Below are 56,055 nucleotides of genomic sequence, written 5' to 3' on the forward strand. Positions count from 1 at the left end.
GCGAGGTAATTGCACTCGGCCGCCACGGTGCCGACCTGAGCGATTTGGAAGCACTCCACGCCACTCTCGAAGCACATCGGCCGGACGTCATTGTCAACGCCGCAGCGTACACCGCTGTGGACAAGGCCGAAAGCGACCGAGACATGGCTGCGCAGATTAACTTCCGTGCCGTCTCGGCCTTAGCCAAATACGCTAAGGCACGCGACGCCCTGCTGACCCACTATTCGACTGACTATGTCTTCGATGGCGCCAGCAGAAGCCCCCACACCGAAGTCGATCTCGTGGGGCCGCAGAGCGTATATGGCGCCACGAAGCTGGCTGGCGAGACGGCGATTACCGACAGTGGATGTAGGGCGATCGTGTTCCGCACCAGCTGGGTGTTCTCGTCCCACGGCAGCAACTTCTTGAAAACGATTCTGCGCTTGGCGCAAACGAAAAGCAGCTTGAATGTCGTCGCGGATCAATTTGGCGCCCCCACCTCTGCGGAGTTAATCGCCGACGTCACTGCGCTTGCCGTCAACGGCTATCACCGGAATCAGTTTGCGGACGGCATCTACCACCTTGCCGCCTCGGGCGAAGCGAGCTGGTGCGAATTCGCGCGCTACATCGTCTCCCAGGCATCAGCCCGCGGTGCTGCGCTGCAGCTAACTGCTGATGGAATAAATGCGATACCAGCGGCGGACTATCCTACTCCAGCAAAGCGACCGCAGAATTCCCGGCTAAACACCAGTAAGCTCTCGCAGGCGTTGCAACTGCAATTACCACATTGGACCGCGCATACCGACCGCGCCATTGACCAACTCATAAAAATCGGAATCCCAACATGACGCGCAAGGGCATAATATTGGCAGGGGGATCCGGCACGCGCCTGCATCCGGCGACGCTGGCCATTAGCAAACAATTGCTACCTGTGTTCGACAAGCCGATGATCTATTATCCGCTCACGACCCTCATGTTGGCTGGCATCCGGGATATTCTAATTATTTCCACGCCACAGGACACGCCGCGCTTCGGACAATTACTTGGCGATGGTTCGCAATGGGGTGTAAATCTCAAATATGCTGTGCAACCGTCTCCCGACGGTCTCGCCCAAGCATTCATCATCGGAGAGTCATTTATTGGTAATTCCGACTCTGCCTTGGTGCTTGGCGACAACATCTTTTACGGCCACGATTTCCAACGCCTCCTGCAAAGCGCTGACACGCGCACCGAAGGCGCCAGCGTATTCGCCTACCATGTGCACGATCCAGAACGATATGGCGTAGCAGAGTTCGACACGAACGGTCGCGTCCTGTCTCTGGAAGAAAAGCCGATTCAACCCAAATCAAATTACGCAGTGACCGGGTTGTATTTTTACGACAACGAAGTCGTTGACATCGCCAAACGCATCACACCCTCGACGCGTGGCGAACTTGAAATCACGGATGTCAACCGCGCCTACCTGGAGAAGGACCGCCTTTCGGTGGAAATCATGGGCCGCGGCTACGCGTGGTTGGATACCGGAACTCATGAGTCTCTCCTCGAAGCGGGACAGTTTATTGCAACACTGGAAAATCGTCAGGGTCTGAAAGTGGCATGCCCGGAAGAAATTGCTTTTCGCCAAAAGTGGATTTCCGCCCAAGACCTGGAAAAACTGGCCGCACCGCTTTCTAAAAATGGTTATGGTCAATATCTTAAGCGCTTGCTCGTGGAAAAGGTTTACTAATGAATGTGATCCAGCAAGCCATTCCTGAAGTTTTTATTTTTGAACCCCGAATATTCGGCGACGAACGTGGCTTTTTCTTTGAGAGCTTCAATAAGAAGGTATTTGAAGAAGCCACCGGAATACAACGCGACTTCGTGCAAGACAATCACTCGCGTTCATCGAAGGGCGTATTGCGCGGTCTGCACTACCAGATCCAGCAAGCTCAGGGAAAGCTCGTCCGCGTGACCGAGGGAGCGGTCTTCGACGTCGCCGTCGATATCCGCACATCCTCCCCCACGTACGGGCGATGGGTTGGCACGGTTCTGTCCGCGGAGAACAAGCGTCAAATGTGGGTGCCGGAGGGTTTTGCCCACGGATTTCTGGTGATTTCCGATTACGCTGAATTTTTGTATAAAACCACTGACTACTACGCGCCACAACACGAACGTTGCATTAGTTGGAATGACTCCTCGATTGGCATCGAGTGGCCGCTCCAAGGTGCCACGCCGGTAATGTCCGAAAAAGACTTGAATGGCAGGAGCTTGGACGAGTCGGAGGTTTTCCCATGATTCTCGTAACGGGGGGTTTGGGCTACATCGGCTCCCACGCCTGTGTTTCGCTCTCGAATGCCGGGCAAGAGGTCGCGATTTTGGACAATCTCAGCAATTCGAAAGCCAGCGTGCTACAGCGCCTGCGGGGGATCTGTCCAAACTCCGTCAGATTCGAGAAGGGCGACATCCGCGACAAAGCAACCCTCTCGCGACTATTCGGCACCTATCAAATAAGTGCCGTCATGCACTTCGCTGGCCTGAAAGCCGTGGGGGAATCGACCAAGTCGCCGATTTCCTATTACGATAATAATATCGGAGGCACGTTGTGCCTGCTGGAAGCGATGACAACTGCAGGGGTTAAGACATTGGTCTTCTCGTCCTCTGCAACGGTATACGGCGACAGTTGCAATGTGCCAATTCCAGAGGAGAGTCTGCGCTCTGCGACCAATCCATATGGCCGCAGCAAGCTCTTTATCGAAGACATCCTAGCTGACCTGCACAGCTCGGACGATCAGTGGCGCATCGCCCGTCTGCGTTACTTCAACCCAGTTGGCGCACATGAAAGCGCTCGTATTGGTGAAGATCCTGTTGGTATACCCGCCAATCTGATGCCCTACATTGCGCAAGTAGCTGTCGGTCACCGCGAACGGCTGAACGTATTTGGCGGCGACTATCCGACCCGAGATGGCACTGGCGTGCGTGACTACGTACATGTCATGGATCTGGCAGAAGGCCACGTCGCGGCACTTCGTGCGCTGCAACGTCAGGGCGGTATGCTTACCGTCAACCTGGGCACGGGGAGCGGCACCTCCGTACTGGAGATCATCGACGCGTTCTCGAGGGTTTCACACCGCGATATCCCGTATCAGATCGTTGAACGCAGACCGGGCGACGTCGCCCAGTGCTACGCCGCCGTCGCTCATGCAGAGCGCGTCCTTGAATGGAAAGCCAAACGGAATTTGGCCGACATGTGTGCGGATCACTGGCGTTGGCAGGTCGAAAATCCAAATGGATACCCCCAGTCGTAGGAGCGAGCACTATGCAGCAATACTCAAGCAGCGGGCGCGAAATGGTCGCAAGCCTGTGGCGCAATCGCTCTCTTATCCTTGCGTTGACAAAACGGGAAGTTATCGGCCGGTACCGCGGGTCAGTGATGGGGCTGGCGTGGTCCTTTTTCAATCCCATCCTGATGCTGACGATCTACACGTTCATCTTCTCGGTGGTCTTCAATGCTCGCTGGGGCGGAAGCACGGAAAGCAGCAAAACGGAATTCGCGCTAATTCTGTTCGTTGGGCTTATCGTGCATGGATTGTTTGCGGAATGCGTACTGCGCGCCCCCAGCCTCATCCTGAACAATGTCAATTATGTGAAGAAGGTCATTTTTCCGTTGGAAATACTGCCCTGGGTCGCTTTCGGCGCGGCGCTCTTTCACACTTGCATTAGCCTGATTGTGTTGCTGGTGGCGCGTGTCGTGCTGCAACATGAATTGCCTTGGACGGCCCTACTGTTCCCTCTTCTTCTCATTCCATTAATTTTAGGGACCCTAGGCATCAGCTGGTTTCTGTCCGCGCTGGGCGTCTACGTGCGTGATATCGGCCAGATCACGAGCATGCTGACTACGGTCCTCTTGTTTATGTCGCCGGTCTTCTATCCGATCAGCGCCTTGCCTGAAAGATACCAAGCACTGGTCAACTTGAACCCCCTCGCTTACCTGATTGAAGAAAGCCGCAACTTGCTGATTTTCGGAGTCCTGCCGGACTTTAGGCACTGGGCCATTCTGATGGTTGTTAGCGCCGCGGTCGCTTGGATGGGCTTCTTATGGTTTCAGAAAACGCGCAAAGGATTTGCCGATGTCCTCTGATATCGCCGTCAAGATTGAAGGGCTCAGCAAGAGCTACCATATTTTCGACAAGCCAAGAGACCGTTTGCTGCAGATGATTTTCGGCAGCCGCAAGCAGTACTACAAGGAATTTTGGGCGCTGCAGGCTTTATCGATGGAGATTCGTAAAGGGGAGACGATCGGGCTTATCGGCCGTAACGGCAGCGGAAAGTCCACGTTGCTGCAGTTAATTTGCGGCACACTCAATGCGACAACCGGCACGATCGCGACTCATGGCCGTGTGGCGGCGCTGTTGGAACTGGGATCTGGTTTCAATCCGGAATTTACGGGGCGCGAGAACGTCTACTTAAATGCGGCGATGCTAGGCCTGACCGAGGAAGAGATTACCCAGCGTTTCGACGACATCGCCGCATTTGCCGACATCGGCGACTTCATCGAACAGCCTGTCAAGACGTATTCTAGTGGGATGTATGTCCGACTCGCCTTTGCTGTCGTAGCGCACGTGAGCGCTGACATCCTCGTCATCGATGAAGCATTAGCAGTCGGAGATGCAGTCTTCACTCAAAAGTGTATGCGTTTTCTACGCCGCTTCCAGGAAAACGGTACCATCCTATTCGTCAGCCATGACATCGGAGCCGTAACTTCCCTGTGCCAGCGCGCGTATTGGCTGGACAAGGGCGTCCTGCGTATGTCGGGCACGCCTAAAGACATCAGCGCAGCCTATATGGCCGACATATATGAAGCGCAACAGGGGCCGAGCTCAACGCCGCCTGCAAAGCCAGTACCGCTATCGGGTAGCCCTAAACAGATTGCGGAAGCGTCCCCGCCGGTGTTTCGCGACATGCGGCTGGATTTCCTGAGCAACACGCCGTTCAGGAACGATATCCAGTTATTCACTTTTGAAGAAGACGCCAAAGCATTCGGTAAGGGCGGGGCAAGTATCGAAAACGTGCAATTGCGCGATACAGAAGGCCGACCCTTGCAATGGGTCGTGGGCGGCGAACGCGTCAGCTTGCATGTATCATGCCGTGCCCACCAGGACGTCTTCTCCCCTATCGTGGGTTTCTTCATCAAAGATCGACTAGGGCAAGTACTGTTCGGCGACAACACATATCTGACTCACATAGACGCTCCCCTGAGCGTCTCCGCGGGCGAGTCCTTTTCGGCTTCCTTCTCGTTTCCGATGCCCATTCTGCCTATCGGCGACTACAGCATTAACGTAGCGTTAGCGGAAGGCAACCAACAAGATCACATCCAGCATCAGTGGATTCATGAAGCCCTTATTTTTCGATCCACTTCGAGCTCGATCACGACCGGTCTGGTGGGCATTCCCATGGAAACCATTGCACTGACGCTGGGCGATTGACTATTACGAGAATCACATGGAATTTACTGGCGAACGTTTCATCCCCACGCTCCCTGGCGACATACGCCTCGAGCACTTGCACCGTTATGAATGGTGCACGGCTCATACGCAGGGCAAACGCGTGCTAGACATCGCGTCAGGGGAAGGCTACGGCTCATATGCATTGTCGCGGAATGCAGAAAGCGTGTACGGCGTAGATATCTCTGCAGAAGCGGTCCGCCATGCCAGAGCCAAGTACGGCGACAGGGCCAATCTGACGTTCATTGAAGGCAATGCGGCGCGCATTCCCTTGCCCGATCAAAGTGTAGACGTCGTAGTCTCCTTTGAAACGATCGAGCATCACGATCAGCATGAAGAAATGATGTCGGAAATCCGGCGCGTCTTGACCCCGGATGGCCTATTGATCATTTCCTCGCCCAACAAAAAAATTTATTCCGATCTAGCTGGCGGGGACCACAATCACTTCCACGTCAAAGAGCTTTATTTTTCGGAGCTTGATGCCCTGTTGGGTCGCTATTTCTCGAATGTAAAGTACTACGGCCAACGCGTTACCGCGACCTCACTGTTGATGCCCCTCGAGAGGGATCTACAGGACAGTATCCAGACGCTCACGGAGACTGACGAAGGCGTCAACCGCGCCACGCCAGCATCGATCGAACCCATGTATTACCTGGCGGTTGCCAGCAATATTAGACTGCCAGATACTGGCCGAACGACTGCCTTTTTCTCAGAATGCGACAACGCATTCTACGAAAAACAGCGAGAGGTGCTAGACCTAAGCGCCGAAATTCGCAAGATGAGCGAATACATCGCCGAGGTCTCACAGGCGCTGAAAGTTCGGGATGGTGACCTCGATTTTATCAAACAGGAGTTGGCTACGGCACAGAAAGACCTGAAATGCGCACAAACGGAGATCGCCATCCTGGAGGACACTCGATGCGCGCGATTTACACGCACGCTTCGGTCGTTCTTCGGAAAAGCCTGACATTCTGACCCAATAATTAGCATGAAAATCGCCTTCGTCAGCCAGCCCGAATATTTCCGTTTCTGCTATGAGCAAGATCTGAGCGTGGATCATGAGGTGCGCGAGTTTCCTTTTCATTTCGGCATGAATGATGAAGAGTTCGCGGATCTAATTGACTTTGATGCAGACGTCAATTTCTTCTTCAGAGGAGAGTTCTTCCCTTCGACGCTGCTGCCACGCCTGCGGGGCATGAAAGTCGCACTTTCGAGCGAGCCTTTTCCCCGAAACTTGGGGTCAAAGCTGGAATACACGCGTGACTCGATCAAGCGATATTTAGATTTCCGTTCGCGTATTCGCAGCCAACGGTTCGACTACGTGTTTCATTATGATGAATCCTCGCTGGGATTTATGGCCAGAGATGGTCTAGAACTTTCCGGGGCTTTCGCTTTTCCCGTGGCTACCGACACTTATGTCGACCGGCAACTCGAGCCAAAGTGGGATATGTTCTTCATTGGCCGGAGCACTCCGCATCGTGAGCGTTACTTTGGGCCTCTCAAGCATCATTTTCAATTTTTGCATATCTGCCATGGCATTTTCGGTCCGCCGCTGACTGAATATATGGCGCAAGCCAAGATAAATCTCAATGTACATGCAGAACCCGAGATTTCATGGGAACCGCGGATGCAAATGTTGCTGGCGGCGGGCGCATTTGTAATCTCGGAGCCAATAACGCCGAACAGTCACTTGCGCCCTGGCATAGATTATGTAGAAGTAACTTCGCCCTCCGACATGTATGAGAAGGTCGCCTATTATCTCACGCATGACGACGAACGCCGCCGCGTCGCGTCTTCCGGCAGGGCGCGTATTCAGGAAATCTTGAACGCTAAACGCAACTTCGAGCTGCTGATCGGGGATCTGCACCAAGGCAAGTATCCTCGATTCAACACGCGCAAGCCGTCCCGACGCGTGACTGCCCTTGCCAAGTACTTCGACGCAGAGGCCCGTGCACGCGCCTTCTTCCGCAAGCTGCTCAAATAACCTTGGACCACGGCGTTTGCCTCCCCAACTACTGAATATGCCAACCTCGCCAGAAAAGAAAATGAAGATCGGCTATATCGTTCCCAGTTGCTCAGTGTCTGGTGGCATGGCGGTCATTTGTCAACACGCGAACCGCCTTCGCAAACGTGGCCACGAAGTCGTATATCTTTCCATCGTGGAGATCCGCCCGATGGACTGGTTCCCAGGCCAACAAGTGCCAATCCACGACGCCGCCACTTGGGGAGGTGATCTGGACATCGTCGTAGCGACAGGCTGGAGCACGGCATTCTGGCTACCCCGAATTGCCGCTCGGGTGAAGTGCTATTTTGTGCAGTCCGACGAAACGCGGTTCCACCCAGACGACTCCCGTTGGCAGCATCTGACCACGCTCACATATTATTTCGGCGTGCACTACCTGACGGAGGCACGGTGGATACGTGAATGGCTGAAAAACAGCTTCGGACACCAGGCGGTGTTAGTGCCGAATGGGCTGGACCCTGAGATTTTCGGCCCGGCCGAACCGCTTGAGGCAAAAGGCAGCAAGCCCCGTATTCTGCTGGAGGGAGCCATCGGCCTTCCGTATAAGGGCATGCGCGAGGCGTTCGAGGCGGTGCAAGACATTGATGCCGAAGTGTGGTGCGTCAGCTCGTATGGATCGCCGGAACCCCATTGGCATTGCGATCGCTTCTTTGAGCATGTACCAATGCAAGACATGCGCAGAATCTATTCCAGTTGCGACATCTTACTTAAACTGAGCCGCGTCGAGGGCTTTTTCGGCCCTCCGATGGAAATGATGGCATGTGGCGGCGCGACAGTCGTCGGGCGAGTGACGGGCTACGATGAGTACATTGTAGATGGCCAAAATGCGCTGGTGGTGGACGCACTGGACATTAATGCGGCGCGCAACGCAGTGCAGAGGCTGATCGATGACACTACTCTCCGCGGTAATTTAATTGCCGCCGGTGCAAAAACTGCGCGCGAATGGGACTGGGAGAGCTCGATAAACACGCTAGAAAAATTCTTCGCGGAACTCGCTGCCGATCCGCAAAGTTGGTATGACAATTCGCCTCGCCCCAAATACGACCGTAGTATCGCGTTTGCCTACGACATGATGTCCAGAAGCGTTTTGCCTGAAGACATTGTGCCCGTTACCGCGTCCACCCCCCAGGAAGCCTTCCCGCCTCATGTGCAGCGCCTTGCCGTGTATATGGCAAACTCCCTCGCATTTCGGCGATTCGCCGACCTTGCACGTGTCGGTTACCACGTCTACAAAAAATCGCGCGGCAAAGCCGGCGCGATAAAGCGTAGATTGAGGCGCCTTTTCTAGTGAAACGACGCTCGGCATGGAGCCAGAATCGCGGAACCGTGATGGGTGCGCGCGACCGACTGCCGACCTCGACCCGGATGTGTCATCGCACCGAAATGTAAACCCCCAATATGATGACAAGGGCGCCGGCCAACGATGTCCACTTGAACGCTTCACCCAAGAAAAAATGCGCCATTATTGGGACAATTACGAACCCTAAAGCGATGAAAGGATAGGCTGTACGCAGCGGAATCTCCTTCAACACCCAAAGCCACGCGATAGTGGCAAACCCGTAAACTGCAAGGGCAACTATTAGAGCGGGATTTAGCAAGAAGCCCTGGAAAATCCCCTTACCTTGCACGTCGATTTTCGACGCAGCCACTTTGAATAATACTTGCCCGACAGAGAGGGACAGCACTGTAAAAAGGGTGCCTAATAATTGTTTTAATGTAATCACTGTACGCCTTTTCTCTTTAGCAATGACGCCTTGTGCAAGGTCTTATGCGGTACATGCGATATATCATATCCCACAAATGCCAGCATCAATTGAATCCCGATCAGAACAGGCAATGCCGCTAACATCACAGTCCCTGCGGGCGCAACTTCACCGCTAACGCTGGCTCCAATCCAATGCGAAACTCCGAAGATAACACCAAATACGAACAACATGAGCCCAATCGGCAGCTCTATGGACGCGATCGAAAAATCTCGAAGGTAGTAATTGTAGAAAATTCTCTTTATCGAGTTCCGCAAGTGCTTAACGGAAAATTCGCCCACAATCTTTGATATCTTCAGATTACTGACTTCGTCGGCATAACGGGCGTCCATCGGCACATCGACCACCACTGCACCGATCAAATTGAGACGGAACAGAATGTCAGTCTCAAAAAAGTAGCGCTCGCTTATTTTCGAAAAGGGAAGATGTTCGGCTACGCGAGCGTGAATAGCGGTGTATCCGTTCGTAGGATCGAACAAGTCCCAATATCCCGACGAGAATTTCGTCATGAAAGACAGCACGGCGTTGCCGAAAAGCCGTTTGCCCGGCATCGCACGTAACGTCTCCAGATCAAAAAATCGGTTGCCCTTTGTGTAATCTGCTTCCCCGGCCACAATGGGCGCAATGAAGTCTGGAATCAGACGGGGGTCCATTTGCCCATCCCCGTCGACTTTCACAATAATCTCACTGCCTGCTTCAATCGCGGCACGATAACCTGTCATGACGGCCCCCCCGACCCCGAGGTTTACATCGTTGCGCAACACCGTTACGCGGGGATCTTGACATTGCTCTGCCACGAAGGCACCCGAACCGTCCGGACAACAATCATCGACCACGAAAATTCGATCCACTTCGGGCCCTATTTCCGAAATGACTCGCATAATATGACGCGTCACCTTATAGGCTGGAATTACCACAGCAACAGAAATTTGTTCTATTTGAGACATAGCACCTTCAACCGATAAAGTAGCGGTCGAGCAAAAGCTGAGGCATTTTTGCAAACGTCAAAACGGCGATGACAGCCAAGAATGCCAGGGAAAATTTCGCACTTTTAGTACTAAATCCCCGATCTCCACTTAAGGCATATGCCAACGCGACCATAGGAATCGTGAAGTACCTACCTTGCACTCCGTTGATCATATCCGTCGGGAACTTATTCCATTGAACAAGCAACGCAAAGTAGATTGTAAAGCACGCACCCATAAACATAATGATGAGAGCGACTCGCGGAAGCCAATCCTGCTTTATGTTCTTTAGCGATAGAGAAAGTGCAGCGACTAAAGCAAATAGCACTCCTACCACATTGTAGAATCCAGTTCTAAATGTGGTATCCAACCATCCAAGGATCCCAATAAATTGCGCCCCGTATGATTTTATATTGTATGAGTTGGTAATCGTATTATTCATAATCTTCAACATTACCAGAGGATGTTGAAGATAATATTGCGCGATCTGTAAATGGCTGTAGCCTGCATGTTGCAGGCCCCCATCTTGGTTACTCGCAACTGCGGTGTAGAGCCACATTAGTACAAGAGTCGTTACTCCCAGCGCTTGCAACAAATACAGCCAACGCCTGTGTATCAATGCAAGCGTAAACGGCATGAGAACAAAAGACGCGATCTGAATCCGACTTGTCGCCAAAACAAAAATTATGACGATTAATCCATACGACCATTTTGGCGAGTCGCGACTGTCGTCACCGGCCAATCGCATGAATATGCTTACAGCCAAAATAGTGAGGGAGAGAGAAAACCCGTCCATCCCCGCCCCCATGAGTTGAAACACCGTCATGGGGATGATCAGTAAACCGATCGCCAAAGGACTGACTGGAAAAATTCTGATGGCCGCCAAAAATACAGCCAAGCTGGCTAAAAAGGCCGCATATCTGGCCAGATAGTAAGACTGCTGAATCGAAAGATCCAGTGCTTCACCCAGAGCTAGCCCGAACGCCTGCGGCAGATAGACGGCAGGAAAATAATAACTGGTGGTCGGTATTTCGAAAAAGTGTTTATCGCCGGACCATGTCATCGAGGACAGAGCGGACACTCTCTCTGCGGTGACCTTTACGTCCCGTCGGCCAGGAAACGGGCCCTGCGCGTCCAACGCATATTTGATCAGGCTGCGGTCTATCATTCCCCCTGACATTTTGCCATCTTGGCTTTTCAGGAAAACTACGCCATCCGTCAGCAAATACGCCCGGAGAATGTGTACGGGCTCGTCAGGCGATTGCATTGGCGGGACGAGGCGGTTAAATATCATGAAGATCGCGACTATGGCCGCGATCGTTATCCAGCCGGTGCGGGATGAGCGCAGTCGAGAAGACGCGCTTTTAGGCCCTCTCCGGCTCGAATTCTGAGCAGTACCGACCGTATGAATTTTTCATCTCCGAATTGCGCGTGAAAAAATAATTGGCGCGTGATTCAGTTTTTGAATCAACGCGCCTTGAGCGATGCGCATAGAATTTTACATATATTGTAATCAATTCACCCCAGCCGCATGCGCCTGTTCATCCGCATGATACGAAGACCGCACCATCGCCCCCACCGCCGCATGGGAAAACCCCATCGCGTACGCTTCACGTTCAAACATCTTGAACGTATCCGGGTGCACATACCGCAGCACCGGCAGATGATGCTCCGACGGCTGCAAATATTGGCCGATCGTCAGCATATCCACGTTGTGCTCACGCATATCGCGCATCACCTGCAAGATCTCTTCATCCGTTTCGCCCAATCCCAGCATCAGTCCTGACTTGGTGGGCACTTCCGGATGCAGCTTCTTGAATTCGGCCAACAGCTTCAACGAGTGCATGTAGTCCGAACCCGGACGCGCCTGCTTGTACAAACGCGGCACGGTTTCCAGGTTGTGGTTCATCACATCCGGGGGGCCGGCATTCAGGATGGTCAACGCGCGGTCCAGGCGGCCGCGGAAGTCGGGGACCAGCACTTCGATGCGGGTGGTGGGCGACAGTTCGCGGATGTGGGTGATGCAGTCCACGAAGTGGCCGGCGCCGCCGTCGCGCAGGTCGTCGCGGTCCACCGAGGTGATGACGACGTACGACAGCTTCAACGCGGCGATGGTGCGCGCCAGGTTTTCGGGTTCTTTGGTGTCCAGCGGGTCGGGGCGGCCATGGCCCACATCACAGAACGGGCAGCGGCGGGTGCACTTGTCGCCCATGATCATGAACGTGGCGGTGCCCTTGCCGAAGCATTCGCCGATGTTCGGGCAAGACGCTTCTTCGCAGACCGTGTGCAGGTTGTGCTCGCGCAGAATGCGCTTGATGTCGTAGAAGCGCGAGCCGGGCGCGGCGGCTTTCACGCGAATCCACTCGGGCTTTTTCAGGCGCTCGGCCGGCACGATCTTGATGGGGATGCGCGCCGTCTTGGCTTGCGACTTCTGCTTTTGCGTCGGATCGTAGACGGCTTCCGTGGTGGCGGGAGCGGCGGCGGATTCGTTCGGGGGAACAGCGGACTCGGCAAGCGTAGACATTGGGCACCTTCGCAACCGGCGCGCAGGACGGCCCGGTTTAAGACAAAAATGGCATTTTACCCCCGCCGCCGCCTCACGCCTCCAGCGCCGCCTGTTGCACCAACCCGCCCGCCGCTTTGCCCTGGACCGGCCGGCTGCTTGTCCGCATCGCGCCTTGCAGGCTGAGTTATCGTCTTGCCTGGCAATTTCGCTGAATTCCCCCTAAGCCCTTCTCCATGTCCCTTATTTCCCCGCCCCGCCTCGTTGCCCTGATCGCCCCCCGCCTGGATACCGGCCCTGTCGGTCGTGCTGTTCAAGCTTGCGCGGAGCGGCTGGCGGGCGAGGGCTATTTCCTGGCGGCGGGGCCGTGGCACGACCCCGCCATGTTGCCGCAGTTGGCCGCCTTGCAGCCGGCCGCGGCGCTGGTCATGGGCCCGCTGGACGAGCCCAATCTTCGCGCCGGCCTGGCCGCGATGGAAATTCCGGTGGTGGAAACATGGAGTGCCTCGGCGCACCCGCTGGATACGGCCGTTGTGATCGACAACGAAGAGGCCGGTCGCATGGCCGCGCGCCATCTGGCGGAAAAGCGGCATGCGCTGGTCGCCTGCATCAGCGCGGACAACGCTTGGGAACGCGCGCGACGCCAGGGGTTTATCAGCACGGCGGCGGCGCTGGGGCTGGATCGGGTCGCGGACATCGTGCAGCCCGAAGTGCTGCAAATGAACGACGGGCGGATGGCGTTTTTGCGGCTGCTGGCCACCAATACGATCTTTGACGCGGTGTTTTGCACGTCGGATCTGCTGGCGGCGGCCGCGGTGTCCGAGGCGCACAACCGCGACCTGCACGTGCCGCAGGATGTGGCGGTGCTGGGTTTCACGGATGACGGCAGTGCGGCGCAATGGGCGCAAGGGCTGACGACGCTGGGCATAAACGCGGCGGACCTGGGCCGCCGGGCAGCGCAGGTGTTGCTTGATCGACTACAGGGCGAACTGGCTGCCGGCCAGCATCAGACCTTGGAAGTGACGTTCGAAGCTCGGCTAAGCACGTAGAAAAGCGCGGCGCTGGGCGCTATACCGCTGCTATCCGGTGCTATACCGCTGCTATACCGCTGCGATACCGCCCTACCTTTTCGGCCTGCAAACAACGCGGCAAGCCGATAGTCTGTCGACACCTTCACGCCAGCAGAAACCCCAGACCCTTCAGACCTCGTACAACGCCGGAAAGCCCGCGTCTTCCAGCATGGCGTTGGCTTCCTTCAAGAACCCCGGCGTGGCGGTTTCAGGCACGCGGACCAGCCATTGAACGGCTTCCTGCTTCTTGCCGCGCAGCAGCAGCAAGCGCCCCAGATGGAACATGCCTCGGAAATCACCGCCCTCGGCGCAGCGCTGATAGCAATCGAAAGCGCGGTCAATGTCCTGCTCGACCACCTCGCCCGTTTCATAGAACCGCCCGACCACGCCAATCGATTTCACATGGCCGCCCTGCGCGGCTTGTTGGTACAAGGCCAGTGCCGCCGCCTTGTTTTGCGTGACGCCGCCCCGGCCGGCGCGCAGCATGTGCGCATAGTTGTACATGCCCCAGTCCAGGCCACGGTCGGCGGCCAGCCGGAACCAGTACGCCGCGACGGTGTCGTCCGCCGCCACGCCCCAACCGTTTTCGTAGCAGCGGCCCACCATGTTGATAGCCATCGGATGGTCGGCATTGGCGGCGCGCTTGAACCAGGCCAGCGCGGCGTCGGGCTGGCGCGCCACGCCCACGCCGTCCAGCAGCATCTGGCCGTAGATGGTCTGGGCTTCGACCATCCCCATGTCAGCCGCGGCGCCGATCCATGCGGCATAGGATTCCGGCGGCCCTTCGCGCAGCTGGGCCAGTTGTTCCGGCGTGGTGGCGGCGACATCGGCGGCGGTGTAGGTCTTCAAATCGTGCTCCTTCTACGGCGCCAGGCGTCCGCCAGATTTTGCGCCAGCGCGTTGCCCACGTCGGTGGGCGAGCGATGCGCGCCGCAGGCCGCCATATCGACGGTGCGCAAACCTTCGTAGCCGCAGGGGTTGATGCCCAGGAAAGGTGCCAGATCCATGTCCACGTTCAGCGACACACCATGATAGGCGCGGCCGTTGCGGATCTTGATGCCCAGCGCGGCAATCTTGGCAAGCTCGCCACTGTCGGGGCCCAGGTCGGGATCAGGCACATACACACCCGGTGCGCCGGGTTTGCGACAGGCGCCATTCACGCCATGCTGGGCAAGCGTGTCGATCACCGCGCCCTCAAGCAAGGTGACGTATTCCTTCACGTACATGTCCACGCGGCGCAGGTCGAACAGGGCATAGGCCATGATTTGCCCGGGCCCGTGATAAGTCACTTGACCACCACGATCGCAATGCACGATGGGGATGTTGCCGGGGTTCAGCACATGTTGCGGCAGACCGGCCTGGCCCAGCGTGTAGACCGGCGCGTGCTCGCAAAGCCAGATTTCGTCGGGCGTATCGGCGCCGCGCAGCGCGGTGTACGCCTGCATGTCCTGCCAGACCGGCAGGTAGTCCGCCGGCCGCGCGAGCCATTTGATCACGGCGATTGCGATTGCACGATTACAGAACGATCGACACCATCGGATGGCCGTGCAGCGCCTTGTACAGGTTGTCCAACTGTTCGCGCGAGGTGGCGCGCACGATGAACGTCAGGCCCATGTAGTTGCCGCCCTTGCTGGGACGCATCTCGACCGTGGCGGCGTCAAAGCCCGGGTCGAACTGCAACACGACGTCAGTCAGCGTCTGGGCAAATTCGGGATGCTGCTTGCCCATGACCTTGATGGGAAAGTCGCTGGGATATTCGATAAGCGATTCTTCGGGCGGAATATGCATGAGAGTTACCTAGAGAGGTGGTTGCCCCTGAATGTTCTTATATGGGGGCAAGCTGCGCACAGGCAAGGCCGGCCGAAAGGGCGACGGGCGGCTGCGGCAGCCGCCCGGGACAACGGTTTACAGCGCGGCGATGCGGGCATCATAACCCGCTCGCAACTGCTCAAAAACAGGGCCGGGCTTGCCCGAACCCACCGGCTTGCCGTCCAGCGAAACGATCGCCAGCACTTCCTTGGTGGCGGAAGACAGCATCAGTTCATCGGCGGATTCCACCTCTTGCTGGGTGATGCGGCGCGACTCGAACGGGATGCCGGCGGCTTCGGCCAGTTCGCCCATCAGGCCGTAACGGATGCCTTCCAGGATCAGGTTGTTCTTGGGCGGCGCCAGCAATTTGCCGCCCGAGACCACCCAGATGTTGGTGGAGGACCCTTCGGTCAGGTAGCCATCGCGAAACTGCACGACTTCGTCGGCGTTCGCATCCACCGCCTGCTGCTTGGCCAGCACGTTGCCCAGCAGCGACACCGACTTGATCTCGCAGTGCAGCCAGCGTTCGTCCGGAATGCTGATGGCGGTCAGGCCTTGCGCGCGCTGCGCGGCGGGCGGCGGAGACCACGCCGAAATCATGCCGAACACGGTCGGCGTGATGGCCGCAGCGGGAAACTGGTGGTCGCGCTTGGCAACGCCGCGCGTCACCTGCAAGTACACGATGCAGGTGTCCAGATTGGTGCGCGCCAGCAACTGTTCGATCAGATCGACCCAGCCCGCGCGGTCCATCGGCGGCGTGATGCGCAAGGCGGCCAGGCTGCGGTCCAGGCGGTTCAGGTGCTCCGCCATGCGGAACGCCTTGCCCTGGTACACGGGAACGACTTCGTAGATGCCGTCGCCAAAAATAAAACCGCGGTCCAGGACAGAGACTTTCGCCTCGTCGACACGCAGGAACTCGCCGTTGAGATACACCTGGCTTTCGCCCGGCACGCCCGGAATCATGGGGTACTCCTGAAGGATCAAACGTCGCGGACAAGCCCGATGGGCTTGCCTGTAAATGGAAAACGGGCGTTTCGCACGAAACGCCCGCTGCTAGCTTACACCCGTGGCCGCACCCGTGGCACGGCGCGGTGCGGTGCGCTTATTGGAACCAGCGCTTGACGGTGTCGACCATGCGGCCAAAGAAGCCGGCGCGTTCGACGGCGTCCTGCACGACCAGCGGCTCAGTGCGCAGCACCTTGCCGTCCAGCGTGAATTGCAGCGTGCCCACCTGTTGGCCCTTGGCCAGCGGCGCGATCAGCGGATCGGTGCGCTGGGCAACCGGCTTCAGGTCGCCGGCCTTGCCGCGCGGCACGGCAATCGACACGGGCTTGGGCGGACCCAGCTTCACGTTTTCAGCGGTGCCTTCCCAGACGCGCGCATCGATGCCGGGCTGGCTCTTGTCGAACAGCTTGACGGTGTCGAAGTTCTGGAAGCTCCAGTTCAAAAGCTTCAAGCTTTCTTCGGCACGCGTGGCTTCGCTGTCCGTGCCCACCACCACCACCAGGATGCGGCGGTCGCCGCGCACGGCGGTCGACACCAGGCAATAGCCGGCCGAATCGGTGTGGCCGGTTTTCATGCCGTCCACCGACGGGTCGGCCCACAGCAGGCGGTTGCGGTTGGGCTGCGTGATCTTGTTGTACGTGTAGCTCTTTTGCTTGTAGTAGTGGAAGAAGTCCGGGTGATCGGTGATCAGGTGCGCGGACAGCGTGGCCAGGTCGCGCGTGGACGTCATGTGCTGCGGGTCGGGCAGGCCGGTGGCGTTCATGAAGTGGGTGTTCTTCATGCCCAGGCGTTCGGCTTCCTGATTCATCAGCGCGGCAAACGCCGATTCGCTGCCGCCCACGGCTTCGGCCAACGCCACCGAGGCGTCGTTACCGGACTGCACGATCATGCCTTGGTTCAGTTCGTCGACCGTGACGGGCTTGCGCGGTTCGATGAACATGCGCGAACCGCCCGTGCGCCAGGCGTGCTCGGACACGGGCACGGTCTGTTCCAGCGTCAGGCGCTTTTCTTCCAGCGCGTTGAACACGACGTAGGCCGTCATGATCTTCGTGAGCGAAGCCGGTTCGACCTTCATGTCGGGATTGGACGCGGCCAGGGTCTGGCCGCTGTTCACGTCGATAACGATCCAGGCCTTGGCCGCGATGGTGGGCGCCGGCACCGCCGACACATCGCCCACCGGCACCACGCCCGAGGCTGACGGCGCCGGCGCGGTGGCGCCCGCGGCGGCAGGGGCAGCGGCGGGCGCTTGTTGCGTCCAGGCCGGCATCGAGGCCGCAAGCAGCGCCGACAATACCGCGCCCGTCAGCAGACGGCGGGTAAAGACAGCGGGGGATTGAGCGGAGTAAGGCAAATTCTTCATCGGCAACGTGGGTCCAGGAAAGACGCCCGCCGGCGCGGGGCTAGTGGCTGACAATTATAGGCAGGCGATTGGACCCGGCCGGTTCGCGCGGGGTTCCCGGTGCATTTAAAACATGCAACCTGATGCAACCTGCGGCCTTCGTGCTGCCGCTTCAGTCCAACGCGACCTTCAGCCGCGCCTGGATCAACTGGCGCAGCACCAGCAGCTTGCCGTGAAAGAAGTGCGATGCGCCCGGCACCACCACCACCGGAATCGAACGCGGACGCGCCCAGTCCATGGCTTCGGACAGCGGCACCACCTCGTCTTCTTCGCCGTGGACCATCAGCGTATCGTCAGGAACCTGGACTTCATGCGACTGAAACCGGTTCACCGCCGGCCCCATCAACATCAGCGCGGACGGCAGCTTGGCATCGCCCGCATCCGCCAGCGCCGCGTAGGTTTGCGCCGCGACCGCGGTGCCAAACGAAAAGCCGGCCAGCACCCAGGGTGCGTCGGCCAGTTCGGGATGCAGCTCGCGCATTTGCGTCACCACGGCAAGCATGTCCTGGGTTTCGCCGACCGACTTGTCGAACACGCCTTCGGACTGCCCGACGCCGCGAAAGTTGGGGCGCACCGCCACCAGGCCATGCTGCACGCAGGCGCGCGACACGGTGGTGACCACTTTGTTTTCGCGCGCGCCGCCTTGCAGGGGATGCGGATGCAGGACCAGGGCCCAGCCTCGCGGAGTGCCGGCAGGCCAATCGACGGCGCAATCAATGCGGCCGGCGGCGCCGGCGAAGGCGTGGGTATCAGTGCGTGCGGACATGGTTTAACTCAACGTGCAAAAAAGGAAATGGGGAAACGAGGAAACGACGAAACGGATTCAATTGCCGGGCCTTGACCCGGCAGAGGGATTGAATGCGGGCTCGAAGTTCGGTCCGGGCCGGGGACCGAATCCGCGCCGGGGCGCGGTTTCTGACGTAGCACCGGATGCCACCGCGGAGGCGGGTTCGGACGTGGCGGCGGAGGCGCTTCGCACCGTCGCCGCCAACCATTGCGCCAGCTGATCCGAGGCCTCGTCCGTGGCTTGCCGCAGCGCCGCGACGCCGCCAGCGGCGTCTTGCGTCGGCGTCGGCACGCGCACCTGGATGCGCTTTTGATCGACCACGTTGCGGCCATTGAGCAGCACTGCCTGCAACAGGATGCGCCCTTCGCTGGACTGCCCGTCATCGGCATACACCTGTTCGAACTGCATCAGCGTCAGTTGCACCTGCGGCATCTGAAGGTTGACGCGGTCGGCCAGCACGGCGCCCTGACGAGACAAGCGGTCGGTGATGCGCTGGCGCACGAGTTCGGACGGCGACGAGGCCCAGCGGAACGTGGCATACGCCCGGGGCGCGGCGCTGTCGCCCACGCGCCAGATCATGCTGGTGTCCGACAAGGCGGGCGGCGCTTGCACGCTCATGGCGATCGGTGCGCGGGCCGGCAGCGCCGGCACGGGCTTGGCGTCCAGCCCCAGGTCGAACACCGAAGGCGGCGCCGGCACGCGGCCGATGCCGCAGCCCGCCAAGGTCAGAGTCAGGGTCACGGTCAATAACAGTACGGCGCTGCGCATTTTCATTTGGGCTGTCTCCCGAATCCGGCAAAGCCGGCTTCGCCAGGCCCGGGCGCAACGGGCGCCGGGCCGAACAAGAACGATTGCGGCGTGCTGTCGACACGGCGCAGGGTGACGGTCGCGCCACGCGCGGCGGCGCTGACGTTGGTGGCCATATTGGTAACGGCGGGCAGGGTTTCGCCGTCCAGGCGCGCGGCGGCCAGCGCAATGTCGTTAAGGCTGCGCGTGGCGACCGACAAGGGGCCGTCGGGCGCATTCAAGCGCGCCAGCGCCTGCCGCGCCTGCTGCGCCAGGTCGGCAATCTCGCGCGCGGCGCGGTCCGCCTGGCGCGACGTCGTGCCCAGCGAGTCGATCAGCGGTCCCAGCTTGGCCATGGTGGGCGCAAGGTCGCGGCTGGCTTGCCGCAACGACTGCGTGATGTCGGTGGCGTTCTGCAAGGTGGCGGTCAGCGCTTGCACGTTCTGTTCGCTAAGCACGCGGCGCAGTTGCTCGGTGGCCTCTTCCACGTTGGATATCAGCTTGCCGCCGCGCTGCTCGATGCGATCAAGAAAACCGGGGCGCAGCGGAATGGCGGCGGGATGCTCGGCGGACGAAGCCAGGCGCTTGAGCGACGAGCCGTCGTCGCGCAGTTCCACGTTGGACATCCCCGTCACGCCTTGCACGCCCAGTTCCGCCCACGTTGATTCGGTGATGGGCGTATTGGGCGCCACGCCGATGCGGATGCGCACCTGCCCCGGCTTGTTCGGGTTCAGCGCCAACGACTGCACCTTGCCCACCGGCACGCCTTGATAACGCACGGCCGATTGCGGATTCAAGCCGCTGACGGCAGTGGCCGACACGATCTCGTACGTTTGCAGCTTGGTGCGATCCCGCCCGATCCACACGGCGATCAGCGCGGCGGCAACCAACAGGACCAGCGTGAAGATGCCGGCCATGAGCGCATGACTACGGTTTTCCATGATGCAACCCCTTCGGCGCCAGGTCCCCAAGCGCGCGCAAGCCGCGTTCGCCCAGAAAGAATGTATGAATGAACGGGTGATCGACCTTCAGGACTTCCTGCACCGTGTCGCACACGATCACCCGTTTGTCGGCCAGCACGGCGACACGCGTAGCCAGCGCCAGCAGCGTGTCCAGATCGTGCGTCACCATGACGACGGTAAACCCCAGCTGGCGGTGCAGGCTGCGCACCAGATCCACGAATTCGTCCGAACGCAGCGGGTCCAGCCCGGCGGTAGGTTCGTCCAGGAACAGCAATTCGGGGTCCAGCGACAACGCACGTGCCAGCGCCACGCGCTTGACCATGCCGCCGGACAGGTCCGACGGCCGCTTGTCGGCGTCCTTGGCGGATAGCCCGACCATGGCCAGCCGACACATGACGACATCGCACACCAGGTCTTCGGGCACCGTTCGCAGTTCGCGCAATGGCAGCGCCACGTTGTCGAACACGGACAGCGCCGAGAACAACGCCCCCGCCTGAAACAGCATGCCCCAGCGGTAAGACAGGCGCCGGCGCTCGCCGGGCGACAGGTCGAACAGCGAATGCCCCAGCACTTTGACGGAGCCGGCGGCAGGTTGGTCCAGGCCGATGATTTGCCGCAGCAGCACCGTCTTGCCGGTGCCCGATCCGCCCACCAGCACCAGGATTTCGCCGGGGAAGACGGTCAGGTCCAGGTTGTCGTGCACCACATGATCGCCAAACGCCGTGCGCAGCCCGCGCACCGTGATAACAGGCTCGACGGTGACGCTGTCGTCGGTGAACAGGCGGTTTTGCGTGGCGCTGTTCATCAGATGCCCACCGAACTGAAGATGATGGCGTAGAAGGCGTCCAGCAGGATCACGCCCGTGATCGATGTCACCACGGATGTGGTTGTGCCCCGGCCCAGGCTTTCGGTATTGGGCTGGATGCGCAAGCCAAAGTGGCAGGCGATCAGCGCGATCAAGATGCCGAAGGTCACGCCCTTGAGGATGCCGATCCAGTAATTGGTCAGCGAGATGGCGTCCGGCAGCGAGGTCAGGAACCACTGCGGCGAGATACCCAGCTGCATCTGCGCGGCCAACATGCCGCCCAGCAAGGCCATGGCGTCCGTCCACAAGACCAGCAGCGGCATGGTCACGGCCAGCGCCAACACACGCGGCAGGATCAGGCGCTGCCCGTGCGAGATACCCATGACGCGCATGGCGTCCAGCTCCTGCGTGACGCGCATCACGCCAATCTGCGCGGTGATTGCAGAACCAGACCGGCCCGCCACCAGAATGGCCGCCAGCACCGGCCCAAGCTCGCGCACGATGGACACGCCTAGCAGCCGCACGATGAAGCGGTCGGCGCCGATCATCTGTAGCTGCTGCGCCGACAGATACGACAGCACCACGCCGATCAGAAACCCCACCAGCGCCGTGATGCCCAGCGCCTGCGCGCCCGTGCGATACACCTGCGCCGAGATCTCGCGCCAGGGCCCCAGGCGCGGCCGGCGCAGCATGGCGCCCAGGTCCAGCATCAATTGGCCCAGCATGATCAGCAGCGCCCGGCCGTTTTCGGCGGCTTGCAAGATGGCGCCGCCTAGGCCGCGGATCCAGGCAAAGGTTTCGGGCTTGGGCGGGGCCGTCTGGGCCTCGCCCTTGTTCATGGCCAGCGCGTTGAAAACATCCTGCTGGCCGGCCGACCAGCGCACCCGTTCGGGCAGTTTTTCGCCCCAGGCCTGCCAGATCAGCAAGGCGCCGATGGTGTCCAGGCGGCTGATGCCGTGCAGATCCCAGCGCACGCCTTCCTGGGCCGCGCGGGCCATGGCGGTGCGCCGGCGTTCGACTTCGCCGGCCTGTGCCAGGGCCAGGACGCTCCAGTCGCCCGCCACATGGCAAACTTTTCCGTCCAGACGGAAAGGCGCGGCGGCGGACGCGGATGAAGCGGAATGCGGCATGTAGGCGGGGCACCGGATGCAAAATGTATCGCCAATGATAAACGCTTGCGCCCCGAAAGACCGCGCGTGCCGGCCGCGTGCCCTACAATCGCCGCCATGTCCGAACACGTCCGCCCTATCGACCTGCCCGCGCCGGAAGCCCTGGCCCGCGAGCTAGGCCAGCGCCTGCCTGTATTCCAAGACATTACCTGGACCGGCAACACCGGGTCGACCAATGCCGACCTGCTGGCGCGAGCCCGCTCGGGGCTTGGCGCGGCCAAACCCTGGCTGTTGGGCACCCATCTGCAAAATGCCGGCCGCGGCCGCGCCGGCCGCCCTTGGCAAAACCGCGCGGGCTCCACGCTGATGTTTTCGTGCGCATACGACGTGCACCTGCCCGCCGCGCAATTGCCCGCGCTATCGCCCTTGGCCGGCGTCGTCGCCTGCGAGGCGCTGCGCGCCGTTGCCGGGCCGCGTGCGAACGGCCTGTGCATGAAGTGGCCGAACGATGTGCAGTGGCACGACGCCAAACTGGCCGGGGTTCTGGTGGAAACCACCCGCAATCCCGGTGGCCGCGAGGCCGGCTACACCGTTGTCATCGGCATGGGTGTCAATTTGCGCGACGCGGCCGAGCTGTCCCGCGCGCTGGATCGCGATGTGGCCGATTGGACTCAGGTGCAGGCCGAATCCGGCCTCTTGCCCGACGCCGCCGACCTGATCTGCGCCAGCGCCACCGCCTGGCACGACGCGGTTCAAACCTTGGAACGCGAGGGTTTTGCCGCGTTTCAGCATCGTTTTGACCGGGTCGACGCGCTGGCGGGCCGGCCGGTGAACGTGCTGGAAAAAGGCGATATCCTACTTAGCGGCACCGCCTGTGGCGTGGACGAACATGGCCGCCTGCTGGTGCAAACGCCCCAGGGCGCCACACCGATCTCGATCGGTGAAATCTCGATTCGACGCCAAGCATGATTATTCTTATTGATTCCGGCAACAGCCGTTTGAAGGTGGGTTGGCTGGACGCCAGCAACCGCGATATGCCGCGCGAGCCGGCGGCGGTCGCCTTCGACGGCCTGGACCTGGATGCGCTGGATGGCTGGCTGGCCGCGCTGCCGCGCCGCCCGCTGCGCGCGCTGGGCGTGAACGTGGCCGGCGAAGCCCGCGGCACGGCCATTGCCGCCATCCTGCAAAAACACGGTTGCGCGGTGACGTGGTCGCCTTCGCAGGGCACGACGCTGGGACTGGTCAACAGCTACCGCGTGCCGACGCAATTGGGCGCCGACCGCTGGGCGTCGCTGCTGGGCGTGCTGTCGCGCCTGCCCGGCGCCCATCCCCCCTTCGTGCTGGCCAGCTTCGGCACGGCCACCACCATTGATACCGTCGGCCCTGACAACGTCTTCGCCGGCGGCCTGATCCTGCCGGGCCCTGCCATGATGCGCAACGCGCTGGCCCATGGCACCGCCAACCTGCCCATCGCCAACGGCCAGGTCGTGGCCTACCCCGTCGACACGCACGAAGCCATTGCCTCCGGCATTGCGGCCGCGCAGGCGGGCGCGGTGGTGCGCCAATGGCTGGCGGGCCGCCAGCGCTACGGCGAGACCCCGCAGATCTACGCGGCGGGCGGCGGCTGGCCCGAAGTGCATCAGGAAATAGAACGCCTGCTGGCCGATGCCGGCGGCGCATTCGGCGCCGCGCCGGTGCCGGTGTACCTGGACCACCCTGTCCTGGATGGCCTGGCCGCGGTCGCCCGCGCCACCCTGGACCTCAACGCCTGAACAAGGCCCGCCATGCGAGTGCTCTTCATCCTGATCCTCTTGGCGAACCTGTGGGTGCTGGCGCTGGGCCAAGGCTGGATCGGCGTGCGGCCGGAAGACGAAGGCCGCGATACAAGGCGGTTTGGTCAGGAATTGAATGCGGATGCGGTGAAGCTGGTGGGGCGGACGGCGCAGTGATCGGGCGGGACCTCTGCTGATTCAGGGCTGCGCGGCGATCCCAGTTCAGTCCAGCCAAGACGCCAGCGCGTCCATCGTCCGACGGGTGGCGCCGGCGTGCAGCTCGAACCAGCGACGCGCAGCCCGGCTAGCCTCTTGGCGCAGCGCTTCATCGTGCACCATCGCTATCGCGGCATCCACCGCCCCGGCAGGATCGGGCTGGCGCACCACCGCCCCCGCCGCAATCGCATCTTCGGCCGCCTGCTGGAAGTTGAAGGTGTGCGGCCCCACGATCACCGGCACGCCCGCTGCGCAGGCTTCGATCAGGTTCTGCCCGCCCAGCGGCGCAAAACTGCCCGCCACGATCGCGACATCCGACGCAGCGTAATAGAAGGCCATTTCGCCCAGGCTGTCGCCCAGCACCACGGCGGTTTCCGGGGTCGGCTCGACGCCCGCGCTTCGCCGGATGAACGGTAGCTTTGCATCGCTCAACAGCCTGGCCGCCTCGTCAAAGCGTTGCGGGTGTCGCGGGATCACCATGAATAGCGGAGCGTCCCGCTGCCCGCTGTAGCGCTTGATCGCGTCGATAAAAGGGGCGTCCTCGCCTTCGCGGGTGCTGGCAATCGACACAACCGGCCGACCCAGACGCTTGCGCCATTCTCGGCCTGCCTGAACCTGCGACGCCGGCAGCACCAGGTCAAATTTCAGATTACCGGTCACAGCGGGCACGGGCGCGCCCGCCTGCACCAGCCGCGCCGCGTCTTCCACCGTTTGCGCCAGCACCATATCGAGGCCGGCCAAGGCTTCGTGCATCACCCCGCCCATGCGTTTTGCCTGGCGTAGCGACGACGCGGAATATCGCGCGCTGACCAGCGCCATCGGCACCTGCGCGCGTCGGGCAGCGGCCAGTAGATTTGGCCAGATTTCACGTTCGATCAGCAGTCCGCAGCGCGGCTGGTAGCCGCGCATGAAGCGGCGGGTGGCGCCGGGAAAGTCGTACGGCAGCCAAGCTTGGCGCAGTTGGCCCCGGCCAATGGCGTCGGCGAACAAACGCTGGCCTTCAGCGCGGCCCGTGGCCGTCATGTGAGTCAGCAGCACGGGCAAGCCGCGGTCTAGCAACGCTTGCAGCAACGGCTGTGCCGCGCGTGTCTCGCCCAGGCTGACGGCGTGTACCCAGACAGGGCGGGTCCAGGGGGAATCGGCGGTGGTGGAGACGGGGGCCGCAGCCTGCGACGCGGCAGCCCAAGCGAAAAGCGGTTGCCCATCCGCTGGATGGCCAAACCGCTCACGCGAAAACACCTCCCACTGACCGCCCGCCCGTTTGGCGCGGCGCGCCATCCACAGCCATAGCAGCGGCGCCAACGCCCGCAGTGCCAGCGTGTAGACGCCGCGATTCATGTCAGTGCGCGGCCAGCGCCTGCTCAACCGAGGCCATCACCGCTTCGCGCGATGGAGACGCGCCGCGGTCGCCCAGGCTGGCCGTGTAGTTCGACCCGACCAGCGGCGTGCGAACGGGCGTGGAAGCGCGGTAGATGCCGATGGTGGGGCGGCCCAGCGCCGCCGACAGATGCGTAAGCCCGCTGTCCAGGCCCACCATGAGGCGCGACCCGGCCAGCAAGCGCGCCACGTCGGTCAGGTCCATGCGCGGCATGACTTCGGCGCCTTCCATGCCGGCCACGAGCAGGCTCGCGCGCTCGGCCTCGGCGTCATTGCCCGCCAGCAGTTTCAGGGTGCAGCCGGCTTCGCGCAGGCGGCGGAATACCGCGCGCCAGTCCTCTTCGGGCCAGAGTTTGTCGTCGCGGCTGGCCGACGGCATGATCACCGCGTAACCCCGGTCGTTGTCCAAATGATGCAGACGCGGCAGTTCGGCGGCGTTCAAGCCGTCGCTGCCGACTTCAACCACGGGTTCCACGGGCTGACTGGCCTGCCGCACGAAATTCTGCAATCCAAAGTCCGGCAGCCCGGCATGCTGGTAGCCAAAGGTCAGCGCGGCCAACTTGCGCTGGCGGATCACGGCAGGCTGCCAGAATTCCACGCGGTGGCGCACGTTGTAGAACAGCGACGCCAAGGGCTCACGCGCCGACCGCCAATCCAGCCCATGCCGCACGCCGCGCGCCTGACGCACCAGCCAAGCAGATTTCAGCAGCGCCTGCATATCCAGCACGATGTCGTATTGCGTGGAGCGCAGCCGTTCTTTAAGCGCCCGGCGCTCGAAGCGCACCTGCGACGACCACCACGACTTGCGCCAGCGCCGATGGGCGACCTTGATGACTTCATTGACGGCCGGATGCCACGACGGGATCTCGGCAAACGCTTCCTCGACGATCCAATCGATCTGTGCGTCAGGCACATGCCGGGCAATATCGGTGATTGCCGGAAGCATGTGGACGAGGTCGCCCAAGGAGGAGGTGCGAACGATGAGGATTCGTGTGGGCATAATGATTCGAGCTTGGCGCCGCCCTCGACCCGATGTTGGCAGGCGCCGTTCAACGCAGCCCGCACTGTACAACAACATTGCTGGTTACAGCGACGCCCGTTCCAGCCAACCCATTGCCCCAAATTCCGAGCAATGGTGGTTAAGGAAAGCGGCGCCGGTCAATGGCGCTTTTTCTTCTTTACGATCATCCACTTGGGCATGCGAAACAGCACCAGGCGGCGATAAAGCACCACATAGGTGGTGGAGAAAACTGCCGTGAAGAACATTAACAGATAGGGCTGCTGCCAGAACAATACGGCGGGTATGACCGCCAACGACGAAAGCAACCACAGGTACGGCGACGTCATGGAATTGCGCTGCGTCTGATGCCGCATTTCGCGCGAGCCGATGGCCCAGCGCACAAGGCGCTTGTAGACCAGCATATGCAGGTGCACCCCGTCCGGAGCGCCGGGCGAGCGGCCACGCAGCCACTTTTTGCGATAGATGGAAAACAGGGTTTCGAATACCGGATAAATACACAGCAGCAACGGAAACCATGCCGACACTTCCGGGTGACGCGCCAACATCAGCACTGACAACTCACCGATCATGAACCCCAGGAAGTAAGCACCGCCGTCCCCAAGGAATATGTGCCCGTGCGGGTAATTCCAAACCAGAAATCCAATAATGCCGCCCAGCGTGCTCAATGCCACGATCAACAAAAACCGATCGCCGAGATAAAACGAGACGTAGGCAAACCCGGCCAAGATCATTGCGGACACCACGGCCGCCAGACCGTTATACCCGTCGATAATGTTTATGGCATTGGCGGCACCCCCGATGGCAATGGAGGTAAAAATCAACGAAATAAGGCCGAACTGCAACAGCCAGTCGATTCCGATAATGTCGACACGCGTCACGGCCGCGCCAAGCAGATAATAGGCAAGAGCACCCGACATTATGGCAAGTCCAAGCCGCACCAAAACCCGCACTTGTTTGGTCAGGTCCTCGGCGAAGCCCCCTAGAAATGCCGGCATCGAGGCTGCCAACAACAGCACCATGTTCGGAAGGACGTCCGGCTCGCGCACTGCCACCAAGGCGCACGTGACGCCGCTGGCGATCAGTAAGGACAATCCGCCGATGCGGGGCACAGGCTTCGAATGGTACTTCTGCACGCCCTCCAGATCGTGGTCAGCCGTCAGGCCGTCGTGCCAGGAACGGTAGCGAACGATCAGCAAGGTCGAGAACAGCGAAACCAGAAACGCTACAAGAACGTACAGCATAAAAAACCGCGCCGGAGGGAGAATCGCGGAATTGTAGCGTCAGACGCAGACAAGGCATGAAAACAATATGGACAGCTTTGCAAAAGAATGGAAACGGGGCTTGCAAAATAAAAAGGGCCTGCGTGGCAACCGATCCACCGGCTAAACTCGCCCATCTGCAGAATTGCGCGCACCGCGCCCGCCTCCGACTGACGAGACGCGTCTGGACTTGGACATCAGTATCAAGACGTATTTACAAAAAAATATGCCGCCTTTAAACCCCGTTGAACTTGCGAAGCTACCGCGCCTTCCCGAATGGCAAGCGTTTTGTCAGGCCGTCCAGCACGGCTCAATCTGCACTGATGAACTACGCCTGTTGCACGCCGCCGGACTAACCATCGACCTTAGCGCGCAGGTCTCATCCCCAGACGCCCGCGCTGCGGCAACCGCCCTGCTCCAAGCCCGTGGTTTCGACCAGGCACGCGCGGCTCTGCTGACCGGCGACCACGTCAATAAGACAGAAGACCGCGCCGCTTGGCACACCATGCTGCGCGCGCCGGAACCCATTGAAGCCGTCGCCTGCGAACACCAACGTGTTCGGGAATTCGTGGAACAGGCGGACGCTCAGGGCAAATGGAAAGCGGTGATCCATATTGGTATCGGCGGCAGCGACTGGGGCGTGCGCTTGGCCACGGACGCGTGCAGCGGTAGCGGCGCTCGCAGATCCCTGAAATTCGTGGCCAATATTGACGGGCATGCCCTTGAAGACGCCATCCTGGGCCTGAATGCCCAAGACACTCTTTTGGTCGTCACATCCAAATCCTTCACGACGGCAGAAACGCTGGCCAACCTGCGGCGCGCCGTGGACTGGCTGGCACAGGCGGGCGTGGAACGGCCGTATGAGCAGGTTGTGGCGATCACCGCCCGCCCCGACGCCGCCCGCGCGCTGGGGATTCCGTCTTCGCAGGTCTTCGAATTCTGGGACTGGGTTGGCGGCCGATATTCCTTGTGGTCCGCCGTGGGCTTGCCGGTGGCCATGGCGGTCGGGATTGACGTCATCGAAGGCATCCGTGCCGGCGCCGCCGCCATGGACGAGCACTTCGCCCAGGCGCCCATTGCCGAAAACGCCCCTGCGCAGCTTGCGCTGGCCGGCGTCGCCAACCGCAGCGTACTCGGGTATGGGTCGCTCAGCATCGCCGCGTATGACGCGCGCCTGCAATTCCTGGCGCCCTATCTGCAACAGCTGGATATGGAATCGCTGGGCAAATCCGTGGATATGGCCGGCGACCCCGTGGGCGTGCCCACCGGCCCGTCGGTGTGGGGCATGCCCGGCACCGACGGGCAGCACACCTTCTTCCAGTGGCTGCACCAAGGCACGGACGGCGCGGCGGTGGATTTCATCATGTGCCGCGAAGCCGACCACCAATGGACCGAAGAACACGCGATGCTGCTGGCCAATTGCCTGGCCCAACGCCAGACGCTCCTGCGGGGTACGTCGCTGGATGCGGATCGCGACGCCATGCTGGCCCAAGGCATGCCCGCGGACAAGGCCGAATGGCTCGCACGCCATCGCCGACACGAAGGCGGCAGGCCTTCTACGCTGATCGTGTTGCCGCGCCTGACGCCGTACGCGCTGGGCGCGTTGCTGGCACTGTACGAGCACAAGATCTTCGTACAAGCGTTGATCTGGGGGATCAACCCCTTCGATCAATGGGGTGTCGAGGCGGGCAAGAAAATGGCCAGCGGCATCCTGCGCGAATTGCATGGGCAAGGCCAAAACGCCGATCACGATCTTTCGACCCAGCATTGGATTTCGGTTCTGACGCAGGGGCGCTAATACCTCCGTACCGGCATCGGCGCAGGGCCCCAAGTAGCCAAACCTGCTGTTTGGGAAGAGAATGTGCACATAAAGCTTCTATAAGGAGACTGCCATGCGCATTGCCGATGCCCAATGGATTCCTTCGACGCAGCACCAGACATGGGATGCGTTGACGGACCCGAGAGTCTTGCAGAAGTGCATACCGGGTTGCGTGGAAGTTGCGATGCGCAGCCCTACCGAATACGCGGTCACCCTGCGCGCCAATATCGCGGGGATCGACACCGACTACGAGGGCGAGATCCTGCTCTCGGACGTCAACGCCCCCGACAGCTGCACCCTGGTGTTCGAAGGCAAGGGCCGTGCGGCCTGCCTGGCCATCGGCACCGCCCAGGTCAATCTCAGCACCAAGGACCAGGGCACCCGCGTGGCCTATACCGTGGCCGGCATGGCGGGCGGCAAGTTGGCTGAATGTGGCGAAGGGCTGTTGCTGAAAGCCGGCGACAAGATCATCCAGAAGTTCTTTGCCGCGTTCATCGACCACATGGCCGTCCAGCCACGGATTGCGCCGCCGCCCCCTCCCCCAGAACCCGAACCTCGCGGCGTGTCCAATTCCCGCTGGTCATGGCTGCTGGTCGTGGTGATCATTGCGGTTTTCTGGGGCTACCACTCGTTTTACAAGTGAAAACCCTAGTGGGCCGGTGATATCCTAGGCGGCATGACTCCGCCGCCGACACCGACCCAGCCCGCCGCCGATCCCACCCGCTCCAAGAGGGATTTGCTGATGGCCATGGCGGGGGTCTCGGCAACCGTGGTGCTGGCCGCGCTGGATTCCACCATCATCAGCACCACGCTGCCGCGCGTGGCCGAGGCGCTGAACGGCATGGCGCTCTATGCCTGGGTGGGCACCGGCTACCTGCTGGCCACCGCCGCGTCCATCCTGATCTTTGGTCGGTTGGGCGACATGTTCGGGCGCAAGCCGCTGATGCTGGTTTCCGTGCTGATCATCGCGCTGGGCTCCATTGCGTGCGGGCTGGCGCAGTCCATGACCCAATTGATCGTTTTTCGCACCCTGCAAGGGGTGGGCGGCGGCATGATGATTGCCACCGCCTTCGCCGCGCCGGCCGACCTGTTTCCCGACGCCAAGCAGCGGGTGCGATGGATGGCGCTGGTGTCCGCCGCCTTTGCCATGGCCAGCGGTATCGGCCCGGTGCTGGGCGGCGCGGCGACCCAGGCGCTGGGCTGGCGGGCGGCGTTCTTCATATCTCCCGTTGCGGCAGCAGGCGCGTTTTTCCTGTTGGCCCGCTACTTTCCCCGTATTCGCCCCATCCACGACGGCAGCCGCAAAATCGACTGGGTCGGTGCCATTCTGCTGGTGTTGGCCGTGGGCGCGCCGCTGGCCGCGCTGGAACTGGCCTTTGCCCAGGGCGAGCATGCCCACCCCCTGCTGGGCGCCATGTTGGCAGTGATCGGCGTGGCCGCCATCGCCATCCTGATTCCTACCGAACGCCGCGTGAAGTCGCCCATCTTTCCGCTGCGCGTTCTGGCCGGACAAGAATCCAAACTGCTGAACCTGGCCGCGATGATGGTGGGCGCGGTGATGTTCGTGCTGATCTTCTACAGCCCGCTGCTGTTGCAGCAGGTGCTGGGCTACACCCCCAGCGAAGCCGGCTTGCTGCTGACGCCGCTGGTTGCCGCGATTTCGGTGGGCAGCATCATCAACGGGCGCATGTTTCCCAAGCAGACCGAGCCGCAGCGTTTGATGGTGTTTGGCGGGCTGCTACTGGCAGCCGGGACCTTGATGGTGTTGCTGATTTCACCTGGCACGTCGGCGTGGTGGATTCTTGCCGCGTTCTTCGTCAACGGATGCGCGCTGGGCTTTCTGCTGCCCAATCTGACGCTCTTCATGCAGATGCTGAGCGAACGCCGAGACGTGGGCGTGGCGTCCGCGCTGGTGCAAACCACCCGCGCCATCGGCAGCGCGCTGGGCACCGCGCTGGTCGGGATCATGATTTCGCATGGCACGGTACTAAACGGAGTGCGGGCCGGGCTGGTCTTGTGTATTGTCCTGTCCCTGTCCTGTGCGCTGCTGGCGTACCGGGTCAAGATGAAGAACCTGGTCACCAGCCGCAAATAAGGCTCACCGAGACACACCATGCGTCAACGCAATTTGCTGGACCTGCTGCTGCTGGCAGGGGTCTGGGGCGGTTCCTTTCTGTTCATGCGGCTTGCCGTCAACGATTTCGGGCCGGTCGCCCTGATCGAACTTCGGGTCGGCCTGGCCGCACTGTTCCTGCTGCCCGCCGCGATGTGGCGCGGCAAGCTGCCCGTGATTGCGCGGCACTGGAAGGCCCTGCTGGTGGTCGGCACCCTGAACGCCGCCGTCCCGTTCTTGCTGTATGCCTATGCCGCGCAATCGTTGGGCGCGGGGTTCCTGTCCGTGGCCAACGCGGTAACACCCGTGTGGGGCGCCGTGGTGGGATGGCTGTGGCTCAAGGACAGGCTGCCGTGGATGCGGTCGCTGGGTCTGTTGATCGGCTTCGTGGGCATCATCGTGCTGGTGTGGGACAAGCTTAACTTCCAGGCCGGGGGCACCGGCCCCGCCGTGCTTGCCGCCGTTTCCGCACCCGTCTTCTACGGCATCGCCGCGAACTGGACCAAGCGCTTCCTGACGGGCGTGGACGCGCTGGCCAGCGCCACGGGCAGCATGATCGCGGCCTCGCTGGTGCTGCTGCCGTTGGCCGTGTCCGCCTGGCCGGAGACGCCCGCATCGATGACGGCGTGGATATCCACGGTGCTGCTTGCCGTGGTGTGCACCGGCGCGGCCTACATCATCTTTTTCCGGTTGATCGCCAACGTCGGCCCCACCGGCGCGGTCAGCGTCACGTTTCTGGTGCCGATCTTCGGCGTGGTGTGGGGTGCGTGGTTGCTGGACGAAAGCATCACGCCGTCCATCGTGCTGGGCGCCGCCATCATCCTGGTCGGGACCGCGCTGGCGTTGGGACTGGTCAAGCGGCGCGCGTGATCCGCCGCGTCAGTATTTGTCCGACGAGCCCGTCAGCGCCACGCCGATACGCAGCAGCGTGTAGGACGCCGCATCCACCCAACGCCGCAACCAGCCCCGGCGCTGATAGTCCAGCGGCCGGATGAAATTGCCACCCTCGCGAATGGCCGTTTCCAGGCGCTCTTGCAGGTCCCAGGCAAAGGGCTGATCGTCAACGACGACATTGGCCTCGCGCGCCAGCAGCAGGCTGAAGGGGTCCAGGTTCGACGAGCCCACCGTCGCCACGTTGTCGATCACGGCAACCTTGGCGTGCAGGTAGCTGGGCATGTACTCATAGATTTCAATGCCATCGCGCAGCAACTGGTCGTATAGCGAGCGCGTGGCGTGATACTGCATGCGGTATTCGACCTTGCCTTGCAACAGCAGGCGCACGCGCACGCCCCGCGCGGCGGCCTTGGCCAGGGCGCGGCGAAATTGCCGCCCCGGAAAGAAATACGCGTTGGCGATGAGAATGTCGCGCCGAGCCTGCGTGATGCCATACAGGTAAGCGCGTTCAAACGTCTGGCGAAAACGCAGGTTGTCGCGCAGCACCAGCGCGGCGCGCAGCGTGCCGCAGGGCTTGACGTGCGCGTGGTGCGGCTTGGTCAGACGCATGCGGTTCCAGTCGCGCGGATGGCGGCGCAGCCGTGCCCAGTTCAGGCGTACCCACAGCAGGTCTTGCGCATAGGCCGCTTCGGTGACCAGCGGCCCTTGCACTTGCACCGCGAAGTCAAAGCGCGGCCCAGGGATGCCGTCGGTCGGGTCCAGGTCGTCGTAGTCGTCCACGACATTGATGCCGCCGATGAATGCGATGCTGCCGTCCACCACGGTCACCTTGCGGTGCAGGCGGCGCAGGCGGCTGCGTGATGGGATGTAGCGCGCAAACCAGCGTGGTTCGGGCCGGAAGATGCGGCATTGCGCGCCCGCTTCAAGCAGGCGGGCGCGCACGGCTTCCACGTGCATGGCGCTGCCGAAACCGTCCAGCACCACCCTGACCTTCACGCCGCGCCGCGCTGCCGCCATCAGGCTTTCCAGCACCTGGACGCCTGTGCGGTCCAGCATGAAGATGTAGGTTTCCAGATGCACGCTGACCTGCGCGGCATCGATGGCCGCGCAGAGCGCGGGGAAAAAGTCGGCACCGTTCTGCAACAAGCGAATGCTATTGCCGTCCGTCCATTCCAACTTGACCTGCTCGGCCTTCACGGGAGTTCCAGCTCCGCCAGCAAGGGAGAATGATCGGACAGGCGCGCCCATTCCCGTCCGCGCAACACGCGCGCGCTACGCACAGCGAAACCGCGCTGATAAATGCGGTCCAGGCGAAACCACGGGAACACGGCCGGAAAGGTACGGGGCGGCGGCAGCAGCGGCGGCGCGCTGCCGCCCATGCCCAGCTGATTGGTGCGTTCCATCACGGACAAGCCGCCGTTGGGCAAGCCGCGCAACGCGTTGCTCAGGCGCTTGACCGAATCGCGCAAGCGCGGCAATTCACCACCATGGCTGCGCGGCGCGTGCGAGAACACTTCGTACAGCCCCAATTGCTGTACGAACAACGGGGCCAGGCGGTCGTTCCAGTCGTTGAAATCGCCAGCGATCAGGATGGGTTCACCGTCAGGCACCATGCGACGAATGCGCTCGGTCAGCGCCAGCACCTGGCGCGTTCGGCTGCCGGCGAACAGGCCCAGGTGCACAACGAAACAATGCACCGGGCGGTCATCGACTTCGATACGCGCGTGCAACAGCCCGCGTTGCTCCAGCCGGTGATCGGAGATGTCCAGGTTTTCGTGGTCAAGAATGGGAAAGCGCGACAACAGCGCGTTGCCGTGATCCGTGGCATGACGGATGGCGTTGCGGCCATAGGCCACGTCCAGCCTCAAGGCGGCGGCAAGTGATTCGTGTTGCGCGTGGAGCAGGGATCGTTGCTCGTTGCGGCCCTGGACCTCCTGCAGGAAGACAAGATCCGGGCGCAGGCCATACAGGCCCAAGCGAAGTTCATTCAGGGAGTCGAGCCGGCCCAATGCCGAACGGCCCTTGTGAATGTTGTAGCTGACGACACGGATGAGCGACATAAAAGCGATGGCGCCTTTTGAAAGCAGAGGAACCACTGGCCAGACCCAAGAGCAGCTCCGGCAAGCACCGCCAACAAAGCGGCGTTTGCCAGATTACTCCAATTCAGCCACACCCTGCCGCGACAAAACACTCACAAGTAGCCACGCAGCCAAGAACGCAACCCGCCGCAAGCCCATGCCGCCCCACAAGCCGGGCCGCCGAGGATCCGGCTCCGCCGGTCCCGCGAGGCGCCCCCCTGGGGGGAGGCGCCCCCGGCGCCTCGGGGGGCTTACTTAGCCTCGACGTTACGCAAGCGGATGTGCAATTCGCGCAGCTGCTTTTCGTCGACTTCGGAAGGCGCTTGCGTCAGCAGATCCTGGGCGCGTTGCGTCTTCGGGAAGGCGATCACGTCGCGAATCGATTCGGCGCCGGTCATCATCGTGACAATGCGGTCCAGGCCGAATGCGATGCCGCCGTGCGGAGGCGCGCCATATTGCAGCGCGTCCAGCAGGTAGCCGAACTTTTCCTGAGCTTCCTCGGCGCCGATCTTCAGCGCGCGGAACACCTTGCTCTGGACTTCTTCGCGGTGGATACGGACCGAGCCGCCGCCAATTTCCCAACCGTTCAGCACCATGTCGTAAGCCTTGGCGAAGGCCTTGCTGGGATCGGTTTCCAGGAAGTCTTCGTGGCCGTCCTTGGGGCTGGTGAACGGGTGGTGGGCGGCGGTGTAGCGGCCGTCTTCCTCGTCGTATTCGAACATCGGGAAGTCAACCACCCACAGCGGCTGCCAACCGGCCTCGAACAGGCCCGTCTTCTTGCCGAATTCGCTGTGGCCGATCTTCACGCGCAGCGCGCCGATGGCGTCGTTGACGACCTTCTCGCGATCCGCGCCAAAGAAAATGATGTCGCCGTCTTGCGCGCCGGTGCGCTTGACCAGTTCGGCCAGGGCAGCGTCGTGCAGGTTCTTGACGATGGGCGATTGCAGGCCGTCGCGGCCCTTGGCCACTTCGTTGACCTTGATGTAGGCCAGGCCCTTGGCGCCGTAGATGCCCACGAATTGCGTGTAGCCATCGATTTCGCTGCGGGACATTTCGGCGCCACCGGGCACGCGCAGGGCAACCACGCGGCTGCCGGGCGCCGTGGCGGCGGCGGCAAACACCTTGAAGTCCACATCGCGCATGACATCGGTCATGTCGGTGAATTCGAGCTTCACGCGCAGGTCCGGCTTGTCGGAACCATAGCGGCGCATCGCTTCGGTCCACGGCATGATCGGGAACGGCTGCGCCAGATCAACGCCCTGCACCACCTTGAACACGTGGCGGATCAGGTTTTCGAAGATTTCACGGATCTCGAATTCGTTCAGGAACGACGTTTCGCAGTCGATCTGGGTGAATTCGGGCTGGCGGTCAGCGCGCAGGTCTTCGTCGCGGAAGCACTTGGTGATCTGGTAGTAGCGGTCAAAGCCCGACACCATCAGCATCTGCTTGAACAGCTGCGGCGATTGCGGCAGCGCGAAGAAGTGGCCGGCGTTCACGCGCGAGGGCACCAGGTAGTCACGCGCGCCTTCGGGCGTGCTCTTGGCCAGCATCGGAGTTTCGATGTCGATGAAGCCCAGCTGGTCCAGGAACTTGCGCGTTTCGATCGACACGCGGTAACGCAGCATCAGGTTGCGCTGCATTTGCGGACGGCGCAGGTCCAGCACGCGGTGCGTCAGGCGGGTCGTTTCCGACAGGTTGTCGTCGTCCAGCTGGAACGGCGGGGTGACCGACGCGTTCAGGATTTCAACTTCCTTGCACAGCACTTCGATTTCGCCCGAAGCCAGCTCGCTGTTGGCGGTGCCTGCCGGACGCTCGCGCACCAGGCCGGTGACGCGGACGCAGAATTCATTGCGCAGGCGCTCGGCGGTGGCGAAGGCGGCGTTGTCCGGATCGAACACGATCTGGGCCAGGCCCGCGCGGTCGCGCAAGTCGATGAAGATGACCCCGCCGTGGTCGCGGCGGCGGTTCACCCAGCCGTACAGGGTGACGGTCTGGCCGAGATGGTCACGGCAAACCTGGCCGGTGTAGCAGGTACGCATGCGGGATGACTCCGTTGTGTGCTTAGTTTGAGCGTAAGGGTTACGAATCGGCTCGCGGCGCGTCTTGCACGCCGGTTGCCGGAGAGAGCGGGGCCGGTTGACCCTCGGGCGCAAGCGCCTGGGTCGGGGCGACCACGCCCATGGAAACGATGTACTTCAATGCCGCGTCCACACTCATCTGAAGATCGATCGCGTCGGCGCGAGGCATCATCAGAAAGAAGCCGGACGTGGGGTTTGGTGTCGTGGGCACATACACGCTGATGTGGTCGCCCGGCATCAGGCCGGCCACTTCACCGCTGGGCGTGCCGGTAACGAAAGCGATGGTCCAGGAACCAGCGCGGGGGTACTGCACCAGTACCGCCCGACGAAACGCCTGGCCATTGGGGGCCAGCACGGTGTCGCTGACCTGCTTGACCGAGTTGTAGATGGAGCGCACCAGCGGAATACGGCCCAGCAGGCTTTCCCACTGGTCCACCATGGTACGGCCGATGAGGTTTGCCGCGAATATGCCCGTCAGCAACACCACTACGATGACCAGAACGAAGCGGAAGCCCGGGATGTCGATGCCGAACAGCGATTCGGACGACAGGAAGCCGGGCACGAACCCTTCCAGGGTGGCGACCAGCAAGCCCAGTACCCACACCGTGATGACCAGGGGGACCCAGATCAGCAAGCCGGTGATGAAGTACTTCTTGATAAGGCGCATCCGCATCGCAGGGGGCTCTAGGCGGGCGTACCGCCGGCCGGCGCAGCGGGGCTGGCCGCGGGCGCGGCTGCCGGTGCGGGCGTGGTGCTGGCGGCGGGTGCCGCCGGCGTGGCCGCCGCGGCACCTTCCGACGGCGCCGCGGCGCCCGTGGCGGCTGCGCCGCTTGAACCGTTGTTACGGAAGTCGGTCACGTACCAGCCGGACCCTTTCAGCTGGAATCCAGCCGCGGTCACCTGCTTGGAGAACGTGCTTTGGCCGCATTCGGGGCAAACCGAAAGGGGCGCATCGGAAATCTTCTGCAAGACGTCTTTGGCATGGCCGCAGGCGCTGCACTTATAAGCGTAGATGGGCATCAGGGGCTCCGAGGCACACGCCCGGAAATCAAAGCCGTCAAACGCCAGACACGAAGTGGTCAGGAGCGACGGGGGGGCTAGGCCGGAAAAAAATTCGGGAAAGTCTTGAATTTTAGCGGTTTTTCGGAAACCGTCGGTGCCCGGTCACGCCTTGGGGGGCCAAGCGGCATCCCCAAGGGCGCGACCCTTGCGTCGCCGGGCTTTCCCTAGAGCGGCAGCAGGAACATCAGGGCCGCGATCAAGGTGGGCCCCAAGGCGGACAGAAACAGCCGTCCCGACGAAATGCTGCCATCCGGAAAGTGGTTTTTCAGAATGGCGAAACCGGCCGGGTTCGGCGCATTGGCGATCACGGTCAGGCCGCCCCCGGTCACCGCGCCTGCCACCAGCATGTAGCGCCAGGCTTCGTTGGTGCCTTCAACCAGCGACCCCAGATACGTCAGCGCGGCGTTGTCTGTAATGGCGGTCAGCGCCGTTGCCCCCCAGAACAGCACGAACGGCTGCAAGCCGCCCAGCAGATCCTGCAACCACCACTTTTGCAAACCGCCCAGCACCACCAGCCCGGCCAGGAAGAACCCGACCATCAGGCCTTCCTTGATCAACAGGCGGTTCTGATGGCGCTTATAAGCTTCGGAAAAGCCGATGAACATCATCAACAGGCCCATGAAAATGGCCGGGTGATGCGCGGTAAGCACCACGGCTACCAGGAAAACCAGATGCACGGCGATGACCAGCATCGGCACCGGCGGTCGCGAATCCGAGCCTTGCGCGCCGTCGACACCGCCGCCCGTGCCCACCGAGCGGTCCATCAGCGCCTTGCGGCAGATAAACGTCAACAAGCCGGCGTTCAAGCACACGGCCACCGCCGCGCGCCAGCCGAAGTGCTGCGCCATGAAAGCGGAATCCCAGCCGAAGGTGGACGCCACCATCAGCACCGGCGGCGCCGCGTAGGCGGTCAGCACGCCGCCGATCGACACGTTTACGAACAGCACACCCAGAGTCAGGTACTTGAAGCCGGCGCGGCCGCTCGTGCGGAAATAGGCGTCACGCAGCAGGATCGCGGCCAGCGTCATCGCGGCGGGCTCGGTGATGAAAGAGCCGCCCAGCGGCACCAGCGCCATCACCACGAAGAAGGTGGCCAGTTCGCGCGGCAGGGGTAGCACGCGCGCCACGACGCGCACCATCAGGCCCACCATTTCCAGGATCGGCCGGCTGGCCGCCACCACCATGATCACGAAAACGAACAGCGGCTCGGTGAAGTTGCGCGTGTCCATGTAACTGATGGCGCTGGCCGGACCGGTCAGCGCGGCCATCGCGACGATCAGCGCGAACGCCCAGACGCCGAACACCGCTTCGACTTCGGCGAACAAATGCCAGATGCCGGCATGCGGGCCGCCGCGATGGGCCAGGCGCGCAAAAACGGGAACGGAAAAGGTATGAAGAACCGCCACCGCGAACAGGATGGTGGCAATGACTTCAATGGGCTGGGGCATAAGAGGGACTTCCGAAATAAGGAATCACGCAACGGAAAAACCTGCGATGCGGGGCGCAAACCACGCGCGACGCAACCGCGATCCGGCGCTGCTTACCGAACAAGGCAGGCAATATAACGCAGCCCTATTTCCGTGTAACGCAGGGTCTACACCAAGTGACTCCTGAAGACGCTCTGCTGCCCGCGCCCCCTTCTAGCTGATCGGCGCGGGCGGTTCCGCGCCCTGTTGCGCGGCCTTCATCTCCATCAGCAAGCTGTGCAGCATCTCGGTGGACAGGCCGTGCAACACCAGCCGATAGCCCGCCCGCAAGGTCGACATCGGCACCAGCGGGTGGCTGTTGTTGACCAGGATCAGGTGCTGCGGCGCGCCCAGCAATTTGGCCGCGTAGATGCCGATGGTTTCATCCAGCTGCAACGAGTTGGCCGCGCGCCAGAAGTCGTTGTCGGTCAGCATCAACTGGTACAGCGGGGTAAACAGTTCGATGGCGCTTTGCAGGTCCAGGAAGTTCAGCTTGCCTTGCGGCATGTCTTCCAGCTTCAGCGGCGGGTCCTCGATCATCGAGAAATCGACCGACTTGGGCGCATGCATTTCCACGCCCGCCTCGCGCAGTGCCTGGTTCAGGCGGATCACGAAGTTGAACAGGTTCAGGTCGTGCTTGACGAAGAGTTCGTCCTTCAGATCGTCAATGTCCAACGGCTTGAGCGGCGTAGTCGTGATCGGTACCGGCGAGTTCGCGCCGATGAACGCCAGCGCCTGCGCGCCCAGGTGAAAGTGCCGCAGGATCAGCCAGTTGGCCTCGGGCGATACGAAGCGCTTGAGCCCCCAGGCCAGGATGCGATGCAGCAGCCGGGAATGCGACCAGCGGCGCGGCAGGAACGTCTTGACCACCTGGATCACGATGATGAAGGCGCGCGCCAGCGGACGCAGGAACGGCAGCAGGTACTGACGCGAGGCGCAACTGGAATCGGTCAGCCAGGCCTTTTTCACCTTGTCTGGCAGCGGCGTGCTGCGGTCCAGGTACAAGGCCAGCCAAGGGCTGGGGTCGGCCGGATCATGCGCCTTGGCCAGGAATTCGGGTTCCTTGCTCATGCGGCATCGCCCTCCATGACATGGTGGAACTGCATCAGGTACAGCGCGGCGGTGCGGCGGGCGGTGTCCACGATGCGTTGTTCGGCGCGGCCGTCTTCGTCGCAATCCAGCGCCAGTTCCACGGCCGACAGCCAGCGGGCCAGATGATGCTCGTCGTTGTGGCCGTGATATTCAAGGAAGCGGAATGCGTCGGGCGGCAGCTTCAGGCTGGCCTTGAGCAAGGGCAGCAGCGCAGGCACGATGCGCTGGCCCGTGCCTTCGATGATGTAGATGGCGCCCAGCAGCCCGATCGGGTCACGCGTGGCGGCCAGGCCGTGCAGATAGGCGTTCAGCGCTTCACCGCCGGGGTTGCGGCGCAAGGCGTCGATGTTGTCCACGGTGCCGCCCGCCGTGCGGTAGTCCTGGAACAGGATCTGGAAATCGTTTTGCTCTTCGCCCGCGTGCATGTCGATCAGCGCGGCCAGCGGCGCGTATTGCTCGGTCAGCGAGGCCGCGCCCTCGCGCATCCACTTGCTGCCTTCGCGCACCTGGGGAATCCAGTTTTCCATCCAGTTCAGATAATCGCCCGTCTGGAATTCGCGGCGGCGCAAGCGGCGCACCACCGGCGTGCGCCACACGCGCGAACGGTAGTCGTGCCAGATGGCGGCCAGCTCGGTCAGCAACTGGCCCAAGCCTTGCGGGGCCATGTCGGGGTCATGCGGCGGCGCGATGGCGTCGGCGTCATCGCTTTGCGTGTCGATGCGGGAGGTGGATTTGGCGGCCGGGTTTGCGGCCAGATTCACAGGATGATCGGCCGTGGACCGCGACGCCCCGGCCACGGCCGGCGCCTGCACCGCTTCCGCTTCCAGCAACATGTAGGCCGCCATGAAACGCCCCGACTCGGGGATATAGCAAAAAATCTGTTCGCCCGGTTTGATCTCACGCGTTTCCAGGAACTCGGCCAGCATGATCAAAATCGACGCCGCGCCCGTATTGCCGCGCCACGCCAGGTTGCTGAACCAGCGTTCACGCGGAATCACCAGGCCGGCCTTTTCCATCAGGTCTTCGACCACGGGGATGAATTTTTCCGACGAGTAATGGCACAGGAAATGGTCGACCTGATCCGGGTCCACCCAACCATCGCGCACCAGCTTGGCGTATTCATGGATGCCGATGTCGAACAGATGCGGCAACAGCCGGATGTCCTGGCGCAGCGACAAGGCGCCGTCGGCTTCGGCCTCGTTCCAGGACGGATAGTCCAGATGGCCCTTTGCGCGGTCGGCGGACAGGCCCAGTTGCATGCACACCGGGTAATCGCCCGAGAACGACCGCTGATGCACCCACTTCAGTTTCAGCCTGACGCCCTTGGACGCCCCGGCCAGCGCGCGGCCGCTGTTGCCCAGCAGCAAGGCGCCCGCGCCGTCGGACAGCATCCAGCGCAGGAAATGCGCATCGAAATCGGCGTCGTACCCGCGCGCCGCAAAGCGCGATCGCTTGAACAGACGCGACGGCAATTCGCTGGCCACGGCCAGCGCACTGGCGTGCCCGCCCATCTCGACGCCTTGCGCCGCCGCCTGGATCGCCGATACCCCCGCCGCGCAGATGCCGTGCACCGACAGCGTTTCCATCGGCTGAGCAGCAAGCTCGCCCTGGATCATGTTGGCGAAACCCGGCATCAGGGCGTCGCCGCCCGACGACCCACTGGTCAGCATGGACACGGCCGACAGGTCGCTGTCGGCGCGCCGCAGGCAATCGCGAATGGCGTTGGCCGCCAGCTGCGCATTCGTATAGACCGTCTGGCCTTCCGCGTCGATGGCGTAGTAACGGTGCTTGATGCCGTTCTCGGCAAGGATGCGGCCTTTGATGCGGCTGGACATGCGGTTCAGCGGCGCGATGTAGTTGTCCATCGCCTCGTTGGACACGGGTTCGCCCGGCATGAAATAGCCGGCGCCTTCCAGGTAGACACGATTAAACGCGATAGGCATGTGACAGGCCTCGAGTGGTAATGGGTAAGGCGCTAGCGAACATGCTCGGGCGCCATGCAGGAACGGCTGCGCAGGCGCGGTACGAAGGCGCCCAGCACGAAGACACGGAACATATACGGCACCAGCCCCGCTTCATTGAGCGCCGGGTTGACGCGCGCGCGATAGTGTTCGCGATGCAGCCGGGTCAGTTCGGACCAATGCGCGCGCGGGTGCTCGTGATGCGCGGTGTGCAGGCCGATGTTGAACAGCAACGGGTTGACCAGCCCTTCAAAATTGCGTGCGTAGTTCAGGCCGGCAACATGGCGCGGCCCGCCGTCGGCATGGGCGTGCTGCAAGTAGTTGGTGGCCAGCAACCAATGCAGGCCATGCAGTTGCGGCACGATCACGAACACCAGCGCCTTGACGGGGTTCACGGCCAGCAGCCCACCCCACAGCCCCAGCCACGCCCCGTATTGCGCCACGCTGTAGCGCCAGGCGCCCGGCCAGTGGCGGCGCAGCCGGCCCAGCCACCCGAAGAACATCGGGTACAGCACCCAGCCCGCCTGAAACGGGTGCAGCACGTAGCCCCACAGGTGGTTGGTGTCGCCGCCAAAACGATAGGTGCGCGCGGCGTCGCGCGCACCATGCTTGTAGCGATGATGATTCGCCACATGGGCCGGGTAAAAGACGAAGGTCGGGTGCCCTTGCAGCAGCGTGATCCAGAAATCGGTTGCGCGGTTGGTCCAGCGGCCGCGCCACATGCGGATGTGGGTGTGGTTGTGGTGGATGACACCGATGCCCAGCGTCAAGAACAGCATCAGCGCGTAAAGCGGCCACCAGAATCCGTACACCCATTGCCAGGCCGCCAGCGCGGGCAGCGTGGCCAGGTAGGCCAGGCTTTGCCAGTCGCGCCGGTTGCGCAAGGACGGCAGGCGCCGCCGGGTGTCAGGCTTTGCCGCCAACAGCGTCTCTGCGCTGGAATGCATCCAGCTGGTTTGCCGCGGCCTCGGCCTTCAGGCGCGTCCGAAACAGGCGGTCCATAAACGTAAACTGAAAACCGTAATTGCCGTTGTAGCAGGCGTGATGCAGATGGTGACGCCGGCTGGCGGCGAACCAATGCGCGTAGGACACCTTGGGGAAAAAGTCGTAGTTGGCATGGCCGATGCAATTGAAGAACAGGCTGAACAGCGGCACCGACGCCAGCGCCCAAAAGCTGAAATCGTGCAACACCATCGGCAGCATGATGACGTTGCCCAGCATCAGCGCTTCGATGGGGTGAAAGCTGTAGGTCGAGAACGGCGTCGTGACCACGGAGCGGTGATGCGGCAGGTGGAAACGACGCAGCAGCTTGGTGTGCAGCAAGCGGTGGTTGACCCAGAAATGGACATCGTTCCAGGCCACCAGCACCAGGATTTCGACCACGACTTTTTGCCAGCTGGGGTTCGGGTCCAGATGCGCCCAGCCCAGTTGCAGCAGGCCCCACGGGAAAATCATGCCGGTGCCGAACAGCAGGATGGACAGGCCGGATTGCGCGAGTTCCCGGCGTAGCTGGCCGGGCCCCAAGGGGCGCGGATCCAGCGGCTTGCCGATGCCCAGTGCGGGCAACACGTGCTGGGTCAGCAGCCAGGTAGCCGCGCCGAAGACCAGATAGATGCCGCCGAAAAACAGCAGCCCCGCCAGCATCACCTGCCAGGCGGACAAGGCTTCAAAAGCTTGGGCCATGAACGTTTTGTTTCACCCCGAAGAATGGCCGCATCATAAGCAATCCGTCAGCATCCCGGTAGGGCATTTATTACCAAATGAATCCGGGCAACACAAAGCTGATGGACCGCAACGTGATCGCGGCCTAACTTCCGTCTACTGGCAAGGAAACTGGCGGTTCAGGCCGGCAACGGCCGCATCCAGACGCACCGCCAACGCCGCGCTGGCGGCCGGCATCGGCTGCCGCAATTCGTCGATCAACAAGCCTTGACGACTCAGCTGCGCCTTCAGCGGCCCGGGGTTGGGTTCTTCGAAGGCCAGGCGGATCACCGGCGTCAAGGCGTGGAACAACCGCCGAGCGACGTCCAACTGCTGTGCGCGCACCGCTTGGTACATGGCGACGAACAGATCGGGCCGCACATGCGCGGCGGCCGCGATCATGCCCGCCCCGCCCAGGCACAGCACCGATAAGGTTTGCAGGTCTTCGCCCGCCAGCACATTCATCTGGCCGTCGGTTATCAAGGCCAGCGTCTTGTCCAGCGACCCGCCGCAATCCTTGATGGCCGCCACGTTCGGATGCGCGGCCAGCGACAGCAACGTCGATGTCTCAAGCGTTGTGCCCGTGCGGTAGGGAATGTCGTACAGCACCAGGGGAAAGCGCGAAGCATCGGCCAGGCGGCGAAAATAGGCGGCGGCTCCGTCCTGGCCCGCTCGCACGTAATACGGCGCCGGGGCCAGGATGCCGGCCAGCGGCCGCGTGCCAAAGGCGGACAGGCGTTGCAGCACGTGCCCTTGATGGTTGCCCGCCAGCCCCATGATGACGGGCAACCGGCCGGCTTCGGTCAGCACGGCGTCCAGCACCGCCAGTTGCTCGGCGTCGTCCAATGAGGCGGCCTCGCCGGTGCTGCCACACACGACCAGCCCGTCGACGCCCGCCGCCGCGTAGTGGCGCACCAGGCGACGCAAGGCGCCCCCGTCGACAGCACCGCCCGAAAACGGCGTGACCAGCGGCACCCACACGCCTTGGAACACAGATTGTTGAATGGACATGAGAACACTCCTTCGATGTAAGCGGACCGCGGTTGGACCGTACAGAAGTGCTCGGGATATCAGGGGTGCGCAAGAGGCGCCAAAGCGCCGCCAGAAGGCCGCTGTTCCGTCGCCCATCTGACGGAACAGCATGCTCCGGTCAGATGAGCGGCTGTTTTTTGGATTTCAGGCCGACGGCAGCCAGCACCACGCCCAGGGCGCGGATACAGGAAGCGGATTGGATGGCCTGATGAATCATGAATGAATAAATCAATAAGACGCGCGTCGGCGGCTGATGCGGAAATCTACCGGGCGGCCGTTGGCGTGTCAACGGCCGGCGCTTAGCCCAGGCTGGCCAGGAACACGGCGCACAGCGCCTGCATGCCTTGGCGGTCGTCTTCGTCGAAGCGGTCGGGCACGGGGCTGTCCACATCCCACACGCCGATCAATTCGCCTTGATGCACCAGCGGCACCACGATTTCGGAACGCGACGCGGCATCGCAGGCAATGTGGCCGGGAAATGCGTGCACGTCCGGCACCAGCTGCGTCTGACGCTGGCTGGCGGCCGCGCCGCACACGCCGCGATTCAGCGGAATGCGCACGCAGGCCGGCTTGCCTTGGAACGGGCCAAGAACCAGTTCGGTGCCGTCAAAGAAATAAAAGCCCGCCCAGTTCAGATCGGGCAAGGCTTGGTACGCCAGCGCGCTGAGGTTGGCGGCATTGGCGATGCGGTCGGGCTCGCCCTCCAGCAGCGCGCGGGCCTGCGCGACCAATTCGGCGTACAGGGCGGACTTGGACTCGGCGACGATCGGGGCGGCTTCGAACATGGCGATAAATGTAACTGTACAGGCGGTTTTCGATGCAGGTGATTTTAGGGGTTCCGCGCGTTAAAGGGGCCGGGCTGCTACCGTATGGGACAATACTTTTTTGTCGCAGTCCCCTACACAAGCCTCTCCCTTTACCCTTCTTCTTCAAGAAGCAATCCATGGACAAGCCTCTCGAACCTGCGTTTTCCTTTTCGGAACGCGCCCAGCAACTTACCAGCTCCGCCATCCGCGAGATCCTCAAGGTCACCGAGCGCCCCGAAGTCATTTCGTTCGCTGGCGGCTTGCCGGCGCCCGGCGGCTTCCCGGTAGAAGTGGTACGTGCTGCGTTCGACAAGGTACTGTCCACCAACGGCCGCGCGGCCCTGCAATACGGCCCCACCGAAGGTTATGCCCCGCTGCGCCAATGGGTTGCCGACGACCTGAACCGCGCGGGCGCCAACGTTGCCGCCGACCAGATCCTGATCGTCTCCGGTTCGCAGCAAGCGCTGGACCTGCTGGGCAAGGTACTGATCGACAAGGACAGCAAGGTCTTGGTCGAAGACCCCAGCTACCTGGGCGCGCTGCAATCGTTCAGCCTGTACCAGCCGAAGTTCGTGCCGGTGCCCACCGACGAAGGCGGCCTGATCCCCGAATCCATCACGCCCGAACTGGCCGACGGCGCGCGCTTCCTGTATGCGCTGCCCAACTTCCAGAACCCCACGGGCCGCACGCTGAACCTGGAACGCCGCATCGCGCTGGTCAAGCGCGCCGCCGAACTGAACCTGACCATCATTGAAGACGACCCCTACGGCGAACTGCGCTACGCAGGCGAGCCGCAGCCCGGCCTGGTGGCGCTGGCCGCCGAATACGGCGCCAACGTCGTGCGCCTGGGTACGTTCTCGAAGGTACTGGCCCCGGGCCTGCGCCTGGGCTATATCGCCGGCGCCCGTCCGCTGATCAACAAGCTGGTGCAGGCCAAGCAAGCGACCGACCTGCACACGCCCACGCTGACGCAGATGGCCGTGTACGAAATCGTCAAGGACGGCTTCCTGGAAGAGCACCTGCCCAACGTGCGCGAAATCTACCGCGCCCAGGGCAGCTGCATGCTGGAGGCCATCAAGCGCGAATTCCCGTCCACCGTGACGTGGACCAAGCCGGAAGGCGGCATGTTCATCTGGCTGACGCTGCCCGAGCACATGGACAGCACCAAGCTGCTGGAAAAGGCCATCGCGCAAAACGTGGCCTTTGTGCCCGGCGCGCCGTTCTACAGCGGCGTGGGCAAGCAGAACACGCTGCGCCTGAGCTTTGCCACCGTGCCGGAAGACAAGATCCGCACCGGCATCGCCATCCTGGGCAAGCTGCTCAAGGAATACACGGCATAAGCAAACCGTAGCTTTCTAGGCAATGCGGCCTGAAAGCCGCACCCTGAAAGGCGATTGATCTTCCACGGCCGGGCGCAACGCCCGGCCGTTGTTTTATGCTGTCGGCTTTCCCGACCAAATTCTGACCGTGACAGTGAGCGCCTCGCAACAACCTCCCGTCGACCTCAGCGACATCGTTTTCACCGACTGGGTCGAACGCTGGCTTCCGAAATCCTGGCGACCCTACGCCCGCCTGTGCCGGCTGGATCGGCCCATCGGCACGTGGCTGACGCTGCTGCCGGCCGTAGCCGCGCTGGTGCAATCGGCCGGTGGTCTGCCGGACCTGCAACGGCTGATCGTCTTTTCGCTGGGCGCGCTGCTGATGCGCGGCATCGGCTGCACCGTCAACGACATGTGCGACCGCAACTTCGACAAGCACGTCGAACGCACGCGCTTCCGGCCACTGACCAGCGGCCAGCTGTCGATGAAGAACGCAGTGTGGTTCCTGCTCGGGCAGCTGCTTGTATGCGGATCGCTGCTGTTTTTCCTGAACGAAATGAGCCGCTGGCTGGCCCTGGCCGTGCTGCCCTTCGTGTTCATCTATCCGCTGTGCAAGCGTGTCACGTACTGGCCGCAAGTGGTGCTGGGCATCTGCTTTAACTGGGGCATGCTGATGGCCTGGTCCGACACGCAAAACGTCGTGCCGCTGGCCGCCATCGCCATGTGGTTGGGCGCGGTGCTTTGGCAGGTGGGCTACGACAGCATCTATGCGTACGTCGACGTGCGCGACGACCGCAGCCTGGGGCTGCATTCCACCGCCATGCGCTTTGGCGATCAAGGCAAATTGTGGATCGGCGGTTTCTACGCCGCGACCGTCCTGCTGTGGGCCTGGGGTGGTTACGCCATGGGTTTGTCGTGGGCGTACCAGGTTGGCATGGCGGCCGTCGCGGTGCATCTGGCATGGCAGCTGAAGGTGTTCGACATCCAGCGCCCCGACCGCAACTTCATGCTGTTTCGCGCCAATCTGTGGCTGGGCGCGCTGCTGGTGGCAGCGGCGTTGGCGGGCACGCTGATCCGGTGATCCGGTGAGCTGCTGATCCGTCAGTCCGCTGATCCGTTGGTCCGCGGGATCCGTTGGTCTGCTGATCCCTTGGCCCGCCAAGGACGACGCCCCAGGGCGGGCCGCAGCGCACCGCCGGCGCCGGCCCGGCCCGGCCGCCAACCACCGGCCGCCGCATTGCCGCCTGCGCCAGATCAGGCCATCATGGTGTTTCCGCAACGCCTTACGGAGACACCGCATGCCCTCTTTCGTTAAATCCCTGGCCGCCGCCGCCGCTGCGTGCGCCGTGTTCGGCACCCTGCCCGCTCAGGCCGCCACCGATTGCTCGGCCCAACGAGGCTGCGCCGCCAAGTTCTGCGAAATCGAAAACGACATTGCCGCTGCGCAAGCACAGAACAACACGCGCCGCGAAGCCGGCTTGAAAAAGGCCTTGGCCGAAGCCCGGGCAAATTGCACCGACAGCCGCCTGCAATCCCAACGCGAAGCAAACGTGCGAGAGAAGCAGTCCAAAGTGTCCGAGCGCGAACAAGAGCTGAAGGAAGCCCGCGCCAAGGGCAAGCAGGACAAGATCGATAAGGCGCAGCGCAAGCTGGAAGAAGCCCAATCCGAGTACAACGCGGCGCTGGTGGAACTGAATCGCTAAGCGGCGTCAGGCACTCACAGCCACCGCCGCCCCGTAAAGCCCCGGTCCAAAGCCGGGGCTTTGTTTTTCGGCGACCCCGGCCACTTTGCCGGGCGGACGCGGATGCGAATGGTCAACAGGGGTCACCACCGACCACAACCTATCGTGTCATCAGATGGAAATATCGCCATCTATGGTGCCATCCGGTGAAATCCACATCGATTAGTACATTTTTTGGAAAGATGTTTTCAGGTAATAAGGGTTTATCCCGAGGTTGTTTGAGCACAGAATGCATCTCATCGGGACACAGCAAGCGAACCCCGGGCAATGACGCCAGCGGTTCGAATCCCAAGCTCACAAGACACCGGAGGTCTGCTATGAAAACCCTTGCTACCGCATTGATGCTGTCCATGTCCGTTCTGGCCGCTGGCGCGCAAGCCGCCGAAGCCGACCAAGCCCCCACCCGCGCTCAAGTGCAAGCTGAACTGCAACAAGCCAAGGTCTCGGGTCAATACACGTTTGGCGAAGAAGGCTACCCCGCCCCCATCGCCCAGAAGTCCAGCCTGACCTCGCAACAAGTTCAAGCTGAACTGGCCCAAGCCAAGAACGCCGGCAAAGTCACCTTCGGCAACCTGGACTACCCGCCCGTCGCCGCCGCTGAACACACCACGTCGCTGAGCCGCGCCCAAGTTGAATCGCAACTGGCTCAAGCCAAGGCAGAAGGCCTGGTGACCTTCGGCAACATGGACTACCCCCCCATGGGCAGCTGATCCACTGGCCTGAAAAGGCCGTGACAGCCCCATCGAAAGCCCCTCGGCAAACGCCCGGGGGCTTTGTTTTTGACGATTCGACTACTTATTAAGTCGTTTTGTCGATAACTTAAGCCGTTACGACGCTTTAGGTTCTACAAATCGACAGCACTCCCGCATAGGATGAGGCCACCCCATCCCCCCATCCGCAGGAGCCGCACCATGTCCACGTCAGCCACCCGCCCCATCGTTTTGCTGGGCGCCGGAAAAATCGGTTTTGCCATCGCCTTGATGCTCGAACGCAGCGGCGATTACTCGGTGCTGGTTGCCGACCAGGATCCAGCCCGGCTGGGCGTGCTGGCCGAATTGGGCTGCGAAACGCGCCAGATCAGCGACGACGACTCGGTGGCGCGTTGCATCGAAGGCGCTTACGCCGTCGTCAACGCCCTGCCGTTCCACCGCGCCACCGCCATAGCAGGCCTTTGCGCGCGCGCGGGCGTCCATTATTTTGACCTGACCGAAGACGTCGCCAGCACCCACGCCATCCAGGCGCTGGCGGGCGATGTGCAAAGCGTGTTGATGCCGCAATGTGGCCTGGCGCCGGGCTTCATCGGCATCGTCGGCAACGCGTTGGCCCGCCGCTTCGACACCTTGCTGGACTTGCGCATGCGCGTGGGCGCCCTGCCGCGCTACCCCTCCAACAGCCTGCGCTACAACCTGACCTGGAGCACCGAAGGCCTGATCAACGAATACTGCAACCCTTGCGAGGCCATCGTCGACGGCAAACTAACCAGCGTGCCCGCGCTGGAAGGCTACGAAACCTTTGCCTTGGACGGAGTTGAATACGAAGCCTTCAACACGTCGGGCGGACTGGGCACGCTGCCCGCAACGTTGTTGGGGCGCGCCCGCAACGTCGACTACAAGTCCGTGCGCTACCCCGGCCACTGCAACATCATGAAGTTGCTGCTGAACGACCTGCGGCTGCGAGATCGCCGCGATCTGCTCAAGGATATTTTCGAGTCGGCCATTCCCACGACCGAGCAGGACGTCATCGTGATCCAGGCGTCGGCATCCGGCCATCGGCACGGCCGGCTGGAAGAAGAGTCCTATCCCATCCGCGTGTTCGGCGCCGATGTGGACGGCCACCGCCTGAGTGCGATCCAGCTGTCCACCGCCGCCGGCATTTGCGCCGCGCTGGACCTGGTGGCGCAAGGCGTCTTGCCGCAAAAGGGCTTTGTGGGCCAGGAAGCCATCGACCTGGACGCCTTGCTGAACAACCGCTTTGGCCGCGTCTACGCCGGCAAGCCGCTGGCGCTGGCCGGCTGCGCAACGGCCGACCGTTAACACGCCATGCCCGTCGGGCCGACAAGGCCCGCGCCCCAGCCCAAGCCCAAGCCCCAGCCCGAGCCCAAGCCCAAGCCCCAGCCCCAGCCCATTCGGCGCTACGTCCAGCCTTCCAGACGCAGCGTCGCGCGCACCAGGCGCTGTTCTTCCTGTTCGATATCCGACAAACTCTGCCGCACGCTGTCCACATGGTCGGCGGCGGCTTTGCGCGCCTGTTCGGGCTGGCGCCCCGTCACCGCGTTGTACAGCCGGGTGTGCTGACGGTCGATCTGCCGCTTTTCCGGTTCGCGGTGATACAGGTTATTGACGCATGCAAAAACCGACCCCAGCAGCAGGTCGGTCAGCGATTGCAGCGTATGCACCAGCACCGGGTTGTGCGACGCCTCGCAGATCGCCAGGTGAAACGCGTGGTCCAGATGGGCGTGCGTGGCTGTGTCGGTGGCCGTGCCCTGCGCGGCAACCATGTCGTCATAACGCCGGCGGATCATGATGAAGTCGGCTTCGGTGCCCCGGATGGCAGCCAGCCGGGCGGATTCCGCTTCAAGCAACGAGCGCACTTCCAGCAGGTCGTACAGCGTGCGCGGCTGCGAATTGAACAGGTGCATCAGCGGCCCGGCATCCACCTTCGAGATGTGCGCCACGAAGGACCCCTTGCCTTGCGCGGTGTGAATGATTTCACGCGCGCGCAGCAGCTTCAGGCCTTCGCGCAGCGCGGTGCGCGACACGCCCAGCTTTTCGGTCAGCCGCCGTTCAGACGGCAAGGCCTGCCCCGCCTTGAGCACGCCATCCAGGATCAGGCGCTCGATTCGCTCGGCGACTTCATCCGCCACCTGGCGAGGCTTTTCTTCTGTTTCCGCGTACATGCAATCTCCGCACCAGTGGTATGACCAAGCCGGCCATGGGGTTTCGGCTATCCGCCACACCTCTGTAAGGTGCTGATATAAAAACATAAAAATTGCCTGCCTGTCTTACGGCGACTAAATAAACTGGTATGACCAGTTGGTTTTCGGGTAGACATGGGCGCGGGTGCGAACGATGATGTCAGGACAGATTCGCCCGGCGCCCGGCGCCGGCCAGCCCTTCTTACCGCTAGAGACCCGCATGACTCAACGCACCCAGCAACACGGCCTGCAAGTGGCGGCCAATCTCACCCAATTCATCGAACAGGAAGCCCTGCCCGGCACCGGCCTGGATGCAGACAGCTTCTGGCAGGGTTTTGCGGCGCTGGTACATGACCTGGCGCCCAAGAACCGCGCCCTGCTGGCCGAACGCGACCGTCTGCAAGCCGAGCTGGACGCCTGGCACCGCGCCAACCCCGGCCCCATCGCCGACCCGGCCGCCTACCGCAAGTTTCTGGAAAGCATCGGCTACCTGCTGCCCCAACCGGCAAGCGTGCAAGCCACCACCGACAACGTCGATACCGAAATCTCGCAGCAAGCCGGTCCGCAGCTGGTCGTGCCGATGTCCAACTCGCGCTATGCATTGAATGCCGCCAACGCACGCTGGGGCAGCCTGTACGACGCGCTTTACGGCACCGACGCCATCCCCGCCACGCCCGGCGATACGGGCAAGGGCTACAACCCCGAGCGCGGCGCCGCGGTCATTGCGCGCGCACGCAGCTTTCTGGACACGGCCGCCCCGCTGGCCAATGGCTCGCACGCCGATGCGCAAAGCTACACCGTTGAAGGCGACCAACTGCGCGTCAACCTGGCCAAGGGCGTGGTCACCGGGCTGAAATTCGGCTCGCAATTCGCCGGCTACCAAGGCGACGCGTCAGCCCCCACGGCCATCTTGCTCAAGAACAACGGCCTGCACTTTGAAATCCAGATAGATCGCGCCAACGCCATCGGCAGCACCGACGCCGCCGGCGTGAAAGACGTGCTGGTCGAAGCCGCGCTGACCACCATCATGGACTGCGAAGACTCGGTTGCCGCCGTCGATGCCGACGACAAGGTGCACATCTATCGCAACTGGCTGGGCCTGATGAAGGGCGACCTGACCGAAGCCGTCACCAAGGCCGGCAAAACCTTCACGCGCAAGCTGAACGCCGACCGCCAGTACACGCGTCCGGATGGCAGCGCGCTGACCTTGCACGGCCGCTCGTTGATGTTCGTGCGCAACGTGGGCCACCTGATGACCAACCCGGCCATTCTTGACCGGGACGGCCAGGAAATCCCCGAAGGTATTCTGGACGCCGTCGTCACCAGCCTGGCCGCGCTGCACGACCGCACCGCCAAGCTGAATTCGCGCACCGGGTCCGTCTACATCGTGAAGCCCAAGATGCATGGCCCGGCCGAAGCGGCCTTCGCCAGCGAATTGTTCGACCGCGTCGAAGACCTGATCAAGGTGCCGCGCAACACCCTGAAAATGGGGATCATGGATGAAGAACGCCGCACCAGCATCAACCTGAAAGCGTGCATCGGCGCCGCCGCATCCCGCGTGGCGTTCATCAACACGGGCTTCCTGGACCGCACCGGCGACGAGATGCACTCCAGCATGGAAGCGGGCCCGATGCTGCGCAAGGGCGACATGAAGTCCACCGCCTGGATCACCGCCTACGAACGCAACAACGTGCTGGTGGGCCTGGACACGGGCCTGCGCGGGCGCGCCCAGATCGGCAAGGGCATGTGGGCCATGCCCGACCTGATGGCCGCCATGCTGGAACAGAAAATCGCCCACCCGAAGGCCGGCGCCAACACCGCCTGGGTCCCCTCGCCCACCGCCGCCACGCTGCACGCGCTGCACTATCACCAGATCGACGTGCAAGCGGTGCAGAAGGAACTGGAACGCACCAAGCTGGACAGCGTGCGCGACGACTTGCTGGGCGGGCTGTTGAGCGTGCCGGTGGGCGATCCGTCCAAGTGGTCCGCCGCCGACATCCAGCAGGAGCTGGACAACAACGTGCAGGGCATCCTGGGATACGTCGTGCGCTGGATCGACCAGGGCGTGGGCTGCTCGAAGGTGCCCGACATCCATAACGTCGGCCTGATGGAAGACCGCGCCACGCTGCGCATTTCCAGCCAGCACATCGCCAATTGGCTGCGCCACGGCGTGACCAACCAGGAGCAGGTCACGGAAACTTTCAAGCGCATGGCCAAGGTCGTTGATGGCCAGAACGCCGGCGACCCGCTCTACCAGCCGATGGCCGGCAATTTCGACACGTCGCTGGCCTTCAAGGCGGCCTGCGCACTGGTGTTCGAAGGCTTGACGCAGCCCAACGGCTACACCGAACCGTTGCTGCACAAGTACCGTCTGCAATTCAAGGCCGCCGCGCAGGCCTGACCGCCAATCGCGCGGATCATTGCACACCAAACCGGGCAGCTTGAGCTGTCCGGTTTTTTTGCTCTGCATCAGGCTCGCGCCAGCGCATGTGGACTGCCGACCGGCGGCTGGCGACTCGCGACTCGCAACTGCCCGCAAGAAAATAGCCGGCAAATTTCGCACGACCGTGCTAAATTCCGCTTCATGACTGCCAGAACGGAAAAAAGCGAGCTGACCTTCGCGGCCATTGTGGACGCGGCCTTGGCCATGGCCGCCACCCAGGGCATGGAAAGCCTGTCGCTGGGCCAGGTCGCCAAGCGGCTGGGCATCAGCAAAAGCGGTGTGTTTTCCCGCGTGGGCTCGCTGGAAGCCTTGCAGCAGGCCGTGCTGGACGAATATGACCGCCGCTTTGTGGCGGCCGTTTTCACCCCTGCCATGGCGTACCCGCGCGGGCTGCCCCGCTTGACCGCGTTGGTATCGCTGTGGGTGGAACGCGCCAGCAACGTGGAAATGGCCACGGGCTGCGTCTACGTGGCCGGCGCGTTCGAATACGACGATGTGGAATCGCCGCTGCGCGCCTTGCTGGAAAACAACCTGCGTCGATGGCGCGCCGCCATGGTCCGCACGGTGCGCCAGGCGCTGGACGCCGGCCATCTCCGACCGGATACCGACCCCGAACAACTCGTCTTCGAGGTGTACAGCCTGATGATCGGGCTGATGCATGACGCGCGTTTCCTGCGCGATCCGCAAGCGCCCGCGCGCGTGCGGGCGGCCTATGACAGGCTGATATCAACGTACCGCAGCTTCACGATTTCAGAATGACGGGTGGCGTGACAGGCGTGCAAACACGCCTGTGGCTCGATCCGGATTGATTTGACGCAGGCGGCATCGTCCGCCCCCCTTGCCGGCCGGTGCCGGCGTTTTAATCGCTCAATTTCGCACGGCCGTGCGAAATATGGACAGGAGCTTGTCATGTGGATACTGATCGCGCTGGCCGTCTTGGCCCTCATCGCCTGCCTCTGGCGGCAATGGACGGCGCTGCTGCGTCAATTGCCCGACCGCGCCGAACATCTGGTCCTGTTCTAGTGAACAACGGCGATCCCGGTCTATATTCCGGTTTAGTCCCAATCGAATTTCGCCATGCCGCGTTCCGTCCATCTACTGATCGTCGATCCGCAGAACGACTTCTGCGATTTGCCCGAGCCCTACCTGCCGCGCGACCCGCTGACCGGCCAAGCCACGCGGCCCGCGCTGCCCGTGCCCGGCGCGCATGCCGACATGCAGCGGCTGGCAAGTTTCATTGACGCCACCGCCTCCGCACTGACCTCGATCACCGTAACGCTGGACTCCCACCATCGCGTCGACATCGCGCATCCCACGTTCTGGCACACCGGCAAAGGCGAGCCCGTCGCCCCCTACACGCCGATAACCGCCGCGCAGCTGCGCGCCGGCCAGTTCGTGCCACGCCATGCCGACGACCTGCCCCGAACCGCCACCTACCTGGACGA

The 56,055-nt window shown here is 62.2% G+C and carries 54 protein-coding genes and 1 pseudogene (2 of these 55 cut by a window edge); 25 read left to right on the forward strand and 30 right to left on the reverse strand.

Annotated elements, in window-relative coordinates; translation table 11 throughout:
• The 9 genes from rfbD to KYT87_RS28740 form a co-directional block, all read left to right on the forward strand.
• Positions 1 to 827 carry the 3' portion of a dTDP-4-dehydrorhamnose reductase gene (gene rfbD / locus KYT87_RS28700; protein WP_219991398.1) on the forward strand. It extends 70 nt beyond the left edge of the window, so only the last 827 of its 897 coding nucleotides appear in the window; its start codon lies off the left edge, out of view; it ends in the stop codon at positions 825 to 827.
• A complete protein-coding gene (rfbA, locus tag KYT87_RS28705) occupies positions 824 to 1,705 on the forward strand; it encodes a glucose-1-phosphate thymidylyltransferase RfbA (protein WP_219991399.1) in 882 nt (293 codons plus the stop codon). Before rfbD ends, rfbA begins: the two co-directional genes overlap by 4 nt.
• Positions 1,705 to 2,253 carry a dTDP-4-dehydrorhamnose 3,5-epimerase gene (gene rfbC / locus KYT87_RS28710; protein WP_219991400.1) on the forward strand — a complete coding sequence of 183 codons (549 nt, stop codon included), beginning with the start codon at positions 1,705 to 1,707 and terminating at the stop codon, positions 2,251 to 2,253. Before rfbA ends, rfbC begins: the two co-directional genes overlap by 1 nt.
• Complete coding sequence (gene galE, locus KYT87_RS28715; RefSeq protein WP_219991401.1) at positions 2,250 to 3,263, forward strand: UDP-glucose 4-epimerase GalE; 1,014 nt, start codon at positions 2,250 to 2,252, stop codon at positions 3,261 to 3,263. The genes rfbC and galE overlap by 4 nt, the downstream gene beginning before the upstream one ends.
• Positions 3,264 to 3,274: 11 nt before the next feature.
• Complete coding sequence (locus tag KYT87_RS28720; RefSeq protein ID WP_219991402.1) at positions 3,275 to 4,096, forward strand: ABC transporter permease; 822 nt, start codon at positions 3,275 to 3,277, stop codon at positions 4,094 to 4,096.
• Entirely contained in the window at positions 4,086 to 5,441 is a 1,356-nt protein-coding gene (locus KYT87_RS28725; RefSeq protein ID WP_219991403.1) for an ABC transporter ATP-binding protein, read from the forward strand. The genes KYT87_RS28720 and KYT87_RS28725 overlap by 11 nt, the downstream gene beginning before the upstream one ends.
• 16 nt (positions 5,442 to 5,457) lie before the next feature.
• Positions 5,458 to 6,426: a bifunctional 2-polyprenyl-6-hydroxyphenol methylase/3-demethylubiquinol 3-O-methyltransferase UbiG gene (locus KYT87_RS28730; protein ID WP_219991404.1), complete on the forward strand. Its 969-nt coding sequence runs from the start codon at positions 5,458 to 5,460 to the stop codon at positions 6,424 to 6,426.
• Positions 6,427 to 6,447: 21 nt separating this feature from the next.
• On the forward strand, positions 6,448 to 7,443 hold the full coding sequence (locus tag KYT87_RS28735) for a glycosyltransferase (RefSeq protein WP_219991405.1): 996 nt from the start codon (positions 6,448 to 6,450) through the stop codon (positions 7,441 to 7,443).
• A 61-nt stretch (positions 7,444 to 7,504) separates the two neighbouring features.
• Positions 7,505 to 8,770: a glycosyltransferase family 4 protein gene (locus KYT87_RS28740; RefSeq protein ID WP_219991406.1), complete on the forward strand. Its 1,266-nt coding sequence runs from the start codon at positions 7,505 to 7,507 to the stop codon at positions 8,768 to 8,770.
• Positions 8,771 to 8,852: 82 nt separating this feature from the next.
• Here the strand turns inward: KYT87_RS28740 and KYT87_RS28745 are convergent, their stop codons facing one another.
• The 4 genes from KYT87_RS28745 to lipA form a co-directional block, all read right to left on the reverse strand.
• Positions 8,853 to 9,206, reverse strand: coding sequence for an EamA family transporter (locus tag KYT87_RS28745; RefSeq protein WP_219991407.1), 354 nt, complete (start codon positions 9,204 to 9,206; stop codon positions 8,853 to 8,855).
• Entirely contained in the window at positions 9,203 to 10,192 is a 990-nt protein-coding gene (locus KYT87_RS28750; RefSeq protein WP_219991408.1) for a glycosyltransferase family 2 protein, read from the reverse strand. The genes KYT87_RS28745 and KYT87_RS28750 overlap by 4 nt, the downstream gene beginning before the upstream one ends.
• A gap of 7 nt (positions 10,193 to 10,199) precedes the next feature.
• Positions 10,200 to 11,504, reverse strand: coding sequence for a DUF2142 domain-containing protein (locus KYT87_RS28755; RefSeq protein ID WP_219991409.1), 1,305 nt, complete (start codon positions 11,502 to 11,504; stop codon positions 10,200 to 10,202).
• Between the two features lie 219 nt (positions 11,505 to 11,723).
• The gene (gene lipA / locus KYT87_RS28760) at positions 11,724 to 12,734 is read right to left on the reverse strand and encodes a lipoyl synthase (RefSeq protein ID WP_046802961.1); all 1,011 of its coding nucleotides are present in this window, start codon (positions 12,732 to 12,734) and stop codon (positions 11,724 to 11,726) included.
• Between the two features lie 215 nt (positions 12,735 to 12,949).
• On the opposite strand from lipA, the gene KYT87_RS28765 reads away from it, so the two are divergent.
• Complete coding sequence (locus tag KYT87_RS28765; protein ID WP_219991410.1) at positions 12,950 to 13,762, forward strand: substrate-binding domain-containing protein; 813 nt, start codon at positions 12,950 to 12,952, stop codon at positions 13,760 to 13,762.
• 150 nt (positions 13,763 to 13,912) lie between these two features.
• On the opposite strand, the gene KYT87_RS28770 is transcribed toward KYT87_RS28765, so the two are convergent.
• The 10 genes and pseudogenes from KYT87_RS28770 to KYT87_RS28815 form a co-directional block, all read right to left on the reverse strand.
• The gene (locus tag KYT87_RS28770; protein ID WP_219991411.1) at positions 13,913 to 14,632 is read right to left on the reverse strand and encodes a tetratricopeptide repeat protein; all 720 of its coding nucleotides are present in this window, start codon (positions 14,630 to 14,632) and stop codon (positions 13,913 to 13,915) included.
• Positions 14,629 to 15,279 (reverse strand): lipoyl(octanoyl) transferase LipB, encoded by a 651-nt coding sequence (lipB, locus tag KYT87_RS28775; protein ID WP_046802958.1) that lies wholly within the window; start codon positions 15,277 to 15,279, stop codon positions 14,629 to 14,631. The genes KYT87_RS28770 and lipB overlap by 4 nt, the downstream gene beginning before the upstream one ends.
• Before the next feature lie 19 nt (positions 15,280 to 15,298).
• On the reverse strand, positions 15,299 to 15,571 hold the full coding sequence (locus KYT87_RS28780) for a YbeD family protein (RefSeq protein ID WP_006216435.1): 273 nt from the start codon (positions 15,569 to 15,571) through the stop codon (positions 15,299 to 15,301).
• Positions 15,572 to 15,688: 117 nt separating this feature from the next.
• A complete protein-coding gene (locus KYT87_RS28785) occupies positions 15,689 to 16,555 on the reverse strand; it encodes a D-amino acid aminotransferase (protein WP_219991412.1) in 867 nt (288 codons plus the stop codon).
• Positions 16,556 to 16,694: 139 nt separating this feature from the next.
• A complete protein-coding gene (locus KYT87_RS28790) occupies positions 16,695 to 17,957 on the reverse strand; it encodes a D-alanyl-D-alanine carboxypeptidase family protein (protein ID WP_046802956.1) in 1,263 nt (420 codons plus the stop codon).
• A gap of 151 nt (positions 17,958 to 18,108) precedes the next feature.
• Positions 18,109 to 18,762, reverse strand: a complete 654-nt coding sequence (locus KYT87_RS28795; RefSeq protein WP_219991413.1) for an alpha/beta hydrolase — start codon at positions 18,760 to 18,762, stop codon at positions 18,109 to 18,111.
• A gap of 195 nt (positions 18,763 to 18,957) precedes the next feature.
• A pseudogene (locus KYT87_RS28800) lies at positions 18,958 to 19,557 on the reverse strand (ABC-type transport auxiliary lipoprotein family protein); the annotation flags it as partial.
• The gene (locus KYT87_RS28805; RefSeq protein WP_046802953.1) at positions 19,554 to 20,510 is read right to left on the reverse strand and encodes an MlaD family protein; all 957 of its coding nucleotides are present in this window, start codon (positions 20,508 to 20,510) and stop codon (positions 19,554 to 19,556) included. The pseudogene KYT87_RS28800 and the gene KYT87_RS28805, both read right to left, overlap by 4 nt.
• Positions 20,497 to 21,336, reverse strand: a complete 840-nt coding sequence (locus tag KYT87_RS28810) for an ABC transporter ATP-binding protein (RefSeq protein WP_046802952.1) — start codon at positions 21,334 to 21,336, stop codon at positions 20,497 to 20,499. The genes KYT87_RS28805 and KYT87_RS28810 overlap by 14 nt, the downstream gene beginning before the upstream one ends.
• Positions 21,336 to 22,466 carry an ABC transporter permease gene (locus tag KYT87_RS28815; protein ID WP_120157284.1) on the reverse strand — a complete coding sequence of 377 codons (1,131 nt, stop codon included), beginning with the start codon at positions 22,464 to 22,466 and terminating at the stop codon, positions 21,336 to 21,338. The genes KYT87_RS28810 and KYT87_RS28815 overlap by 1 nt, the downstream gene beginning before the upstream one ends.
• 96 nt (positions 22,467 to 22,562) lie before the next feature.
• On the opposite strand from KYT87_RS28815, the gene KYT87_RS28820 reads away from it, so the two are divergent.
• From KYT87_RS28820 to KYT87_RS28830, 3 genes are read left to right on the forward strand one after another with little or no spacing between them, the layout of a single operon-like run.
• Positions 22,563 to 23,414 carry a biotin--[acetyl-CoA-carboxylase] ligase gene (locus KYT87_RS28820; RefSeq protein WP_046803127.1) on the forward strand — a complete coding sequence of 284 codons (852 nt, stop codon included), beginning with the start codon at positions 22,563 to 22,565 and terminating at the stop codon, positions 23,412 to 23,414.
• Positions 23,411 to 24,217, forward strand: coding sequence for a type III pantothenate kinase (locus KYT87_RS28825; protein WP_046802950.1), 807 nt, complete (start codon positions 23,411 to 23,413; stop codon positions 24,215 to 24,217). Before KYT87_RS28820 ends, KYT87_RS28825 begins: the two co-directional genes overlap by 4 nt.
• A gap of 12 nt (positions 24,218 to 24,229) precedes the next feature.
• On the forward strand, positions 24,230 to 24,394 hold the full coding sequence (locus tag KYT87_RS28830) for a hypothetical protein (protein ID WP_185975327.1): 165 nt from the start codon (positions 24,230 to 24,232) through the stop codon (positions 24,392 to 24,394).
• A 45-nt stretch (positions 24,395 to 24,439) separates the two neighbouring features.
• Here the strand turns inward: KYT87_RS28830 and KYT87_RS28835 are convergent, their stop codons facing one another.
• From KYT87_RS28835 to KYT87_RS28845, 3 genes are all read right to left on the reverse strand, one after another.
• On the reverse strand, positions 24,440 to 25,771 hold the full coding sequence (locus KYT87_RS28835; protein ID WP_219991415.1) for a 3-deoxy-D-manno-octulosonic acid transferase: 1,332 nt from the start codon (positions 25,769 to 25,771) through the stop codon (positions 24,440 to 24,442).
• Between the two features lies 1 nt (position 25,772).
• Positions 25,773 to 26,810 carry a lipopolysaccharide heptosyltransferase I gene (waaC, locus tag KYT87_RS28840; protein ID WP_046802948.1) on the reverse strand — a complete coding sequence of 346 codons (1,038 nt, stop codon included), beginning with the start codon at positions 26,808 to 26,810 and terminating at the stop codon, positions 25,773 to 25,775.
• Between the two features lie 158 nt (positions 26,811 to 26,968).
• Positions 26,969 to 28,072 (reverse strand): glycosyltransferase, encoded by a 1,104-nt coding sequence (locus KYT87_RS28845; protein WP_219991416.1) that lies wholly within the window; start codon positions 28,070 to 28,072, stop codon positions 26,969 to 26,971.
• A 244-nt stretch (positions 28,073 to 28,316) separates the two neighbouring features.
• Here KYT87_RS28845 and pgi point away from each other — a divergent pair, with 244 nt between their 5' ends.
• The 4 genes from pgi to KYT87_RS28865 all read left to right on the forward strand — a co-directional run bounded on the left by pgi (position 28,317) and on the right by KYT87_RS28865 (position 32,892).
• Positions 28,317 to 29,888: a glucose-6-phosphate isomerase gene (gene pgi / locus KYT87_RS28850; RefSeq protein WP_219991417.1), complete on the forward strand. Its 1,572-nt coding sequence runs from the start codon at positions 28,317 to 28,319 to the stop codon at positions 29,886 to 29,888.
• A gap of 94 nt (positions 29,889 to 29,982) precedes the next feature.
• Positions 29,983 to 30,552 (forward strand): carbon monoxide dehydrogenase subunit G, encoded by a 570-nt coding sequence (locus tag KYT87_RS28855; protein WP_046802946.1) that lies wholly within the window; start codon positions 29,983 to 29,985, stop codon positions 30,550 to 30,552.
• A gap of 33 nt (positions 30,553 to 30,585) precedes the next feature.
• Complete coding sequence (locus tag KYT87_RS28860; RefSeq protein WP_120157290.1) at positions 30,586 to 32,004, forward strand: MFS transporter; 1,419 nt, start codon at positions 30,586 to 30,588, stop codon at positions 32,002 to 32,004.
• An 18-nt stretch (positions 32,005 to 32,022) separates the two neighbouring features.
• Positions 32,023 to 32,892, forward strand: coding sequence for a DMT family transporter (locus KYT87_RS28865; protein WP_046802945.1), 870 nt, complete (start codon positions 32,023 to 32,025; stop codon positions 32,890 to 32,892).
• 9 nt (positions 32,893 to 32,901) lie between these two features.
• On the opposite strand, the gene clsB is transcribed toward KYT87_RS28865, so the two are convergent.
• The 12 genes from clsB to KYT87_RS28925 all read right to left on the reverse strand — a co-directional run bounded on the left by clsB (position 32,902) and on the right by KYT87_RS28925 (position 46,171).
• The gene (clsB, locus tag KYT87_RS28870) at positions 32,902 to 34,113 is read right to left on the reverse strand and encodes a cardiolipin synthase ClsB (protein ID WP_104142525.1); all 1,212 of its coding nucleotides are present in this window, start codon (positions 34,111 to 34,113) and stop codon (positions 32,902 to 32,904) included.
• The gene (locus tag KYT87_RS28875; protein WP_046802943.1) at positions 34,110 to 34,976 is read right to left on the reverse strand and encodes an endonuclease/exonuclease/phosphatase family protein; all 867 of its coding nucleotides are present in this window, start codon (positions 34,974 to 34,976) and stop codon (positions 34,110 to 34,112) included. The genes clsB and KYT87_RS28875 overlap by 4 nt, the downstream gene beginning before the upstream one ends.
• A 269-nt stretch (positions 34,977 to 35,245) precedes the next feature.
• Positions 35,246 to 37,033 (reverse strand): aspartate--tRNA ligase, encoded by a 1,788-nt coding sequence (gene aspS / locus KYT87_RS28880; protein ID WP_046802942.1) that lies wholly within the window; start codon positions 37,031 to 37,033, stop codon positions 35,246 to 35,248.
• A 40-nt stretch (positions 37,034 to 37,073) separates the two neighbouring features.
• The gene (locus KYT87_RS28885; RefSeq protein WP_046802941.1) at positions 37,074 to 37,739 is read right to left on the reverse strand and encodes a DUF502 domain-containing protein; all 666 of its coding nucleotides are present in this window, start codon (positions 37,737 to 37,739) and stop codon (positions 37,074 to 37,076) included.
• 17 nt (positions 37,740 to 37,756) lie between these two features.
• Positions 37,757 to 38,092 carry an FmdB family zinc ribbon protein gene (locus KYT87_RS28890; RefSeq protein WP_104142522.1) on the reverse strand — a complete coding sequence of 112 codons (336 nt, stop codon included), beginning with the start codon at positions 38,090 to 38,092 and terminating at the stop codon, positions 37,757 to 37,759.
• Positions 38,093 to 38,298: 206 nt separating this feature from the next.
• Positions 38,299 to 39,582 carry a putative Na+/H+ antiporter gene (locus KYT87_RS28895; protein ID WP_046802939.1) on the reverse strand — a complete coding sequence of 428 codons (1,284 nt, stop codon included), beginning with the start codon at positions 39,580 to 39,582 and terminating at the stop codon, positions 38,299 to 38,301.
• Between the two features lie 192 nt (positions 39,583 to 39,774).
• Complete coding sequence (locus tag KYT87_RS28900; RefSeq protein WP_104142521.1) at positions 39,775 to 40,671, reverse strand: hypothetical protein; 897 nt, start codon at positions 40,669 to 40,671, stop codon at positions 39,775 to 39,777.
• Complete coding sequence (locus KYT87_RS28905) at positions 40,668 to 42,635, reverse strand: iron-containing redox enzyme family protein (RefSeq protein ID WP_219991418.1); 1,968 nt, start codon at positions 42,633 to 42,635, stop codon at positions 40,668 to 40,670. The genes KYT87_RS28900 and KYT87_RS28905 overlap by 4 nt, the downstream gene beginning before the upstream one ends.
• 32 nt (positions 42,636 to 42,667) lie before the next feature.
• Complete coding sequence (locus KYT87_RS28910) at positions 42,668 to 43,600, reverse strand: fatty acid desaturase (protein WP_219991419.1); 933 nt, start codon at positions 43,598 to 43,600, stop codon at positions 42,668 to 42,670.
• A complete protein-coding gene (locus KYT87_RS28915) occupies positions 43,560 to 44,336 on the reverse strand; it encodes a sterol desaturase family protein (protein ID WP_046802936.1) in 777 nt (258 codons plus the stop codon). Before KYT87_RS28915 ends, KYT87_RS28910 begins: the two co-directional genes overlap by 41 nt.
• Before the next feature lie 135 nt (positions 44,337 to 44,471).
• Positions 44,472 to 45,365 carry a 4-hydroxy-tetrahydrodipicolinate synthase gene (gene dapA / locus KYT87_RS28920; protein ID WP_104142518.1) on the reverse strand — a complete coding sequence of 298 codons (894 nt, stop codon included), beginning with the start codon at positions 45,363 to 45,365 and terminating at the stop codon, positions 44,472 to 44,474.
• Between the two features lie 320 nt (positions 45,366 to 45,685).
• Positions 45,686 to 46,171: a GAF domain-containing protein gene (locus KYT87_RS28925; RefSeq protein WP_050448331.1), complete on the reverse strand. Its 486-nt coding sequence runs from the start codon at positions 46,169 to 46,171 to the stop codon at positions 45,686 to 45,688.
• A 158-nt stretch (positions 46,172 to 46,329) separates the two neighbouring features.
• On the opposite strand from KYT87_RS28925, the gene KYT87_RS28930 reads away from it, so the two are divergent.
• From KYT87_RS28930 to KYT87_RS28950, 5 genes are all read left to right on the forward strand, one after another.
• Positions 46,330 to 47,532, forward strand: a complete 1,203-nt coding sequence (locus KYT87_RS28930; protein WP_046802933.1) for a PLP-dependent aminotransferase family protein — start codon at positions 46,330 to 46,332, stop codon at positions 47,530 to 47,532.
• Between the two features lie 133 nt (positions 47,533 to 47,665).
• Entirely contained in the window at positions 47,666 to 48,592 is a 927-nt protein-coding gene (gene ubiA, locus KYT87_RS28935; protein ID WP_046803123.1) for a 4-hydroxybenzoate octaprenyltransferase, read from the forward strand.
• Positions 48,593 to 48,809: 217 nt separating this feature from the next.
• Positions 48,810 to 49,214, forward strand: a complete 405-nt coding sequence (locus KYT87_RS28940; RefSeq protein WP_046802932.1) for a DUF1090 domain-containing protein — start codon at positions 48,810 to 48,812, stop codon at positions 49,212 to 49,214.
• Between the two features lie 356 nt (positions 49,215 to 49,570).
• Positions 49,571 to 49,963 carry a DUF4148 domain-containing protein gene (locus tag KYT87_RS28945; protein WP_219991420.1) on the forward strand — a complete coding sequence of 131 codons (393 nt, stop codon included), beginning with the start codon at positions 49,571 to 49,573 and terminating at the stop codon, positions 49,961 to 49,963.
• A 201-nt stretch (positions 49,964 to 50,164) separates the two neighbouring features.
• The gene (locus KYT87_RS28950) at positions 50,165 to 51,286 is read left to right on the forward strand and encodes a saccharopine dehydrogenase family protein (protein WP_219991421.1); all 1,122 of its coding nucleotides are present in this window, start codon (positions 50,165 to 50,167) and stop codon (positions 51,284 to 51,286) included.
• Positions 51,287 to 51,384: 98 nt separating this feature from the next.
• Here the strand turns inward: KYT87_RS28950 and glcC are convergent, their stop codons facing one another.
• Complete coding sequence (gene glcC / locus KYT87_RS28955; protein WP_046802929.1) at positions 51,385 to 52,149, reverse strand: transcriptional regulator GlcC; 765 nt, start codon at positions 52,147 to 52,149, stop codon at positions 51,385 to 51,387.
• Positions 52,150 to 52,387: 238 nt separating this feature from the next.
• On the opposite strand from glcC, the gene KYT87_RS28960 reads away from it, so the two are divergent.
• The 3 genes from KYT87_RS28960 to KYT87_RS28970 form a co-directional block, all read left to right on the forward strand.
• Entirely contained in the window at positions 52,388 to 54,568 is a 2,181-nt protein-coding gene (locus KYT87_RS28960; RefSeq protein WP_219991422.1) for a malate synthase G, read from the forward strand.
• A 183-nt stretch (positions 54,569 to 54,751) separates the two neighbouring features.
• On the forward strand, positions 54,752 to 55,369 hold the full coding sequence (locus KYT87_RS28965) for a TetR/AcrR family transcriptional regulator (protein WP_219991423.1): 618 nt from the start codon (positions 54,752 to 54,754) through the stop codon (positions 55,367 to 55,369).
• Between the two features lie 318 nt (positions 55,370 to 55,687).
• A protein-coding gene (locus tag KYT87_RS28970; protein ID WP_104142510.1) for a cysteine hydrolase family protein crosses the window boundary here: on the forward strand, positions 55,688 to 56,055 show its 5' end (the start). Its footprint extends 490 nt past the window's final position; the window shows 368 of its 858 coding nt (coding positions 1-368); it begins with the start codon at positions 55,688 to 55,690; its stop codon lies off the right edge, out of view.

The sequence above is a fragment of the Achromobacter sp. ES-001 genome, assembly GCF_019448355.1.
GTDB lineage: Bacteria > Pseudomonadota > Gammaproteobacteria > Burkholderiales > Burkholderiaceae_B > Achromobacter > Achromobacter spanius_B.

What these genes read in the sequence shown, in the direction of transcription:
- KYT87_RS28720 (WP_219991402.1), top strand. Translation starts at nt 3,275, where the DNA reads ATGCAGCAATACTCAAGCAGCGGGCGCGAAATGGTCGCAAGCCTGTGG.
- KYT87_RS28930 (WP_046802933.1), top strand. Translation starts at nt 46,330, where the DNA reads ATGGACAAGCCTCTCGAACCTGCGTTTTCCTTTTCGGAACGCGCCCAG.
- pgi (WP_219991417.1), top strand. Translation starts at nt 28,317, where the DNA reads ATGCCGCCTTTAAACCCCGTTGAACTTGCGAAGCTACCGCGCCTTCCC.
- KYT87_RS28855 (WP_046802946.1), top strand. Translation starts at nt 29,983, where the DNA reads ATGCGCATTGCCGATGCCCAATGGATTCCTTCGACGCAGCACCAGACA.
- KYT87_RS28860 (WP_120157290.1), top strand. Translation starts at nt 30,586, where the DNA reads ATGACTCCGCCGCCGACACCGACCCAGCCCGCCGCCGATCCCACCCGC.
- KYT87_RS28785 (WP_219991412.1), bottom strand. Translation starts at nt 16,555, where the DNA reads ATGATTCCGGGCGTGCCGGGCGAAAGCCAGGTGTATCTCAACGGCGAG.
- KYT87_RS28910 (WP_219991419.1), bottom strand. Translation starts at nt 43,600, where the DNA reads ATGCATTCCAGCGCAGAGACGCTGTTGGCGGCAAAGCCTGACACCCGG.
- KYT87_RS28940 (WP_046802932.1), top strand. Translation starts at nt 48,810, where the DNA reads ATGCCCTCTTTCGTTAAATCCCTGGCCGCCGCCGCCGCTGCGTGCGCC.
- KYT87_RS28825 (WP_046802950.1), top strand. Translation starts at nt 23,411, where the DNA reads ATGATTATTCTTATTGATTCCGGCAACAGCCGTTTGAAGGTGGGTTGG.
- KYT87_RS28725 (WP_219991403.1), top strand. Translation starts at nt 4,086, where the DNA reads ATGTCCTCTGATATCGCCGTCAAGATTGAAGGGCTCAGCAAGAGCTAC.
- waaC (WP_046802948.1), bottom strand. Translation starts at nt 26,810, where the DNA reads ATGCCCACACGAATCCTCATCGTTCGCACCTCCTCCTTGGGCGACCTC.
- KYT87_RS28790 (WP_046802956.1), bottom strand. Translation starts at nt 17,957, where the DNA reads ATGAAGAATTTGCCTTACTCCGCTCAATCCCCCGCTGTCTTTACCCGC.
- KYT87_RS28890 (WP_104142522.1), bottom strand. Translation starts at nt 38,092, where the DNA reads ATGCCCATCTACGCTTATAAGTGCAGCGCCTGCGGCCATGCCAAAGAC.
- rfbC (WP_219991400.1), top strand. Translation starts at nt 1,705, where the DNA reads ATGAATGTGATCCAGCAAGCCATTCCTGAAGTTTTTATTTTTGAACCC.
- dapA (WP_104142518.1), bottom strand. Translation starts at nt 45,365, where the DNA reads ATGTCCATTCAACAATCTGTGTTCCAAGGCGTGTGGGTGCCGCTGGTC.
- KYT87_RS28945 (WP_219991420.1), top strand. Translation starts at nt 49,571, where the DNA reads ATGAAAACCCTTGCTACCGCATTGATGCTGTCCATGTCCGTTCTGGCC.
- KYT87_RS28950 (WP_219991421.1), top strand. Translation starts at nt 50,165, where the DNA reads ATGTCCACGTCAGCCACCCGCCCCATCGTTTTGCTGGGCGCCGGAAAA.
- KYT87_RS28835 (WP_219991415.1), bottom strand. Translation starts at nt 25,771, where the DNA reads ATGAATCGCGGCGTCTACACGCTGGCACTGCGGGCGTTGGCGCCGCTG.
- KYT87_RS28885 (WP_046802941.1), bottom strand. Translation starts at nt 37,739, where the DNA reads ATGCGCCTTATCAAGAAGTACTTCATCACCGGCTTGCTGATCTGGGTC.
- KYT87_RS28915 (WP_046802936.1), bottom strand. Translation starts at nt 44,336, where the DNA reads ATGGCCCAAGCTTTTGAAGCCTTGTCCGCCTGGCAGGTGATGCTGGCG.
- KYT87_RS28810 (WP_046802952.1), bottom strand. Translation starts at nt 21,336, where the DNA reads ATGAACAGCGCCACGCAAAACCGCCTGTTCACCGACGACAGCGTCACC.
- KYT87_RS28780 (WP_006216435.1), bottom strand. Translation starts at nt 15,571, where the DNA reads ATGCATATTCCGCCCGAAGAATCGCTTATCGAATATCCCAGCGACTTT.
- rfbA (WP_219991399.1), top strand. Translation starts at nt 824, where the DNA reads ATGACGCGCAAGGGCATAATATTGGCAGGGGGATCCGGCACGCGCCTG.
- KYT87_RS28795 (WP_219991413.1), bottom strand. Translation starts at nt 18,762, where the DNA reads ATGTCCGCACGCACTGATACCCACGCCTTCGCCGGCGCCGCCGGCCGC.
- KYT87_RS28925 (WP_050448331.1), bottom strand. Translation starts at nt 46,171, where the DNA reads ATGTTCGAAGCCGCCCCGATCGTCGCCGAGTCCAAGTCCGCCCTGTAC.
- KYT87_RS28960 (WP_219991422.1), top strand. Translation starts at nt 52,388, where the DNA reads ATGACTCAACGCACCCAGCAACACGGCCTGCAAGTGGCGGCCAATCTC.
- KYT87_RS28845 (WP_219991416.1), bottom strand. Translation starts at nt 28,072, where the DNA reads ATGCTGTACGTTCTTGTAGCGTTTCTGGTTTCGCTGTTCTCGACCTTG.
- KYT87_RS28900 (WP_104142521.1), bottom strand. Translation starts at nt 40,671, where the DNA reads ATGAGCAAGGAACCCGAATTCCTGGCCAAGGCGCATGATCCGGCCGAC.
- KYT87_RS28815 (WP_120157284.1), bottom strand. Translation starts at nt 22,466, where the DNA reads ATGCCGCATTCCGCTTCATCCGCGTCCGCCGCCGCGCCTTTCCGTCTG.
- KYT87_RS28820 (WP_046803127.1), top strand. Translation starts at nt 22,563, where the DNA reads ATGTCCGAACACGTCCGCCCTATCGACCTGCCCGCGCCGGAAGCCCTG.
- galE (WP_219991401.1), top strand. Translation starts at nt 2,250, where the DNA reads ATGATTCTCGTAACGGGGGGTTTGGGCTACATCGGCTCCCACGCCTGT.
- glcC (WP_046802929.1), bottom strand. Translation starts at nt 52,149, where the DNA reads ATGTACGCGGAAACAGAAGAAAAGCCTCGCCAGGTGGCGGATGAAGTC.
- KYT87_RS28905 (WP_219991418.1), bottom strand. Translation starts at nt 42,635, where the DNA reads ATGCCTATCGCGTTTAATCGTGTCTACCTGGAAGGCGCCGGCTATTTC.
- aspS (WP_046802942.1), bottom strand. Translation starts at nt 37,033, where the DNA reads ATGCGTACCTGCTACACCGGCCAGGTTTGCCGTGACCATCTCGGCCAG.
- KYT87_RS28895 (WP_046802939.1), bottom strand. Translation starts at nt 39,582, where the DNA reads ATGCCCCAGCCCATTGAAGTCATTGCCACCATCCTGTTCGCGGTGGCG.
- KYT87_RS28875 (WP_046802943.1), bottom strand. Translation starts at nt 34,976, where the DNA reads ATGTCGCTCATCCGTGTCGTCAGCTACAACATTCACAAGGGCCGTTCG.
- lipA (WP_046802961.1), bottom strand. Translation starts at nt 12,734, where the DNA reads ATGTCTACGCTTGCCGAGTCCGCTGTTCCCCCGAACGAATCCGCCGCC.
- KYT87_RS28740 (WP_219991406.1), top strand. Translation starts at nt 7,505, where the DNA reads ATGAAGATCGGCTATATCGTTCCCAGTTGCTCAGTGTCTGGTGGCATG.
- KYT87_RS28830 (WP_185975327.1), top strand. Translation starts at nt 24,230, where the DNA reads ATGCGAGTGCTCTTCATCCTGATCCTCTTGGCGAACCTGTGGGTGCTG.
- KYT87_RS28735 (WP_219991405.1), top strand. Translation starts at nt 6,448, where the DNA reads ATGAAAATCGCCTTCGTCAGCCAGCCCGAATATTTCCGTTTCTGCTAT.
- KYT87_RS28965 (WP_219991423.1), top strand. Translation starts at nt 54,752, where the DNA reads ATGACTGCCAGAACGGAAAAAAGCGAGCTGACCTTCGCGGCCATTGTG.
- KYT87_RS28750 (WP_219991408.1), bottom strand. Translation starts at nt 10,192, where the DNA reads ATGTCTCAAATAGAACAAATTTCTGTTGCTGTGGTAATTCCAGCCTAT.
- KYT87_RS28765 (WP_219991410.1), top strand. Translation starts at nt 12,950, where the DNA reads ATGTCCCTTATTTCCCCGCCCCGCCTCGTTGCCCTGATCGCCCCCCGC.
- KYT87_RS28730 (WP_219991404.1), top strand. Translation starts at nt 5,458, where the DNA reads ATGGAATTTACTGGCGAACGTTTCATCCCCACGCTCCCTGGCGACATA.
- KYT87_RS28755 (WP_219991409.1), bottom strand. Translation starts at nt 11,504, where the DNA reads ATGATATTTAACCGCCTCGTCCCGCCAATGCAATCGCCTGACGAGCCC.
- KYT87_RS28805 (WP_046802953.1), bottom strand. Translation starts at nt 20,510, where the DNA reads ATGGAAAACCGTAGTCATGCGCTCATGGCCGGCATCTTCACGCTGGTC.
- KYT87_RS28865 (WP_046802945.1), top strand. Translation starts at nt 32,023, where the DNA reads ATGCGTCAACGCAATTTGCTGGACCTGCTGCTGCTGGCAGGGGTCTGG.